This is a genomic window from Sphingopyxis sp. MWB1 (assembly GCF_000763945.1).
In the GTDB taxonomy this organism is placed as follows: Bacteria; Pseudomonadota; Alphaproteobacteria; order Sphingomonadales; family Sphingomonadaceae; genus Sphingopyxis.
Genome location: NZ_JQFJ01000002.1, coordinates 1,702,269 through 1,759,939 on the forward strand (window position 1 = coordinate 1,702,269; position 57,671 = coordinate 1,759,939).

At 62.9% G+C, this 57,671-nt stretch carries 42 protein-coding genes, 1 tRNA gene and 1 pseudogene (2 of these 44 cut by a window edge); 22 read left to right on the plus strand and 22 right to left on the minus strand.

All coding sequences use genetic code 11. The annotated features are described in order from the left end of the window. On the minus strand, positions 1-8,284 hold the 5' portion of the coding sequence (locus JV18_RS15225) for an autotransporter-associated beta strand repeat-containing protein (protein WP_033074182.1). The gene continues 6,200 nt to the left of window position 1, outside the view; 8,284 of the gene's 14,484 nt are visible here — the first part of the coding sequence; it begins with the start codon at positions 8,282-8,284; its stop codon lies beyond the left edge, outside the window. A gap of 207 nt (positions 8,285-8,491) precedes the next feature. Here JV18_RS15225 and JV18_RS0108620 point away from each other — a divergent pair, with 207 nt between their 5' ends. Then, complete coding sequence (locus JV18_RS0108620) at positions 8,492-9,457, plus strand: helix-turn-helix domain-containing protein (RefSeq protein ID WP_033074183.1); 966 nt, start codon at positions 8,492-8,494, stop codon at positions 9,455-9,457. A 382-nt stretch (positions 9,458-9,839) separates the two neighbouring features. Here the strand turns inward: JV18_RS0108620 and JV18_RS0108625 are convergent, their stop codons facing one another. From JV18_RS0108625 to JV18_RS0108655, 8 genes and pseudogenes are all read right to left on the minus strand, one after another. Continuing rightward, positions 9,840-13,196 carry an error-prone DNA polymerase gene (locus JV18_RS0108625; RefSeq protein ID WP_235303027.1) on the minus strand — a complete coding sequence of 1,119 codons (3,357 nt, stop codon included), beginning with the start codon at positions 13,194-13,196 and terminating at the stop codon, positions 9,840-9,842. Further along, positions 13,193-14,791 carry a Y-family DNA polymerase gene (locus JV18_RS0108630; RefSeq protein WP_235303029.1) on the minus strand — a complete coding sequence of 533 codons (1,599 nt, stop codon included), beginning with the start codon at positions 14,789-14,791 and terminating at the stop codon, positions 13,193-13,195. Before JV18_RS0108630 ends, JV18_RS0108625 begins: the two co-directional genes overlap by 4 nt. Continuing rightward, entirely contained in the window at positions 14,691-15,437 is a 747-nt protein-coding gene (locus tag JV18_RS15630; RefSeq protein WP_235303031.1) for an ImuA family protein, read from the minus strand. The genes JV18_RS0108630 and JV18_RS15630 overlap by 101 nt, the downstream gene beginning before the upstream one ends. Before the next feature lie 193 nt (positions 15,438-15,630). Further along, positions 15,631-15,813 (minus strand): annotated as a pseudogene (locus JV18_RS15635) (IS5/IS1182 family transposase); the annotation flags it as partial. 80 nt (positions 15,814-15,893) lie between these two features. Next, a complete protein-coding gene (locus JV18_RS0108640) occupies positions 15,894-17,183 on the minus strand; it encodes a sugar MFS transporter (protein WP_052072166.1) in 1,290 nt (429 codons plus the stop codon). Positions 17,184-17,240: 57 nt separating this feature from the next. After that, complete coding sequence (locus JV18_RS0108645; protein WP_200879085.1) at positions 17,241-18,452, minus strand: MFS transporter; 1,212 nt, start codon at positions 18,450-18,452, stop codon at positions 17,241-17,243. 170 nt (positions 18,453-18,622) lie between these two features. Next, a complete protein-coding gene (locus tag JV18_RS0108650; protein WP_033074185.1) occupies positions 18,623-21,229 on the minus strand; it encodes a TonB-dependent receptor in 2,607 nt (868 codons plus the stop codon). Between the two features lie 22 nt (positions 21,230-21,251). Beyond that, a complete protein-coding gene (locus tag JV18_RS0108655) occupies positions 21,252-23,738 on the minus strand; it encodes a glycoside hydrolase family 3 protein (protein WP_052072169.1) in 2,487 nt (828 codons plus the stop codon). A 166-nt stretch (positions 23,739-23,904) separates the two neighbouring features. On the opposite strand from JV18_RS0108655, the gene JV18_RS0108660 reads away from it, so the two are divergent. Next, a complete protein-coding gene (locus JV18_RS0108660; protein WP_081944754.1) occupies positions 23,905-24,933 on the plus strand; it encodes a LacI family DNA-binding transcriptional regulator in 1,029 nt (342 codons plus the stop codon). Here JV18_RS0108660 and JV18_RS0108665 read toward each other — a convergent pair. Together JV18_RS0108665 and JV18_RS0108670 are read right to left on the minus strand one after the other, a co-directional pair. After that, positions 24,930-26,144, minus strand: a complete 1,215-nt coding sequence (locus tag JV18_RS0108665) for a glycoside hydrolase family 6 protein (RefSeq protein WP_033074187.1) — start codon at positions 26,142-26,144, stop codon at positions 24,930-24,932. The genes JV18_RS0108660 and JV18_RS0108665 overlap by 4 nt on opposite strands. A 100-nt stretch (positions 26,145-26,244) precedes the next feature. Continuing rightward, positions 26,245-26,321: transfer RNA gene (locus JV18_RS0108670), tRNA-Arg, on the minus strand. Positions 26,322-26,391: 70 nt separating this feature from the next. Between JV18_RS0108670 and JV18_RS0108675 the strand changes: the two genes are divergently transcribed. Beyond that, on the plus strand, positions 26,392-27,141 hold the full coding sequence (locus tag JV18_RS0108675; RefSeq protein ID WP_033074188.1) for a queuosine precursor transporter: 750 nt from the start codon (positions 26,392-26,394) through the stop codon (positions 27,139-27,141). Then, positions 27,138-27,578 (plus strand): hypothetical protein, encoded by a 441-nt coding sequence (locus tag JV18_RS0108680; protein WP_033074189.1) that lies wholly within the window; start codon positions 27,138-27,140, stop codon positions 27,576-27,578. Before JV18_RS0108675 ends, JV18_RS0108680 begins: the two co-directional genes overlap by 4 nt. Here JV18_RS0108680 and purQ read toward each other — a convergent pair. Then, on the minus strand, positions 27,540-28,205 hold the full coding sequence (gene purQ / locus JV18_RS0108685) for a phosphoribosylformylglycinamidine synthase subunit PurQ (RefSeq protein ID WP_033074190.1): 666 nt from the start codon (positions 28,203-28,205) through the stop codon (positions 27,540-27,542). The genes JV18_RS0108680 and purQ overlap by 39 nt on opposite strands. Positions 28,206-28,225: 20 nt before the next feature. Further along, a complete protein-coding gene (gene purS / locus JV18_RS0108690) occupies positions 28,226-28,456 on the minus strand; it encodes a phosphoribosylformylglycinamidine synthase subunit PurS (RefSeq protein WP_033074191.1) in 231 nt (76 codons plus the stop codon). A gap of 181 nt (positions 28,457-28,637) precedes the next feature. Here purS and JV18_RS0108695 point away from each other — a divergent pair, with 181 nt between their 5' ends. The 3 genes from JV18_RS0108695 (at position 28,638) to JV18_RS0108705 (ending at position 30,043) form a co-directional block, all read left to right on the plus strand. Continuing rightward, on the plus strand, positions 28,638-28,811 hold the full coding sequence (locus JV18_RS0108695) for a (2Fe-2S)-binding protein (protein WP_033074192.1): 174 nt from the start codon (positions 28,638-28,640) through the stop codon (positions 28,809-28,811). A gap of 99 nt (positions 28,812-28,910) precedes the next feature. Beyond that, positions 28,911-29,393 carry a bacterioferritin gene (gene bfr / locus JV18_RS0108700; RefSeq protein ID WP_033074193.1) on the plus strand — a complete coding sequence of 161 codons (483 nt, stop codon included), beginning with the start codon at positions 28,911-28,913 and terminating at the stop codon, positions 29,391-29,393. Positions 29,394-29,599: 206 nt separating this feature from the next. Next, positions 29,600-30,043, plus strand: a complete 444-nt coding sequence (locus tag JV18_RS0108705; protein WP_052071844.1) for a hypothetical protein — start codon at positions 29,600-29,602, stop codon at positions 30,041-30,043. Positions 30,044-30,053: 10 nt separating this feature from the next. Here the strand turns inward: JV18_RS0108705 and JV18_RS0108710 are convergent, their stop codons facing one another. Next, positions 30,054-30,449, minus strand: a complete 396-nt coding sequence (locus tag JV18_RS0108710) for an acyl-CoA thioesterase (RefSeq protein WP_033074194.1) — start codon at positions 30,447-30,449, stop codon at positions 30,054-30,056. A gap of 13 nt (positions 30,450-30,462) precedes the next feature. Further along, on the minus strand, positions 30,463-31,716 hold the full coding sequence (locus JV18_RS0108715; protein ID WP_033074195.1) for a threonine ammonia-lyase: 1,254 nt from the start codon (positions 31,714-31,716) through the stop codon (positions 30,463-30,465). A 139-nt stretch (positions 31,717-31,855) separates the two neighbouring features. Between JV18_RS0108715 and JV18_RS0108720 the strand changes: the two genes are divergently transcribed. The 4 genes from JV18_RS0108720 (at position 31,856) to JV18_RS0108735 (ending at position 36,934) form a co-directional block, all read left to right on the plus strand. Next, the gene (locus JV18_RS0108720; RefSeq protein ID WP_033074196.1) at positions 31,856-32,734 is read left to right on the plus strand and encodes an NAD(P)-dependent oxidoreductase; all 879 of its coding nucleotides are present in this window, start codon (positions 31,856-31,858) and stop codon (positions 32,732-32,734) included. Beyond that, positions 32,731-34,389 carry an amidohydrolase gene (locus JV18_RS0108725; RefSeq protein WP_033074197.1) on the plus strand — a complete coding sequence of 553 codons (1,659 nt, stop codon included), beginning with the start codon at positions 32,731-32,733 and terminating at the stop codon, positions 34,387-34,389. The genes JV18_RS0108720 and JV18_RS0108725 overlap by 4 nt, the downstream gene beginning before the upstream one ends. After that, positions 34,382-35,665 (plus strand): FAD-dependent oxidoreductase, encoded by a 1,284-nt coding sequence (locus tag JV18_RS0108730; RefSeq protein WP_033074198.1) that lies wholly within the window; start codon positions 34,382-34,384, stop codon positions 35,663-35,665. The genes JV18_RS0108725 and JV18_RS0108730 overlap by 8 nt, the downstream gene beginning before the upstream one ends. A 120-nt stretch (positions 35,666-35,785) precedes the next feature. Continuing rightward, positions 35,786-36,934: an alpha-hydroxy acid oxidase gene (locus JV18_RS0108735; protein ID WP_033074199.1), complete on the plus strand. Its 1,149-nt coding sequence runs from the start codon at positions 35,786-35,788 to the stop codon at positions 36,932-36,934. 57 nt (positions 36,935-36,991) lie between these two features. Here the strand turns inward: JV18_RS0108735 and JV18_RS0108740 are convergent, their stop codons facing one another. Further along, positions 36,992-37,720: a TorF family putative porin gene (locus JV18_RS0108740; RefSeq protein ID WP_033074200.1), complete on the minus strand. Its 729-nt coding sequence runs from the start codon at positions 37,718-37,720 to the stop codon at positions 36,992-36,994. A gap of 244 nt (positions 37,721-37,964) precedes the next feature. Continuing rightward, positions 37,965-38,708 (minus strand): TorF family putative porin, encoded by a 744-nt coding sequence (locus JV18_RS0108745; protein WP_033074201.1) that lies wholly within the window; start codon positions 38,706-38,708, stop codon positions 37,965-37,967. A 171-nt stretch (positions 38,709-38,879) separates the two neighbouring features. On the opposite strand from JV18_RS0108745, the gene ispG reads away from it, so the two are divergent. After that, positions 38,880-40,031 carry a flavodoxin-dependent (E)-4-hydroxy-3-methylbut-2-enyl-diphosphate synthase gene (ispG, locus tag JV18_RS0108750; RefSeq protein ID WP_033074202.1) on the plus strand — a complete coding sequence of 384 codons (1,152 nt, stop codon included), beginning with the start codon at positions 38,880-38,882 and terminating at the stop codon, positions 40,029-40,031. A 164-nt stretch (positions 40,032-40,195) separates the two neighbouring features. Continuing rightward, entirely contained in the window at positions 40,196-40,681 is a 486-nt protein-coding gene (locus JV18_RS0108755; protein WP_033074203.1) for a GNAT family N-acetyltransferase, read from the plus strand. Here the strand turns inward: JV18_RS0108755 and JV18_RS14675 are convergent. The 3 genes from JV18_RS14675 to JV18_RS14680 form a co-directional block, all read right to left on the minus strand. After that, a complete protein-coding gene (locus JV18_RS14675; protein ID WP_160174187.1) occupies positions 40,670-41,770 on the minus strand; it encodes a S41 family peptidase in 1,101 nt (366 codons plus the stop codon). The two genes, JV18_RS0108755 and JV18_RS14675, sit on opposite strands and share 12 nt — an antisense overlap. 124 nt (positions 41,771-41,894) lie before the next feature. After that, positions 41,895-43,412 carry an acyl-CoA carboxylase subunit beta gene (locus JV18_RS0108765; protein WP_033074204.1) on the minus strand — a complete coding sequence of 506 codons (1,518 nt, stop codon included), beginning with the start codon at positions 43,410-43,412 and terminating at the stop codon, positions 41,895-41,897. 72 nt (positions 43,413-43,484) lie between these two features. Beyond that, entirely contained in the window at positions 43,485-44,522 is a 1,038-nt protein-coding gene (locus JV18_RS14680; RefSeq protein WP_144243907.1) for a DUF6624 domain-containing protein, read from the minus strand. 84 nt (positions 44,523-44,606) lie between these two features. Between JV18_RS14680 and JV18_RS0108775 the strand changes: the two genes are divergently transcribed. After that, positions 44,607-45,509 carry a DMT family transporter gene (locus JV18_RS0108775; RefSeq protein WP_033074205.1) on the plus strand — a complete coding sequence of 301 codons (903 nt, stop codon included), beginning with the start codon at positions 44,607-44,609 and terminating at the stop codon, positions 45,507-45,509. Positions 45,510-45,671: 162 nt separating this feature from the next. Here the strand turns inward: JV18_RS0108775 and JV18_RS0108780 are convergent, their stop codons facing one another. Beyond that, complete coding sequence (locus JV18_RS0108780) at positions 45,672-46,628, minus strand: L-threonylcarbamoyladenylate synthase (protein WP_033074206.1); 957 nt, start codon at positions 46,626-46,628, stop codon at positions 45,672-45,674. 54 nt (positions 46,629-46,682) lie between these two features. On the opposite strand from JV18_RS0108780, the gene JV18_RS0108785 reads away from it, so the two are divergent. The 8 genes from JV18_RS0108785 (at position 46,683) to JV18_RS14685 (ending at position 57,494) form a co-directional block, all read left to right on the plus strand. Further along, entirely contained in the window at positions 46,683-48,425 is a 1,743-nt protein-coding gene (locus JV18_RS0108785; protein WP_033074207.1) for an acyl-CoA dehydrogenase, read from the plus strand. A gap of 249 nt (positions 48,426-48,674) precedes the next feature. After that, the gene (locus JV18_RS0108790) at positions 48,675-50,945 is read left to right on the plus strand and encodes an EAL domain-containing protein (protein ID WP_033074208.1); all 2,271 of its coding nucleotides are present in this window, start codon (positions 48,675-48,677) and stop codon (positions 50,943-50,945) included. A gap of 711 nt (positions 50,946-51,656) precedes the next feature. Continuing rightward, positions 51,657-53,612: a ribonucleoside-diphosphate reductase subunit alpha gene (locus JV18_RS0108795; RefSeq protein WP_033074209.1), complete on the plus strand. Its 1,956-nt coding sequence runs from the start codon at positions 51,657-51,659 to the stop codon at positions 53,610-53,612. A gap of 120 nt (positions 53,613-53,732) precedes the next feature. Next, positions 53,733-54,788 (plus strand): ribonucleotide-diphosphate reductase subunit beta, encoded by a 1,056-nt coding sequence (locus JV18_RS0108800; protein ID WP_033074210.1) that lies wholly within the window; start codon positions 53,733-53,735, stop codon positions 54,786-54,788. A gap of 133 nt (positions 54,789-54,921) precedes the next feature. Then, on the plus strand, positions 54,922-55,152 hold the full coding sequence (locus JV18_RS0108805) for a hypothetical protein (protein WP_033074211.1): 231 nt from the start codon (positions 54,922-54,924) through the stop codon (positions 55,150-55,152). Beyond that, a complete protein-coding gene (locus tag JV18_RS15045; RefSeq protein ID WP_081944755.1) occupies positions 55,074-56,042 on the plus strand; it encodes an FRG domain-containing protein in 969 nt (322 codons plus the stop codon). The genes JV18_RS0108805 and JV18_RS15045 overlap by 79 nt, the downstream gene beginning before the upstream one ends. 181 nt (positions 56,043-56,223) lie before the next feature. After that, a complete protein-coding gene (locus JV18_RS0108810; protein WP_033074212.1) occupies positions 56,224-56,529 on the plus strand; it encodes a GIY-YIG nuclease family protein in 306 nt (101 codons plus the stop codon). Between the two features lie 263 nt (positions 56,530-56,792). Further along, positions 56,793-57,494: a hypothetical protein gene (locus JV18_RS14685; RefSeq protein ID WP_144243908.1), complete on the plus strand. Its 702-nt coding sequence runs from the start codon at positions 56,793-56,795 to the stop codon at positions 57,492-57,494. A 90-nt stretch (positions 57,495-57,584) separates the two neighbouring features. On the opposite strand, the gene JV18_RS0108820 is transcribed toward JV18_RS14685, so the two are convergent. After that, positions 57,585-57,671: the 3' end of a hypothetical protein gene (locus JV18_RS0108820; protein WP_235303042.1), read on the minus strand. 411 nt of this gene lie beyond the right edge of the window; only the last 87 of its 498 coding nucleotides appear in the window; its start codon lies beyond the right edge, outside the window; its stop codon occupies positions 57,585-57,587.

Here is a 57,671-nt window from a genome sequence, read left to right on the forward strand (position 1 = left end):
TGACCCGGTAAATTCCCGGATCAAAGCTGCCGCCGGCGCTTGTGACCACGTTGAGCGTGCCGTCCAGCAACAGGTCGCCGCCGACATTGACGAGATCGTTGAACGCACCCCCGATGACATTGGCCTGACCAAAGTCGTAATTGAGGGTGGAACCTCCCGCCAATGCGAGATGGCCGTTGATCGCGAGCGTGCCTGGACCGTCAGCACCGCCCGGGGCGAGAATCCCCCGGTCAGCAATCGCAACGTCGCCGCCGATCGTGCCGACGCCGCCCAGCGTTGCACCCAGGGCGACGCTGGTCACGCCGGTCGCCGCGCTCTGGTCACCGTTGACCAGCAATGTCCCCGCACTCACAGTGCTGGCACCAGTGTAGCTGTTGGCGCCGGTGAGGATGGTCGTACCCGAACCGATCTGGGCGAACGTTCCCGTCCCGGAAATCATACCAGAGAAGGTTACCGCATCCGACCGATTGAAACCGAACGCGGCGTTGTTGAGCACGTCACCAGTGATGCCACCCGTAGTCCCGCCGTTCCCCAGTAGAAGCTCCCCGGCGGTGATCGTGGTGCCGCCCCTATAGCTTCCGTTACCTGTCAGGATCGTCTTCCCGGGGCCAATTTGGCTAACCATGCCGTCGCCGGTGATCGCGCCCGCAAAAATCAGGCTATCCGAGCGGTTGAACGCCAGCTGGCCATTGTTAAATACATCCCCGACAAGGCTTCCAGCAGTTCCCCCAGCACCGAGATGGAGCGAGCCCGCCCCAATCGTGGTACCACCGCCATAGGTATTGGCGTTGGTGAGAATGAGCGAACCCCCGCCTTCCTTGGTCAGTGCGCCCGCGCCTGACACAACGCCCGCCAGCGTGAGCGTCGTGCCGCCATCGGTCAGAAACCTGCCAGCACCCGCAAGGTCGACAGCCCGGGCCGAAACAATGTTCGCCGTGGTGTTGAGCGTACCGCCGTTGAAGGAGAGGCTCCCTGCTGCGTCGCCCAGATTGGTATCGCTGGAGATGCGCAATGTGCCGTCATTGATCGCGGTGCCCCCTGTGTAGCTGTTGGCACCAGCCAGCACGAGCGTGCCGCCCAGATCCTTGACCAGACGTGCCGAGCCCGCGAGCTGCGCGGTGATCGTGGTGGTGATAGCCCCATCGGCTGGACTGCCGTCGCCGATACGCACCCACGCATCCACGCCGGTCAGCGTGAGGGGACCACCTGCAATAGTGTAGCCGTCGACCGCGAACTGCATGCCCGCTGACAGAACATTGCCGCCGACATTATCGACCGTGACGGTGCCGCCCGTCCCCTGAAAGATCGCAAAGCTGTCCTGCGCATAGTCGGCGTTGACCGTCCCGTTCACGTCGGTCCAGTCGATCTGATTGCCGCTGACACGCCATATTCCGTCGCCGCCCTGGATTGCGCCGTCGTTCTTTGGTTGACCGGTGCCGTCCCAGAAGTTGAGCATGAGCCCCGCGGTGTTCGCGAGGTTAACCTGCCCCCCAATCGCGGTCTGAACGAAAACATCGCTGCCCGGCGGCATCGTGCCGACAGAAAGGCCATTGTCCGTCAGCGCACCCGAATAGTTGAACATCCGGTACACACCGGGACCAAAGCTGCCGCCCGGCGCCTGCGTCACATTGACGACGCCATCGAGCACCAGATCCCCGCCCACATTGACCAGATCGTTGAGCGGACCGCCTGGCACGTTCGCCTGCCCGAACTCGAAATCGACCAGCGAGGCATTGCCAAGCGCAAGCCCGCCGTTGATCGTCAACGCACCGACCCCGTTCGATCCGGCCGCAAGCGTGCCACCGTCGGCGATGATCACACTGCCGCCGATCGTGCCGATACCGCCCAATGTCGCGCCCGAAGCGACGCTGGTAAGGTTCGTCGCGCCCGACTGGTCGCCATTCACCAGCAAGACGCCCGAATTGACGATCGTCGGGCCTGCATAGCTGTTGTTGCCGGTCAGGATCGTGGTCCCGGGCCCTGATTGCGTGACCGATCCGCCGCCAATGATCATCCCGCCCATGGTCAGCGTACCTGCGCGGTTGAACAACAGCGCACTATTGTTGAGCAAATTGCCCGCTATGCTGCCCGCCGTGCCACCGTAACCGATCTGCAGCGTCCCCGCGCTGATCGTCGTCAGCCCCGTGTAGCCATTGTCCGCAGTCAGCGTCAGCGTTCCCGCGCCGGTCTTGGTGAGCGTGCCCGGTCCCGACAGCGCACCTGCCAGCGTCAGCACTGTCCCGGCGTCGGTCGAAATATTGCCAGCCCCTGCCAGTTCCACCGCTCGGTTCGACGTGAAGCTGGCCGTCGTGTTGAGCCGCCCGCCCGTCAGCGTCAGTCCCCCGCTCGACGTGCCCAGATTGGCGTCGCCCGAAACCTGGAGCGTCCCCGCAGTGACGTTCGTGCCACCCTGATAGCTGTTCACGCCGGAAAGAATCGTGGTACCGCTGCCGATCTGGCGCACGGCACCCGTACCCGATATCGCGCCCGTAACCGCAAGCGTGCCCGAACGGTTGAACTCCAGCAGGGCATTGTTCGCGACATCGCCCGCGAGCGCCCCGGACCCGCCGCCATTGCCGATCCGCAGCGTCCCCGTCGTGATCGTCGTTCCACCGCTATAGCTATGGTTGCCGGTCAGCGTCAGCGTACCCGCCGCCTGTTTCTCTAGCCGTTCGAAGCCGTTCACGTTGGCACCATCGACCGTCAGGGCGGCGGCGTTGATCACTTGCAGCAGATCCGACCCCGCCCCGCCATCGACAAATGCGGCGCTGATGCCCGCTCCGTCATACAGGGCCAGCGTGTCATCCCCCGCGCCCAGCGACAATGTGCCGCCAGCGGTATTCACGGTGCCGAACAGTTCAACGCGATCCGCGCCGTCGCCCAGATTGCCAGTCGCCCGCATGGTAACGCCATTGCCCAGCCTCACGACCTGGCTGCCGCCGTCTCCGGTGATAACGGTCTGCGCCCCAGCGGTTCCCTGCAGCATGCCGTTGACGACCAGCGCCGAATTGCCGGTCATGGCGAGCGTGGGGGTCGTCAGCGCACCTGATGTCCCGTCTCCGATCTGAAGCGTCCCGCCGCTGATCGTGGTCGCACCGATATTGTTGAGCGCCGAGGTCAATATGCTGGTGCCAGTGCCGATCTGCGCCAGCGTGCCGGGGCCGCTCAACGTGCCGCTGAAGAGGAAGGTGTCGCTGCGGTTGAGCGAGAGAGTCGATGTCGCCGAATCAACGATCACATTGCCTGCACCCGCATTACCGGTCGTGCCGCCGTTGCCCACCATCAGGTTGCCGTCATTTATGACGGTGTTGCCCGTAAAGCTGTTATTGCCGGTCAGTACCCAGGTGCCGCTGTCATTCTTCGCCAAGGTCGTCCTGCCGGTGCCGTTGTCGGCGATGGCCCCGCCCATGGTGTTTGAGCCGGTATTGGTTCCGCCGAGTACGATCGTGCGCATTGCATTAGTGCCGTTAAGGCCGACCGTGCCGGTGTTCGCGAATATGAGCGCGCCCGTTCCCGACGACTGGATATAAGTCACGCCGGTATCGAGCGTGAACCGGCGGTCCGTACTGTCGCCGGTGCCAACATAGCGCAGGGTCGAACCGTTGCCGATGACCAGATTGCTGGCCACATTGGTCGAGGCACCGATGCTGCTCGCCGCGCCGCCATCGCTGAGCTTGTCGACAATGAGGATGCCGCCGCTGATCGTCGTGGCGCCAGTATAGGTGCTCGCGCTATTGGTCAGGCGCCAGGTGCCCGCGCCTGCCTTGACCAGTCGGGTCGTCCCCGAATTGTCCAGGCGCGCGGCGAAAATATTCTCGCCCACATTCGTGCCGGTCAGGGTCAGCGTGCGCGTTGTCCCAGGACTCGCAAGCGTCACCGCCCCCCCATAAGTCAGCGCAAGTGCGCCCGTCCCGGAGGAATCGATCGTTCCGCCACTGGCCCCCAAGGTAAACTGGCGGTTCGTGCTGCTGCCTGCTCCGACGTAATTCAACGTGCCGTTGATAACCAGATTTGCCGGGCCGGAAGACGAAGCGCCGATCGAGCTGTTGAATCCACCGTTCGCCAGACAATCAACCGTCAGCGTTCCCGCATTGATGGTAGTAACGCCAGTATAGCTGCTGTCGCAGCCCGCGAGCCTCTGGTTGCCGCCGCCGCTCTTCACCAAATTTCCGCTACCGCTAATGGCGCCCGCGTAGGTCTGGCTGGCGCCATCCCCAATTGTTAGCGTACCCGTGCCCAACGCGATGTTTCCGCCCAGACTTCCTCCACCGATCAGGGATCGTGCGGTGGCGCTGAAATCATTCAGGTCCAGCAACACTCCGGCGGTATTGTTCAGCCAGAAGGAATTGGTGGCGCCGAAAGCCGTAGCCGAACCGGCGCGCAAGATGCCGCCTCTTACGCGGGTATTATTGGTGTAACTGTTGTTGCCGGACAGCACCATCGTGCCTGGGCCGTCCTTGTACAACTCGCCGCCGCCGACGATCTGACCGCTGAACCCGAGCGTGCTGGCGGCATTGGTCACATTGATGACGCCATAGCCCGTAAGGCTGAACCCCCGATCAATGCTGATAGTCCCGCCGGTGTAGTTCAAGCTGCCGCTAATGAACACCAGATTGGCAGACGCACTGCTGGAGGCGCCGATGCCGCTGGCCTGCCCGCCGTTCGCCAGGCAGTCGACAGTGATCGCGGCGCCTTGCAATGTTGTAGCGCCGGTGTAGCTGTTGTTGCAGCCGTTGAAGGTCTGGTTGCCGCCGTTGGTGCGCCACACGCCGCCGGTCCCGCTGATGACGCCGGAATAATCGCCATTTCCGGATGCGATGCGCAGCGTGCCCGAGCCCAGCGTGACGTTGCCACCCATCGCCCCGCCGCCATTGAGCGGACCGATGAGGTTGTCGAAGTTATTGAGATCGAGCACTGCACCCGCCGCATCGGCCAGATTTGTGCTCGAACCGGTCAATGCTCCGAATACGTTCGCCGCGCCCGCGCGCAGCACGCCGTTGTTGATGCTGTTGCCGCCCGTATGAGTATTGGCCCCTGTCAGCACCAATGTGCCGGCGCCGTTCTTGGTCAATCGACCACCGCCTACCACGACGCCACTATTGGTGAGAATAGTGGCCGCCGACGTCACATCGACGATCCCGCCACTGGCGCCAAGGGTGAATCCGCGATTGCTGGTGGTCGTGCCGCCCGTATATTGCAGCCCGCCGCCATTGAGGATGAGGCTGCTCGGCGCGTTGCTTCCCGCGCCGATACTGCTCACCTGCCCGCCATCGGCCAACGTGGTCGCGCCCAAAAGCCCGCCGTTGACGGTTATGACTCCGGTGAAGTCATTGGCCGAATTGGCCAGCGTCAACGTGCCAGGGCCGCTCTTGGTAAAAGCGGCGTCGCCCGGACTGGTGACCAAGCCGCTCAAGGTCAGATTGGCAGCCGCGTTAGTGACTTCAATGCCACTGCCCAGGATGGCTCCCGACTTGTCAAAGACGAAGCCGCGGTCGCTACTGTCGCCGCCACCTGTATAGCGCAGCGTGCTGCCTTCCAGCACCAGATTCGACGAAGCCGCCGATGAGGCGCCTATGCTGCTCGCAGCGCCGCCATTGCGGACGCTGGCCACCGCCAGCGTACCATGAACGACGCGCGTGGCGCCGGTATAGCTGTTGGCCGTGTTGCTAAGCGTGACGAGACCGGTGCCCGCCTTGGTAAAGCCCATGCCCGGACCATTGTCGACAATCTGCGAACCGATTGTGAAATTGCCCGTGCTATTCTGCTGGATGCCCAGCACGCCGCCAGAGGCGCCAGTCATCATACCACCGGTAATCTGCTGGTTGCCGCCCATCACGGTCGGCGCGACGATGATGGTGCCATCGACACCCAGCGTTTCGCCGGCATCGACCGTCACGGTGGTGGACACCGCCTGTGTATAGCGCAGCCCGCCAAGCTGCTTTGTGCCCGTCACCGTGCCAAAGAAGCCCGCAACATCGGTTATATATTCATCGGGGACCCAGTTGGCGGCATTGTCCTTGTCGGTATAGTCGGCGTCGGTGAAGGCCTGGATGTTGCCGCCGACCACCTTGGCGTAATCGGTGCCGTTAACGGTGGCCCAGCCGCCGAGCGCCGTGTTGGTAGTGGTGATGTTGCCGCTGCTCGGCAAGACGAAGTTCATCAGTCCACCGGTCCGGGTGATGGCGCCAAGATTGATGGTCATGCTGCCGCCCGTTCCCGACACGGCGCTGATCATGTTGTTGCCAGCGCTGATCACCAGACCGTCAAATGTCTGCGTGTTGCTTTCGTTCGCGGCGCCGGTCACCCTCAGGGTGCCGCCAGCCATGCGGAGCGTCGAGTCACTGCCGATGATATTGCTCAGCGGGCCGCCGGTGGAGCTGAAGTCAAGCGCCAGCGTGCCCCCGCCGACCCTTGTGTCGCCGCTGTAGCTGCTGGCTCCGGTCAGGGTCTGGGTACTGTTACCCATTTTGCTGAGCCCGCCATTACCCGTAATGCTGCCCCCAAAGCTCGCGCTTGTGCCTGTCGGCCCATCGATTTTCAGCAGCGCGGTGCCCAGATCGAGCGTACCGCCTGTGCCGGTCAGCGCGGTCAGGGTCTGGTCGAAATCGTTAAGGTCCAACGTGCCGCCATTGACGTCAAAACGGGTCGACCCGGCGAAAGCGGTGGCCGATCCGGCGCGCAAAATGCCACTGTCAACGATGGTCTGGCCCGTATAGCTGTTGTCGCCGGTCACCAACCAGGTTCCCGATCCGGCGCCGCGCAGATTGCCCGTACCCGAAATCACGCCTGAGATTACATTGTCCGCGCCGGTGAAACTGCCACCGAGAGTGGCAGTGTTAGTAATGCCCATCGGGCCACTGAGCGTCAGCGCTCCCGCACCGTTGCTGTTGAGCGAACCATTGGAGATACCGAAACTCTTGTTGGTCGATTCTCCTGCACCGACATAGGAGAGATTGCCGCCATTGATGGAAATGGCGCCCGTGCCGAGCGAACCGGCCACGCCGACATGGGAAAACAGCGCTGCTTCGACCAGACCTGCGCCACCGATGCTCGCCGTGCCCGAAAATATATTGGCGGTGCCCAGCCTGAGCGTATGGCCGCTGCCCGCACTGAAAAAAGCGGTGCGGCCGGAATTGCTGCTGATCACGCCCAGCAGATTCATGTCTGCGGAATTTGCGCTGAAACCAAAGGGACGCGAGCCACCCGTGGCGGAAATATCCCCCGTCAACGTCAGCGCCCCGCTGCCATTGTTGTGCAGGAACACCCCGCCCGAATAATTGCCGGGCCGGAAGTTCCAGTTGCGGTTGGAACTGTGGCCTGTGCCAGTATAACCGAGTATCGAATTACCCAAGGCCTGGCAGCAGCCTGGCCCTAACAGGATGGTGCCGTTGGCCACGGTGGTGGGAGCGCCAAGCGCGCTTGCCTCGCCCAGATTTCCGATCGAACTGAAGGAATTGGAGATGCCGCCCCAGCCGGGCAAGGTGGTGAACTGGGTTTGCCCCTGATAGTTGCTGGCGTCGTTGGTCAGCGCGATACCGGCCCCCACATTTAAGCCGCCAGCGCCGGTGTAGAACGCATCCCCCAGCCCTCCGCCCCGGATATTGCCGATGCCACTGTCGATATTGATCGTACGGCTTGCTGAAATCATGCCATTCGCCGTCAATGTGCGGCTATTACCAAGATTGATCACATTGCCGGAACTGCCAAGTGCAGCATCGCCGATCGCGCCGATGGTGAGGCTGCCACCCGTGGCGTTGATAGTCCCGGTGAAACTGTTGGCCGCATTCAGCGTAAGCCCGCCACCCGTGATATCAATACCGCCGCCAAAGGTGTTGGCGCCGTTCAAGGCCAGATTGCCACCACCAGCTTTGGTCCAACCGCCATCGGTGGTGACCCGCGATCCAATGGTCGAAGCCCCCGTCGTCACCGTCAGCGTGGGATTGGCTCCGCGCAGGTTTAATGTGCCGCCTGTGATAATATAGCCGTTGGTCTGGAAAGTGATATTGCGCACGGTTATCGGCGCATTCACCGTTACTGTACCAGCGCTTCCGCCGAATATGGCGTCGTCAAGCGCCGCGTTATTCCAGGGCCGGAATGGTCCGCTCACCCCATCGGCGCTGAGGCTCCAGGCGGGTGCCGTCTCGTCCCATGTGCCGGTGCCTCCTTCGCCAATGGCAGTGCCATTGACATCCCAGCGGACCGTCTCCTGGCCCCAGGACGAGGCCGGCGATCCCACGGCAGCCATTGCCAGCAGCGCCCAGCGGCAGACGCCTGCCCGCATCATAGGCCGGGTGATTATTCTTTTCCGGGCTAGAGACGGCTTGTTGCGGAGAGCCTCCTGCGTGATCGCCGGTAAACCCATCTGGCCCCCCTCATATATATGCGTTAAGCAACTGAATTCCGGTAGGGAGTGTAGGCACTTACCAGAAATCCGCTATCCATTATCGGAAGCTGTCGCGTTAATCATGATCATGCCTCGGGAGAGCAGGCGATGAAGAAAGGAGATTTGCGCGAGTTCAGGGACATCAATCATTTTCGGGCCCATCTGCGCGGGCGCGATACACCGGCCGTCCAAATTGAGCCTGGCGCCATCAATATCCGCTTTCGGTCTGTCGACCTGCACGGGATGGTTTTTTCAGAAAATCGCGTGAATTGTAGCGTTATCGATCATTCCCGCATCAAGGCGGGGTTAACATTCTTTGTCATAAATCTTTCGCCTGCCATCTTCCTTGGAAGAAGGATGGATCCGGGTCATCTGATCATCCTCGATTCCGGACGCGAATATCGCAACATCCTCGCCAGCAAATGGCACGGCATCGGGATCGCGGTCGAAACCCAGATGCTCGCGGCTGAAAATGTCACCCTGCCTCTATCCCGTCTTCGACCCGAGGATTCCTGCATTCCGCTGCCAATCGAGCTGGTCGGGATATTTCGGCGGCTCGCGGACACCGCGTTCGGCGGGACCAAAGCCGCGGATACCTCTGACCTTCGCGTTTCCCTCCTGCGAGCACTCGGCAAGGGGTTAACGCTCGGCACGAGCAGGCGCGATGCGCACGCCGTTTCGCGGCCCGTCGAAGGCTATGCGCTGACCATGCGGATGATCCGGCAGGTCGAAGGGTGTTTCGGACAGCGCGTAAGCGTGAACGAAATCGCCCGTCATCTCGATGTCACGCCGCGTGCGCTTCACTATGCCGTTCGATCGACCCTGGGTATCCGTCCGCTCGACTTGCTCCTGCGGCTCCGTCTCAACCATGTGCGCAACGAACTTTGGCAGATGCGCAGATCGGGAGCGAGCATCACAAGCGCCGCCCTGGCGCAGGATTTCGTCCATCTCGGGCGCTTTTCGCAGCAATATCGCGCGCTGTTCGGCGAATTGCCGTCTCAGACATTAGAGAGAACGCGGTTGATTGCCGATGAATTTCCGCATGCCGCGGAAGCACCCATTATCGCAGCCTGAAAGGCCGTCACCGGCTGGCGCCGGAAAAACTCTTCACGGTTGTTTGGCCATGACCTTTAAATTCAGCGCTGCCCCACGAAGCGCGGCACATAGAGCCCCAATAGGAGCGGTCCCGCTTAACCATGTTCCTCATGCCGTCGATCGACCCGATGCCTCATAATATGACGCCCAGATAGCTTCGGGAGCGTAGCCGATCCCGGCATCGGCCAAAAGGTAGGCTCTTCACATGCTGGCCCGTTGCATTGAGCGGCTCAAAATCCGTGCTGGCACGGACTGCGGCAGCAGGCGTAGCCAAAACCACGCCCGCACTTCTCTCTTTTGTTGTTCGGCTATGGCGTACCCAAGATGATGAAGGTGCGAACTGGGTGATCATCGCTTGAAGTCAATGAAAGTCGCGGGACTTCGGGATAATGCGCAGGTTGCGGGGATGCTGTGCGCGGGGTGTTTCCGAATGAAAGGCAATCTCTGTTGGCTCGATGACTCTCTCGTTCAACCGATCGAGCAGGATGGTGCGATCGACGATGCGCTTAGCCAGCAGGTGGAGGACGCCCTCCTCGCTCTTTTGAACCTCTCCCTGCACTTCCATCAGGCGTGAAGCCATCAGGGGGCGCCGATAGCGTTCGAGCAGGCTGGCCCAGAGCAGAATATTCACAATCCCCGTCTCATCCTCCAATGTGACGAAGACGGCGTTACCCTTGCCTGGCCGTTGGCGGACCAATACGACTCCTGCCACCTTTGCCACATCGCCATCAGGCACGGCGAAAAGTTCGGCGCTGGAGAGAATGCCTTCGGCGCGCAGCGTTTGGCGCAGGAAATATAGGGGGTGCTGCTTTAACGAGAGACGGGTGGTCTGATAATCCGCCGCCACCTCTTCCGACAGCGGCATCGCCGGTAGCAACGCATCGGGCTCGGCGGCCAGTTCGCGCGCACGCGCGGCAGCGAAGAGAGGTAACTCGCCGCCCGCGGGCAAGCGCCTTGCTTCCCAGGCGGCGGTCCGCCGCCCAAGCCCGATCGAACTGCAAGCGTCGGCATCGGCCAGCAAGTGTAGCGCCCGTCGCGGCAGCGGCGCGGTTCGCACTTCGCTCGGCCCCTTTTCGGCCTGCGGCACGCGCACCCGTCGCTGCAAATCCTCGATATTGGTGAAATGACCGCCGGTGCGCCGTTCGGCCACGATGGCATACCCCCAATCCGCGCGGAATCCATCAATCTGGCGAAAACCCAGACGCAGCGCATGCTGCTTGTCCCCTCGATGCGCGGCGACATTCCACTTCCAGCGGTCATGTACAGCTTGATCTTCCGCGCCGCTTTCCAGCCGATTATCCCAATCGCTGTAATTTATGTCGATGGGATGCACCGTCACGCCATGTTCGCGCGCATCGCGTACGATTTGTGCGGGGGCGTAAAAGCCCATCGGCTGCGAATTGAGCAAGGCGGCGGCAAAAACCGCCGGATGCGTGCATTTGAGCCATGCCGAGACATAGACAAGCAGCGCGAAGGAAATAGCGTGGCTTTCGGGAAAGCCATAGCTGCCGAAACCCTTGATCTGGTTATAGCAGCGCTGTGCGAAATCGCGCTGATAGCCGCGCGCGACCATGCCTTCGACCATCTTGGTTTCGAAATGGGTGATGGTGCCGACATTGCGAAAGGTCGCCATCGCGCGGCGGAGCTGGTTCGCCTCATCGGGGGTGAAGCCCGCGGCGATGATGGCAAGCTTCATCGCCTGTTCCTGAAACAGCGGCACGCCATAAGTGTCCCCCAGCACCCCGCGGAGCTCATCGGGATCATGCGGCGGCGCGGGAGAGGGAAAGTCGACTTTCTCTTTTCCCATGCGCCGCTTGAGATAGGGGTGAACCATATCGCCTTCGATCGGACCTGGCCGGACGATCGCCACCTGCACGGCGAGATCATAAAATTCGCGTGGCTTGAGGCGCGGGAGCATGTTGATCTGGGCGCGGCTTTCGACCTGGAACACCCCGATGCTGTCGCCCGCGCAAAGCATGTCATAAACTGGCGGTGCGTCCTGCGGGATGCTGGCAAGGGTGAAGTCGCCAAGGCCATGATCGCGCATCATCTCGAACGCCTTGCGGATGCAGCTCAACATGCCGAGCGCCAGTACATCGACCTTCATCAGGCCGAGCGCGTCAATGTCATCCTTGTCCCATTCGATGAAGGTGCGATCCTCCATCGCGGCGTTGTGGATCGGCACCAGTTCATCGAGCCGCCCCTGGGTCAGCACAAATCCGCCGACATGCTGGGACAGGTGGCGGGGCGCGTTGAGCAATTGATCGACGATCCAGCGCAACCGCGCGAGTTCGGGGGCATCGGGATCAAAACCGCTGTCGGCGATGCGCTGCGCTTCCACCGCACCCGCATAGCTTCCCCAGACGGTGCTGGTCAGCCGCGCGGTCATATCTTCAGAGAGGCCGAGCACCTTGCCCACTTCGCGCACCGCGCTTTTGGGGCGGTAGTGAATAACCGTTGCGGCGATCCCCGCCCGGCTGCGGCCATAGCGTTCATAAATATGCTGGATCACTTCCTCGCGGCGCTCATGCTCGAAATCGACGTCGATATCGGGCGGTTCATTGCGCTCTGCCGACACGAAGCGCGAGAAGAGCAGGTTGAACTTTGCCGGATCGACCGAGGTGATGCCCAGAAAATAGCATACTGCCGAATTGGCCGCCGATCCCCGCCCCTGGCACAGGATGGGCGGATCGAGCGAACGCGCAAATTTCACCAGCTCATAGACGGTGAGGAAATAGCAGGCATAGCGCCGTTTGCGGATCAGCCGGAATTCGGTGCGCAACAGGTTGCGAATCCGGCGGGGAATGCCGCCCGGATAGGCTTTTTCGGCGGCCTGAAGTGTGATGTGCTTGAGCCAGGGCATGGGCTTCCATCCCTTGGGCACCGGCTCGCGCGGATATTCATAGCGTAATTGGTCGAGCGTGAAGCCGATCCGCGACATTATGTCGGTGGATGCGGTCAAAGCTTCGGGCGCGGCCTTGAACAGGCGCGCCATTTCCCCCGGTGATCTGAGATGGCGTTCGGCATTGGGAAGCAGGCGCGTTCCGGCCTCGGCCAGGGTGATGCCTTCGTCGATACAGCGAATGACATCGTGCAGCGGTCGCTGTTCGGGGGTCGCATATAGCGCGTCGCAAGTGGCGAGCAAGGGGATGCCCGTGCGGGCCGACAGGGCTTTCAGGCGGGCGAGACGGCGCTGGTCATCGCCCCTTCGCCGCATCGTCGCGGCAATCCACAAGGGCGCGCGACCAGCCAGGCGGCGGAGCAAAAACTCCGCGCTTTCATCGGCAAAGGCGATCAGCAGCAGGCCTTGGACATGCTCGACCAAGTCGGCCAGATAGAGGGCACAGCCCCCTTTTTCCGCGCGGCGATTGCCAAGCGTCAGCAGCCGCGTCAGCCGTCCCCATCCCTCCCGGTCCATGGGATAGGCGATGATGTCGGGCGTATCATCCGCAAACACCAGCCGCGCGCCGACCAGCAACTGGAAATCAAAAGCCGCCGGTTCGGTTTCGGCCAGCTTTGCCCGTGCGGCCTTCCACGCGGAAAAAGCCCGCACCACTCCAGCGACCGTGTTGCGGTCCGCGATGCCAATACCCTTGTACCCCAGCGCAATCGCTCTTGCGACCATGTCGGCCGGATGGGAGGCGCCGTGCAAAAAGGAATAGTTGGTGGCGGCCGCCAGTTCGGAAAAAGACGGGGGCGGAGACAGGGTTTTCGTCACGCGAACAGCCCATGGATATACCAGACAGGCGTCTGCGTTTCGCGCTCATACAGGCCATGGCGGAACAGCCAGAAACGCCGGCCGCGCGCATCCTCGACCCGGAAATAATCACGGGTCAGCAGCGGGCGGGAGGGGGGATTGTTGAGCGCGCCGGGGTCGGGATCGGGGTCGGGCAGGCGCTCGACCGGGACGCGCCACCATTCCCCCGCAATGCGCTCCGGCCCTTCAAAGCGTTTCACCTCGTGAAGCGTGCGGCGCCAGCGAAAGCGGCGGGGCGGACCGTCGGGCACTTCGGCCAGAACCTCCACCGGTTGGGGGGGATCGAATAGATGCAAAGGGCGAAGAGGCACTTCCCCCGCCGCCGGACGCGGCCAAGGCAGGGGGTCGCGGGTCTCGCTGACCGGTAGGGTCAGCATCTGCTGTTCGGGAATATGCGTATCGCGCCAGATAAAGCGCCGAATGCGCCGCCGCCCCAATCTCGTGCCCAGCCGGTCAATCAGCGCGGCCATCGCCTCTTCGCTCAGACCGCCGCCTTCCAGCTCCAGCTGGGACGGCCCCAACGGTTCGGCTGTCGGCACGGTCAGTCGGACCAGATCGAAACCGAAGCCGGGATCGATCGGATCGGCAAGCGTATTGATCCGTTCCCAAAACAGGCGCGCCGTGACGGCTGGGTCGCGCGTGGGCAGCCCGGTCTCAACCGCAATCTCCCGCACCGCGCCATCGCTGCGATAGAGGCGCCCGACAAAATGCCGCCCGCCCTTCCCGCCTTCTTCCAGCACTTTTGCGGCTTCGCGGACAAGCCCGTCCAGCGCCGTCAATATATCTTCGGTGCGGGCAACCGGTTCTGCAAAACGCTGTTCGAACATCAACGCTGGAGGGGCGCGGCGAGGGGAAATGCGGCTGTTGGCATGACCCAGAAGCCGATCGAGTCTGGTCACCATCTCTGCGCCAAAGCGGGCCGCGAGCGGCGCCATGGGGCGCGCGGCAAGATCGCCGACGGTCTTGAGACCGGCGCGGCGGAGCGCCATTTCGTCTTCCTCCTCCAGTCGCAACGCCGCGATGGAAAGGCGGCGGATGGCTTGATGCTCGTTGACAGCCGGCGCCGTCTGAAAGCGAGCCAACGCCTGCGCGGCTTCAGCCGTTTTGGCGAAGGCATGGCGCAGGGTCATGCCGGCGGCGCCTATCCGCCGTTCGACCTCCGCCGCCAGCGCAGCCTCTCCCCCCCAAAGATGCGCGCATCCCGTGACATCGAGGGTAACCCCATCAGGCGGATCGAGGGCGACCATTGGGCTCCAGCGGTCGCAGCCATCGGCAATGCGCTCGAGCCAGAGATGGTCGGCATGGTTATCCTGCTCAATCACGGCAAGCTCGGGAACGCGCGCGCGCGCATCCGCCAACGTCAGACCAGGGGTCAGGCCCAGACGCAGCGCATACGAATCGAGCGCCACGACGTGCATCGCGCCGCGCTGCTTTTCGACGAAGGCGAACGGCGCGTCATCCGGTTCGGAGCGGTGCGCCACGCGCCAGCGATCGGCCGAGAGAAACGGAAACCATAGAGCCAGATAGCGTCGTATCGCGGAAGCTGCTTCGGTCACGATCCCATTCCAGATGCCAAGTGCCACCATCCGGACGGCCACGCTGACGCAACAATTTGATGATGAAAGAAGGCCGACCGGGCGCTCCAGCCTCCAATGCTGTGGAAGGCGCGGCGTGAACGCTCCAACGTGTCTGGGCCGCGCTGGGCCCGGGCTCCGCTTCGACACGGAGAAGCAAGATGGTGACGCCGGACGCTTTTGCCGCCAGCGCCAAACGCCGACTTGCAGTCAGGTCGAGCGCGCGCGGGCTGCGCCACACTTCGATCACCGCGACGCCCACCGAAGCGCAGCGAGCCACGTCGACCGCCGTGCGTAGCAGCGTTACCGGATCGGGCAAAGCGACCAACACAATGCGTTCCGGATCGATTCCTATCTCCGCCAATCCGGGCGGATAAAGACGGGCCTGTCGCTCCGCCATATCCTCGCGCAGCCAGAACAAAGGAGCGCGCCCCTGGTTGACGAGACAGGCCAGCATCGCCGTGAAGCCAGCCGCACTGCTGCTGTCGGCCCGTTCTGCTGCGAATAATTCGTGCAATCGCCCCCGCGCCAACCCGCCGCCAATTGCGATGTCGAGCGTCGAATGGCCCAGAGCTGTCGAATGACACGCGCCGTCTTGCGCCTCGATCGAGACAGACTTCCCTTGCATAGCGCATAAAGCATTCACCGACTCGACTGCCCAAATGTTCCTCATATGTTCTTTTCAGACATATGGCAGGGAGGTGTCAAGTTGGGCAATTCCGTCTGCGGGGAGCTAAAATTCCGGTCCGAACCAGAGCTTTTCTCGAGTTCTGGAGACCCTGGCAGGGTATTAATGATGTATTTTCAGGGACGTGGTGCACCCAAGATGAAAAAATTCTCTTTGCATCATTTGCTGGGCTACATGCCCTCGCCGCATCGGACCACCTCAATCCATTGCGGTTGACGAAGATGGTTTTGCTCAAAACTCGCCGACCATCGACGTGCGTGCGGCCCTGGCTCTTGGACAAACAGGGCAGAAGCCGAGCCATTTGCTCGTCCGCCATTCAGAACAAATTACTCATTCGTTAAGCTCCTCACGCGAGCTTCACACCCAACACACCGAATTATTGGCAATCAAGTCGGGTTACGCCGCCCGTCTGGCATAATATCCGAATGCGGCGATGACGGCGTAGCATGCGGCGGGGAGCAGCATGGCGAGGCCGAGGCTTCCGGTGATGTCGGCAAGCGCCCCGGTGGCGAGCGGGATGACGGCGCCGCCGAAGATGGCGACATTGATGATGCCCGATCCGTCGGCGGCGCGGCTGCCGAGCTTTTCGGAAGCGAGGCTGAAGATGGTCGGGAACATGATCGCGTTCATCAGGCCGATCGCGAGCAGGCTGTAGCCGGAGATCATTCCGGTCGTGTTGATCGAGACAAGGATCAGCGCGATGGCGCCCAGCGCGACCGCGGCGAGCAGCTTGCCCGGGCTGATGACGCGCATCAGGCCCGATCCGATGAAGCGGCCGACCATGGCGCCGCCCCAGTAAAGGCCGATCAGCTTGCCCGCGGCTTGCTCGGGAAGCGCCATGACATGGCCCTGCATCAGATAATTGACGATCAGCGAGCCGATCGACACCTCGGCCCCGACATAGAGAAAGATGCACAGTGCGCCAAAGCCGAAGCGCGGGCGCTTGAGCAGGTCGAGCCCCGCCAGCGCCGCGCTCGGCTCATGCCGTTCATTCTTGAGCCGGCCGCGGAACAGCCAGACCGCCCCCGCCACAACGGCCAGCGCCGCCGCAATGCCCAGATAGCCATGGACGATCGCCTGGCTTTCGGCGGTGCGATAGGCATCAAGTTCGGCGCCCGACAATTGATCCGCGCTCATCGTCGCCAGGCTGCCGAGGATCAGCACCGATCCAGCAATCGGAAAGATGGTGGTGCCCAGCGAGTTGAACGCCTGGGCAAAGGTCAGCCGGCTGTGTGCGGTTTCGGGCTTGCCGAGCAGCGAGATGAGCGGATTGGCGACGACCTGCACGATCACCACCCCGCTCGCGAGCACGAACAGGGCAAAGAGAAACAGGCCATAGACCGCCTGCTGCGAGGCAGGGATGAAGAGCAGGCAGCCGACCATCATCGTCAGCAGCCCCGCCACCGCGCCGCGCATATAACCGATCTTCTTGACCAGCTTTGCCCCCGGAATGCCGATGACCAGATAGGCGGTGAAGAAGCAGAATTGCACCAGCATCGCCTGCGTATAGCTCAGCGTGAACAGCTCCTTCAGCTTCGGGATGATCACATCATTCAAGGACGTAATCCCCCCGAAGATGAAGAACAGACCCATTACAAACCAGCGCAGCTCCGGCGCATCAACATGCGATGCAGCGCTTTCGCTTTCCCCGGGTCCGGCCGCCATATCCTGCGGTGCATGGGCCATCTCATTCTCCTTCATATAAATATCCGGGCATTGGCCCCAATGTAGCGGTCGGCCATTTCAGACGCCGCCTTCCGCCGACAGGCGACGCTCGGCTGGATTTGCACGAATGGCCTCGCGCCCGGTGTCCCGGGGCACCGCCATGAGCAGGAGGGCCGCGCCAAGCGCGAGCAGGGCGAGGATCAGGAACAGCGGTCCGAAACCGAAACCCGGCACGACCGAAATCGCCAGCCAGGGCATGAGGAGCGAGGGCGCGGTGTTGGTGAGATTGAAGAGGCCAATGCCATATCCCCTTTGGCGGGGGTCCGGCAGAATGCGCAGGGTCTGACTGGAATGGAGTGCCAGAAAAGCCGCATTGGCCGCGGTGAAAAGGACATAAGCCAGCTTCGCTCCCGCCGGAGCGCCGATCAGCGCCATTGCGACAAGCGACGCGCAGGCGAGGACCGCAAGCGCCGCGAGAATAGCAAAAGCATGGCCATGACGGTCGATCCAGCGCCCCATCAGCAAGGCCGCCCCGACCGAAAGCAGCAACCCGCCCGCGAACAGCGCCGCCTTTGCGCCATCATCCATCGCAGGGTCGATGCTGCGCAGCCAGAAATAAAGATAGGCGGCAAGCGCTGCGCCGGAAAGCTGCATCAGCAAACGCGCTGTCCACATGCAAAAGCGCGCGCGGGCAAGCGGGGGGTGATCGGCCAAGGCGCAGTCGGCTTGCTTCTGCACCGTAAAGGAGGCGCTCTCCCGCCCGAAAAACAGCAGCGGCAGGATCAGGCATATGGTGAGAATGGCGGCCGCAAAGATGCGGTCTGCGAAGAGCTGGGACGATATAGCCGGGATGAGCATCGCCGACGCCGCCCCCAGCACGGGAGCGATGGAAAGCAGCCCGCCGAGAAGGCCCTTTTGACTGTCGGGACATAATTCCCCCGCCCAGGCGTGCAGCGGCACCAGCATCAGGTTGAGCGCGATTTGCCACCCCACAACCAGCCACAACAGCGCCGCGACGCTCTGATAATGCGGCATGGCCAGTTGCAGGAGGATCGTTGCGGTCAACCCGATAGCGACCCACAGGCGGCGGCTGCGCGTCCGGTCGCTCAGCCATCCCGACAGGACCCCCGACAGACTGGCCGCAAGCGCGCCAGCGAAAATCATATAGCCGAGCCAGCTCACATCCTCTGCCCCGGCGAGGCGGGTGACCTGTGCTGGCAGAAACAGCATCAGAAAGGGCGTATAGGCGACAACGCCCCCGCCATAGGCAAGCGCGTAGATGAGCAGCATGGCCAAGGGCTGCCGCGGCGGGCGTGTCTTTTCGCCGGTATGTTCTTCCTGCGTCACTGCGCCATGCCCTGGGCCTCTCCCCCAACATCGGCCGGCAAGCTCCGGCGAGGCCAGCCTGCTGATGCAGCCGTCCAGACCGCCTTGCGGACCGGACGGCTGCCCCCCTTATGCTAGAAATTCACGCGAAGGCGAAGGCCATAGCTGCGCGCATCGTTGAGGAAACGTATGTTCAACGAGGAGCCGACCAGCGCCTTTTGCGACACTTCCTCGTTCAGGAAATTATTGGCCCACGCCTCGATCCGGAAATTGTCGATCGTATAGCCCATGCCGAGGTTGAGCGTCGCATAGCCCTTCTGCCGATCGGGGAAACCCGCCTCCAGCGCGCTCTGCCGCGTTCCGTCGAGGAAGACGATATCATCCTCGTTGAACTGGCTGAGGAAATAGGAGGAGCGATAGTTCAGCAAGGCCTGCCAGTCGAAACGGCCCCGTCCGACCTCGAACCATTGCGACAGCCGGGCGCTGACGTTCATCTTTGATGCCAGCGGCAGGCGATTGCCAACAAGGCTGATCAGCGGCGATTCGCCCCCGGCGCTGTGGTCCTGCGCGCGCGCATCTGCCACGGTGCCGCGCGTGATCTTGGTGTCGAGATAAGCGGCATTGAGATCGAGCGCAAATTGGCCGGGAAGCTGGAAGCGCAATTCTGCCTCCGCGCCATAGATGCGCGACGCCCCGATATTGCGGTTGACCATCGAATAGCCGTTGCAGACCGGGGGATTTTGCGCTTCGTCGAGATTGATACAGGTCAGATCCTGAAATACCTGATCGGTATAATCATAGTAGAAACCGGTCAGGTTGAAGATGGCGCGGCGACCAAAGGCATCGAAGCTGTTGCGGGCGCCGATTTCATAGACGACCAGCTCTTCCGGGCTGAAGGTTTCCGGAATGGGCGAGGCGGCAAAACTGTCGTTGAAGCCGCCCGATTTATGGCCGGTCGAAACCTTGCCATAGATCATATTGTCATCGCTCAGATCATATTCGAAGCCCGCGCGCCAGTCGATATAATCGAATTTCGAGCTTCCCTGCTGCTGACCGGGAATGGTGAGATTGGCATAGGTGAACCCGCCACTGGCCGGGCAGCGCACAAAACCATTGTCGATATCCGGCCGCTCAAAGCAGGTGCCACTGGGATTGGTCCCATCGGCAATCGAACCAATCTGAGCAATCAGCGTATCGCGCATCCCCGGCGTCGCAATGCCTTCGATCAGGAATTGCGCCCTGCCCTGCGGCGTGGTGATGCCGCTGACGTCGAAATTGGGGCGGTCGAGCAGCGCGGGCCGAAAGCCTTCGGTGCCCAGACGCGTTGCAAAACAGCAGTCGAAATTCTCACCGCCCAGCGTCAGCGCCCAATTGCCGCCTATGCCGTAGCGCGATTTCTTTTCTTCTGTGTAACGTATGCCGCCGAGGAGGCGGAGGCGGTCGGTGACGTCGTAGGTGGCGTCGGCGTAGAAGGCATAGCTTTCGCCCTCCACGTCGGGCATGGTGAATTCGGTGCCCGAATAGCAGCAATAGCCGCGATCGGCGACCGCGAGATAGCCGACCTGCTGGTCCTCCTTGAAATAGAAGCCGCCCAGATTCCAGCGCAACCGCTGGTCGTCATTGGCGAAGAGGCGCGCTTCATAGACCTGGCTCTTTGACTTGGTCTGCCAGAAATTGCTGGAGAAATTATCATATTGAACCGCGTCGAGGTCGCGGCCCGGATAGTCGATGCCGTCGGACGAGGCATTGACCTGATAAAAATCGACCGAGCGATAGCTGCCGCTCAGTTCGGCGCCGAAGCTGCCGAAATCATAGTTGATCCTGCCCTGTATCCCCCACAGCTCATTTTCCATTTCGCCCTGCAGTCCGCGATAGACGACATGTTTGAGATTGAGCTTGTCGGGACGCAGGCCGCTGGCCTGAACCGCGCTGAAGATATTGGCGCCGGGATAGCCCGTGCCCGTTTCCTTGCCATAATCGCCGACGATGGAGACGCTGAGCTGGTCGCTCGGCTCCCACAAGAGCGAGAGGCGGCCCGCGTAATTTTCCTCCAGCCCCGCAGGCTTCAAATCCTTGGCGAGATCGCCGGTCGAGACATTTTTGAAGCCATAGTCGCGGTTGATATAATAGCCCGCGGCGCGCACCGCCAAAGTCTCGCCCAGCGGAATATTGAGCGCGCCCTCTGCCCCATAGGAAGAGCGGTTCGCGATTTCCGCCTGCGCATAGCCGCTGAATTCGCCGAGGCGCGGCTTGGCGGTGATGATGTTGAGCGTGCCCGCAAGCGCGTTGCGGCCATAGAGCGTGCCCTGCGGCCCCTTGTTCACCTCGACCCGGTCAAGGTCATAGAACATCACCCCCAGCCCGCGCGGGCGCGGGATATAGGTGCCGTTCAAATGCGGCGCGGCGCCCGGATCGCCGAGTTCGGTATTGTTCGCCGAACCGACACCGCGAATGAAGATTTCGACATTGCCTTCCTGATTGGCGATGCTGAGCCCCGGAACCGCCATCTGCAACTGGCGAATTTCGTTGATGCCATCCTGCCGAAGCTGATCGGCGCTGAGCGCCTGCACCACCCCCGACACATCCTGCAGGCTTTGTTCGCGCCGCGTTGCGGTAACGATAATCTCGCTGCTGTCGTCGCCGGTTGCGCCGGGCTCTGCGGTCTGGCCATAGGCCGGCACCGCAGCTGCGGTCGAAAGCAGCGCGAGCAGCGCCGAATATCCGAATTTATCCCTTTTCATTGCATCCTCCCTGTTGTGATTATCACTTGCACGCAAGCCTTGCCCCCGACGGCGCGGTGATGCGCGCCCCCGAGAGGGTGAGGTCCAGACGTCCCGATGTGACGAGGCCGAGCGGCGTGTCGATCCGCGCCATATCGGCGCCCGCATCGGCAAAGCAGCGCAGCGGGACGGCCAGGCTGGTCCATTCGCCGCGCCGTGCAGCCTCCACCAGCGCGGCGCGCAGCGGCACGGTGCCGCCGCAGCCGTCGCCGCAGCCCATCAACAGCGCCACATCATCCGACGGCGGCGCATTCACTTTCACATCGAGTTCGAGCACGAGATCGCCGTTGGATTCGCGCGACAGATCGGCAGCGTCCTCTTGCACGATGGCGGCGACCGCCTCGCCCGCCCCGGTCCATTGCAGACGCACCGAATCTTCCTGCGCGTGCCGGTCGGCGCCGCGCGCCTCGATCAGGGCGGGGCCGGGATTGGTCGAAAGCGCGCCCGGTGCGCCGAGAAGAAGCTGCCGCCCCGCACCCGGCCGTCCCGCCGCAAAAATTATGCCGGGGTCCTCCGCCGCCGCGCTCGCGCGCGCCTCCGGCAGCGGCGCCAGATCGCCCTTGTCGGCAAGGGTCAGGCCAAAGCCATAGGGGAAAAGCGGGTCATAATCGGCGTCGCCGACATTGACCGCATTCTGGTCGCTCGCCTTTGGCCAGCTGTAAGGAAGCTTCCCCTTGAAATCCTTTTTCCCGAACAGCAGGTCGGCAACCCCGCCACCTTCGGACCCAGGAAGCCACGCCGCGACAAAGGCGTCGGACGCATTGAGGAAGGGATTGACCCACATGGCGCGCCCCGAAAGGAACACCGACACAGTGGGAATGCCGTCCGCCTGAAGCGCGCGCAGGATCCGCAGGCTGGCCGCATCATCATAGCCGACATCGGGGCGGTCGCCCTGAAACTCCGCATAAGGATCCTCGCCAAAGACGACGATCGCGACATCGGGCTTGTTCGCATAGCGGCCATCGGCGGCCAGCACTGCCCTGCCCCCGGCGGCTGCCACTTGTTCGGATATGCCTTCCCAGATCGACTGGGCGTTGGGGAAATCCTCCCGCTTCGTTCCCGTGCCCTGCCAGCTCAGCGTCCAGCCGCCCGTCTGTTTGGTGAGATTATGCGCGCCGTCGCCCGCGACCAGGATGCTGGCGTCGGGCTTGAGCGGCAGGATGCCGCCCGCATTTTTGAGCAGAACGAGCGATTCCTGCACCGCCTGCCGCGCGATGGCGCGGTGGTCGGGATTGCCGAGCAGATCATAGCGGCCCGCATAGGGGCGCGAGGAGGGTTTTCCGGCCTCGAACAATCCGGCGCGCATCTTGACCCGCAAGATGCGGCGCACCGCATCGTCGAGCCGCGCGATCGGCAGGCGTCCGTCGCGCGCCTGTGCCAGCGTGCTCTTGTAAAGCCCCTTCCAGCTGTCCGGCGCCATATACATGTCGAGCCCGGCGATGACCGATTCCGCGCAGTCGGTTACCGAACAGCCCGCCACCTGACCATGGCCGTTCCAGTCGCCGACCAGAAAGCCGTCGAAATTCCAGCGGTCCTTGACCACCCCGGTCAACAGCGAGCGGTGGCCGTGCATTTTCGCGCCATTCCAGCTGGAAAAGCTGACCATCACCGATTGCACGCCCGCGTCGAGCGCGGGCAGATAGGGCGGACTGAACAGGTCGCGAAGCTGCGTTTCGGACATGCGGGCATCGCCCTGATCCTTGCCGCCCTGCGTCCCGCCATCGCCGAGGAAATGCTTGGCGGTCGCAATGATATGCGGGCCGCGCAGCCAGTCGGGATCGCCAATCTTTCCCTGCAGCCCCTCGATCAGCGGCGCGGCATAGCTGGTCGCAATTTCGGGGTCCTCGCCAAAGCCTTCATAGGTGCGGCCCCAGCGATCGTCGCGGACAACCGCCAGCGTCGGCGCAAAGGTCCAGTCCAGCCCCGTGACCCGCATTTCAATCGCGGTTGCTTCGCCAATGCGGCGGAGCAGGTCGGGATTGCGCGCCGCGCCCAGCCCGATATTGTGGGGAAAGAGCGTCGCCCCGACGATATTATTATGGCCATGAACGGCATCGCTGCCCCAGATGACGGGGATGCGCGGCAATTTGCCATGGGGCTTCATCGAGGCGGCATAAAAGGCGTCCGCCGCCGCCAGCCATTCGGGCGCAGGCGCATTATAGCGTTCGCCGGGGGCGGAATTGCCGCCATTGAGCACCGAACCGAGATGATAGCGATGGACGTCATCGGGGGTGACGCTGGCGATATCGGCCTGAATGATCTGGCCGACCTTTTGCTCCAGCGACATGGCGGCGATCAGCGCGTCGATCCGCCGTTCCATCGCGGGGTCCTGCGCCACCGTCGCCGCGCGCGCGGGCCATGCCGCGGGGTGCGCCTCTGCACTGGCCGCAGCCTCAGCCGGCGGCGGTGCCGCCAGCGCCACAGAAAAAGATGAAACCAGCGCCGCCCACGACACTGCACCAAGCGCCATGACGGCGCCGCGCGATACGGTCAAACTCCCCTCCCCAATTTATGTCAACGTTTACCGATTTGACTGTCAACGTTTACCGTCATGGATCGACAGGAGTCAATAGGGACGCTAAGACAGGCGGTGTCGGGGGCGTGGCGTCCGCAGAAAATGACCTTTATCTGACGGATTGGAGGGGAAAATTTCCAGGCGAACCACCATCGTCGATATTGCGCGGGTCGCGGGCGTGACCCCGAAAACCGTGTCGCGCGCGCTGAACGATGCGCCGCATGTCAGCGAAGCGGTGCGCCGCAAGGTGAAGGAAGCCGCCGCCGCGCTCGACTATCATCCCAATCGCGCTGCCCAGAGCCTGATCGCGCGCCGGTCCTTTCTGATCGGGCTGACCTATGAACGCCCCAGCCCCTCCTATGTCGTCGAACTGCAAAATGGCGCGCTGGGGCGACTCGATGACGGGCGCTACCGGCTCGCCGTCCTGCCCTTCAACCATGTCGCCGATCATCCCGAGGAACTGGGCAAATTGCTGCTGCGCGCGGGTCTCGACGGGGTGCTGCTCGCCCCGCCTGCCTGCGACCAGCCGGTCCTGCTCGACATGCTCGAACGCCAGAAATTTCCCTATGCCCGCATCACCCCGCACAATGACCTGACGCGCGGCATCGTGGTGGCGATGGACGAGGTGGCGGCGGGCGAAGCCGTCGCGCACCACCTGCTGTCGCTGGGCCACCGGCGCATCGGCATCATTTTGGGCGACCCGTCGCACGCCGCCTGTATAAGCCGCATGGACGGATATCGCCGCGCCTTTGCCGAGGCGGGGGTTTCCATTGACGACAGGCTGATCGTCACCGGCGATTTCACCTATGACATTGGTTATCAGGTCGCGCGGACGCTGTTGGACCGCGCGGAACGCCCGACCGCCATTCTCGCGCAAAATGACGATATGGCGGTCGCCGCCATCGCCGCCGCGCGCGACCTGGGGCTTTCGGTGCCCCAGCAATTGTCGGTCGCCGGTTTCGACAATTCGGAAGTGTCGCGCACCGCCTGGCCCCCGCTGACCACGGTGAACCAGCCGGTGCAGCAAATGGCATGGGATGCCGCCGACCGGCTGATCGCCGCGCTCGACGGGAAAGCGGACGCCGCAGCGGCGCCGGGGGCCCATGCCCATGAATTGCTGATCCGCGCGTCGACCGCGCCGCCGGCCTAATCCGGCTCGCCGTCTTCAGCGGGAAGTGGCGGGTTGGCCAATTCGATCAGCTCACGCGCCTGCGCGGCGAACCATTGCCCCGCCGGCGGTGCCTTTACCCCGCGTTCGGGATCGCCCGGCCCCGCAGTGCCGCGCCAGCATTCGCCATCGGATTCGCCCGGCACCTTGATCCACAAAAAAGCGTCGACATAGGGGTGGTCGCTGGTCAGCGTCGGACGCCGCCCCAGCCCGCGGCCCGGCGGATTGCACCAGACTTCGGCATCGCGATATTTGCCCTGCGGGGGCGTCCATGATCCCTGCCCATTGCGGCTGCTGTCGATCACCGCGCGTTTCTGCCGCGCGGGATCGCGCGCCAGCCCGGCGCGCGCGAACAAGCGGTCATAGGCGGCGTCGGTCAAGGTCCATGTCGCATGATCGCCGAAGGTCGCGGGGCTATATTGGCTGGGGCATTGGCGCGGATCGAGCCCGGCTTCGGTGACCAGCGCGATGCAGTCGCTCACAAAGCGGGCATAGGATGCAACGCGCGCGTCGCTTTCATAATTGGAGACATTGAGGAAAAAGCCCGCAATGCGTGCGACATCGGCCCGGATCAGGCGGCTGGCAATCTCGCCGGGGGCGAGCCAGCTGCTGCCCGTGCCGTCGAGATAGATGCGCGCCTTTGGCAGGGCGGACAATATGGCGACCGCGCCGCGCAATTCGGCATAGCGGCGGGCGGCGGCGCTTTCATCCTGTCCATCGGGGCGGCAGCTTTCCGCCGCACCATCGAGGGTGCGGTGCCAGGGGATGACGCCCAGCCCGTCGGGTTCCAGCAGGATGATGGCGGGCCGCTCGCCAATTCCCCGGGCCACGCCCCGGACCCAGTCGAGATAAGCGTCGCTGTCCGCCGCGCCACCCGCCGAGTAGAGCGCGCAGTCGCGATAGGGGATGTTATAGAGGGCGAGCACGGCAAGCTCGCCCCGCGCTTCCGCCCGGTCGAGCAGGTCGCGCGCGCGCGCCTCGACAAAATCGGGGGTGCCATGGGCGAACCAGCTGGCCGAAGGATATTGCGCGAGGAGCAGCGCATCGCGCCGCGCCGCCCCCTCCAGCCGCCGGGCAGCCTCATGCGTGGTGCTGGCGGGATCGACGAAGAGGGTTTCTGCTCGAACCGGAAATTTCGTCGATAACCCGGCCAGGATAAGAGCGAGCAAGGCCGCTTTCCAAACAGGGCGCATCCGGCTTCCTTCCCTCAGTTCGCTCCACGGGGAATAGCCATGTCAGCGCGAAGAGAAAACAGAAACCGCCGATGCAGGTGCACTTCTCTTTTGTCGGCTATGGTGCGCCCGGCAGGATTCGAACCTGCGGCCACCCGCTTAGAAGGCGGGTGCTCTATCCAGCTGAGCTACGGGCGCATTGCGCGGTGACGCGGGGGATCGAATAGCGTGGTTTGCGCCGCGCGCAAAGCGCGTTAAGCAGCGTGCCATGTCCGGTCCCGCGCCCGCCCCTGATCAGCCCGTGCAAATCAGCGCCGCCGACGCGCGGCAGTTTCGCTATTATGATCTGGTGATGGCGGCCTTTGTCGCCATTCTGCTGCTCTCGAACATCATCGGCGCGTCGAAGCCCAGCTATATTCCGCTGCCCGGCGGGGGCGAATGGGCCTTTGCCGCGGGGGTGATGTTTTTCCCGGTGAGCTATATCATCGGCGACATATTGACCGAGGTTTATGGCTATGCCCGCGCGCGGCGGGTGATCTGGACCGGGTTCGCCGCGCTGGCCTTCATGGCCTTTATGGCGTGGGTCGTTGTCTCGCTGCCGCCCGCGAAAGGCTGGCCGGGGCAGGAAAGCTATGAATTTGTTTTCGGCAACAGCTGGCGGATCGTCATTGCGTCCATGCTCGCCTTCTGGGCCGGAGAATTTGCCAATTCCTATGTGCTCGCGCGCATGAAATTATGGACGCAAGGGCGGCATTTGTGGATGCGCACCATCGGATCGACGATTGTCGGCCAGGGTCTCGACAGCCTGATTTTCTACCCGCTGGCCTTTTACGGGCTTGTCGGCTGGCCGCCCGAACAGCTTATGCAGGTTGCGCTGTCGCAATGGCTGATAAAGACATTATGGGAAGCGCTGCTGACGCCGGCCACCTATATGGTAGTCACTACGCTCAAACGGCGTGAAGGAGTAGATGTGTTCGACGACAAGACGGATTTCACGCCCTTTCAGGCGCATCTATGACCCTGCCCGACAATCTGCCGCTCATTTTCCACGATTTCAAAGTCTGGCTGGTCGACTGGAGCGGCCTCAGCCGCGATGCGCTGCATGTCTATGTCGCGATCGGGCTGTTCCTGTTCGTGCGCATTTTGTGGCGCGGATGGTGGGGAAGCTTGGCGGGGCTGCTCCTCGTCGCGGCGGCCGCGCTCGGCGGCGAATGGCTCGACCATCAGGTGGAGTTGATGCAGGGCGCCGCCTGCGACCGCGCCGAACATTGGCATGATCTGCGCAATACCTTGTTCTGGCCCGCGGCGCTTACCTTGCTGATGCCCCTGTTGCGCCCCGGCAAGCCCCGGACGCGCGCGGAAGGGGACAGCCTCCGCCAAGCCGAACCAGGGACGGCGCCTGCCGCCGATCCGCCCTCAGGCGAGCGCGCCGAGCGCCGCTTCGAAGAGGCGTAGCCCGTCGGTCCCGCCATGGACGGGATCGACCGCGCGTTCGGGGTGCGGCATCATGCCGAGCACATTGCCTGCGCCGTTGAGCACGCCCGCAATGTCGCGCGCCGCGCCATTAACCGGCGTGGCATAGCGAAAAGCGACGCGGCCCTCGCCTTCCAGCCGGTCGAGCGTCTCCGCGTCGGCAAAATAATTGCCATCATGGTGCGCGACCGGAATGTCGATCATTTCTCCCGCCTGATAGGCGGCGGTGAAGAGCGACTGGCTGTTTTCGACCGTGAGGCGCACGGTGCGGCACACAAAGTTGAGCCCTGCATTGCGCATCAGCGCGCCGGGAAGCAGCCCCGCCTCGGTCAATACCTGAAAGCCATTGCAGATGCCCAGCACGGGAACGCCCCGCGCCGCCGCCTCGACCACTGCGGCCAAAATCGGCGACCGCGCCGCCATGGCGCCCGAACGCAGATAATCGCCATAGGAAAAGCCGCCGGGAAGCGCGATAAAGTCGGTGCCCTCTGGCAGCGCGGTTTCACGGTGCCAGACCATCGCGGGCGCGCGCCCGGTCACGCGTTCGAGCGCGACCGCCATGTCGCGATCGCAATTGGATCCGGGAAAAACGATAACGGCGGTCTTCATGCGCCTTCTCCTTCACCCCTTCAGGGGCGCTCGATCCGATAATTTTCGATCACCGTGTTGGCGAGCAGCTTGGTGCACATCGCATCAAGATCGGCGTCCGACACATCGTCCGCCACATCCAGTTCGATGAAACGCCCCGCGCGCACATCCGAAACCCCGGCAAAGCCCAACCCTTCCAGTGCATGATGGATCGCCTTGCCCTGCGGGTCGAGAACCCCCGGCTTGAGCGTCACATAGACATTGACTTTCATGGGCGGCGACCTTTGCGAAAATGGCGGGAAATATGGGCGCGCCTATGCCCGCGAATCACGCGGCGGGCAAGAGGGCGCGTGGCCGAAAATCGCCCTTTTGGAATTGCGAGCCAGTCGCAACTTTCTTGTTGCGAGTCCGTCGCACTAGCTCTAGAGAGGAGTTGTTGAGAAGGATTCGCACATGGTCGTCTGTGTCTGCAACGCAATAAGAGAACGGGAATTGCGCGACGTGGCGCGCAATGGCCAATTGCGGTGTGCAAAGGCGGCTTATGCGCAAATGGGTCGCAAACCCAAATGCGGACAGTGCCTGCCTTTCGCTCGCAATATCATCAAAGACGCCGCTGCAACGGCCTGATTTTTCGCGGAATTCCGCCATTTTTACCCTTGGCCTGATGGGGCGAAGGCGGGTATAATGCGCCCATTATCCCCAGCTTTCAAACAGACAGGACAGGCCATGAAAGGCGACGCAAAGGTTATCGATTTTCTGAACGAGGCGCTCAAGAACGAGCTGACCGCGATCAACCAATATTGGCTCCATTACCGGATGCTCGACAATTGGGGGGTCGCGCGGCTCGCCAAATTTGAGCGCGAGGAATCGATCGACGAGATGAAACATGCCGATCAGCTTGCCGATCGCATTCTCTTTCTGGGCGGGCTCCCCAACTTCCAGTTGCTGGGGCGTCTGCGCGTCGGCGAAACGGTCGAAGAGATATTGAAGGCCGATCTCGCGCTGGAAGAAGAAGCGATCCCCTTGCTCAAGGACGCCATTGCGCACTGCGAAAGCGTACGCGACTATGTGAGCCGCGACCTGTTCGCCGCCATATTGGAAAGCGAAGAGCATCATGTCGACGAGCTGGAAAAGCAGTTCGACATGATCGAGCGCATGGGCATGGAAAATTATGTCCAGCTCCAGTCCAAGCCCGCGAACGCGGATTAAGCCGCCACAGGCGCTTTTTCCGTTATATATCCTGATTTTATGGAGGCGCTTTCGGGCGCCTCATTTTTTGCTTGTATTTGCGAGTAATTATCAATAGCAAGATTGGGCAGTCCCCTCCTGCCGGTCGCGGCCCTGGTGCAGCGACCGGCATCTTTTTCGAATATCGAACGGGATGCACAGCATGATCGACAAAGGAAGAGGGCGGGATGGACAGCAGAAACCTCATGACGAAACTGACGGCGCAGCCGATGATCGGCGAATTGCCCGTCGAGGCGGCCCAATCGGTCCTTGCCTTGCGCTATGCGATATTATGCCGCCGCTGCGGCCATGACCCCCTGCCCGAACTGGAACGCCGCTGGGGCCATATATTGGCCGCTCGCCGCTTTCGCCTGGTGGTCGAGGCCATCGCCCAGATCTGGCCCGATCCTTTTGCGGTGGCGCCGCCCTGTTGCCGCCGGGTCAGCTTCGACGAGGCATTGCTCGCCACAACAGTGACCGCCACCGCGCGCGGCGACCGCGCCGATTTCGACTATCACACCGCCGAAATGCTGGACGGCGATGCCCGCGACCTTCTCTATGGCGCGCTCACCGCTTTTTTGCGGGCGCGGCAGGCGGCAAGCGCAGGCCCCGCGACACCGCAGCGCGATTAGGCCCCCGCCCCTATCCCCCGAGAAACGGCGCCACCACTTCGGCGGTGACCCGCATCGGGCGCCCGCTTGCCTTGTCGAGCAAGGCCCAGATGGTGCGGGCGCGCACATGCACGCGCCCGTCATCGCCGGTAAATTCCATGAAGCGTTCGAATTTCGCTCCCTGCGGCGCCTCGGCCACCCAGGTGCGCGCCGTCACGCTTTCGCCGGGGCCGAGCGCGCGCAGATAGTCAATCTCGTGCCGCACCACGACCCAGATATAGGCATCCTTGTGGCTCTGCGGCGCCGCCGCGTCCCAATGGGCGGTTGCGACCCGCTGGATCCACTGCACCCACACGGCATTGTTGACATGGCCCAGTTCGTCGATGCTGTCGGGGGTCGCGGTGAGTTGAAGTGTATATTCTTTCATCCCGCGTGCGCGCCTATGCGAGTTCGACCGTCGTCACCATATAGCCCGCATCGCGCAAGGCGACGACCAGACTATCGAGATGCTCCCTGTCGCGCGCCTCGCACTCAATGTCGGTGATCAGCCCCTTGGCCGGCAAGGTGGTGAAAATGCGCTGGTGATAAATTTCGATGATATTGACCTGTTTCTCGTCAAACAGCTTCATCACCTTGAACAGCGCACCGGGTCGATCCTGCAGGCGAATACGCAGCCGCGCGATTCGCCCCGACCGCGCCAGATCGCGCAGCAGCACATTGGCGAGCAGGCGCGTGTCGATATTGCCGCCGGTCAGGACAAGGCCGACTTTGCGCCCCTGAAACTCGTCGCCATGCGCGAGCAGCGCGGCGAGCCCAGCAGCGCCCGCGCCTTCGACCACGGTTTTCTCGATCTGGAGCAACAGGCTGACCGCGCGTTCCAGATGACGTTCGGCGACGAGGACGATATCGTCGTTGAGCGAGGCGACCAGCTTGCGCGTATAGGCGCCCGGCTCTTTCACCGCGATGCCTTCGGCCAGCGTATCGCCTTCGCACGCCATATCGACGCCGTTAAGTTCGGCATACATGGAAGGGTAAAGCTCCGCCTGCACCCCGACGAGGCGAATATCATTCTTGATCCCGCGCGCTGCCGTGCCCATGCCAGCAAGCAGCCCGCCACCGCCGATCGGCACGATCAGCGTGTCGAGCTCGGGCACATCCTCCAGCATTTCGAGCGCCACCGTCCCCTGCCCCGCCGCGACATGCGGATGGTCAAAGGGGTGGACAAAGGTCATGCCGCGCTCGGCCTCCAGCTCGCGCGCATGGGCATAGGCATCGTCGAACTTCTCGCCATGCAGCACGATCTGCGCGCCATGGCTGGCGGTTTGCGACACCTTCACCTGCGGCGTCGTGCTCGGCATGACGATGGTGACGGGTATGCCAAGCCTTTTGCCATGATAGGCCAGCCCCTGGGCATGGTTGCCCGCCGACGCCGCGATCACGCCGCGCGCGCGCGCTTCGGCATCGAGAAGCAGCAAGGCGTTCAGCGCCCCGCGCTCCTTATAGGCGGCGGTGAACTGCAGATTCTCAAACTTCAGCCAGACTTCAGCGCCGACCATGTCCGACAAGGTTTGCGATTTCAGCGTCGGGGTCCGCACGACCGCGCCCATAATTCGCTCCGCCGCCGCGCGCACATCGTCAAGGGCGATTGCCGGAAGATCGGCAGCGGGCGGGATAGAGAGCGATTGTTCGGTCATAGCGCGCTGGCCCTAACGGCAAGCCGCGCCAAGGGAAAGTTTTTTACGGTCCCCTTGCCCCTCCAGCCGATCGCGTCAGGCAACAGCAAGGCGCGCGCGATGCGCTGGCGCCCCATCAAAACAATGCTATGGACGCGGCATGAGCGACAAGAAATTACGTATCGCATTCATCGGCACCGGCGTGATGGGCGGACCGATGGCCGGACATCTCGCAAAGGCGGGCCATGATGTCATCGTCTATAATCGCACCAGAGCCAAAGCCGAGGATTGGGCGCAGCGCCACGGCGGATCCGCCGCCGCGACCCCGGCCGAAGCGGCCGCGGGCGCCGACGCCGTTTTAAGCTGCGTCGGCAATGACGATGATCTGGCGCAGGTGACCTTGGGCCGCGACGGCGCCTTCAACGCCATGCGCCGCGGCGCGTTGTTCATCGACCATACCACCGTATCGGCGCGCATCGCGCGGCAATTGTCGGTCGAGGCCGAAACATTGGGCCTGCTGTGCGTCGATGCCCCCGTATCGGGCGGCGAATCGGGCGCGCAGGCGGGCAGCCTGTCGATCATGTGCGGCGCGAGCGACGCCGCCTTTGCCGCTGCCGAGCCGGTGATGCGCGCCTATGCGGGCCGCATCGTCCATATCGGCGGCCCCGGCGCGGGACAGACGACCAAGATGGTCAACCAGATCGCCATTGCCGGGGTGGTACAGGGCCTGTCCGAAGCGCTGCGCTTTGCCCAGGCCTCGGACCTCGATACCGACAAGGTCTTCGAGGCCGTATCGGGCGGCGCCGCGGCCAGCTGGCAGATGCTCAACCGCTGGGAAACCATGGCGAAAGGCGAATTTGACTTCGGTTTTGCCATCGACTGGATGCGCAAGGATCTGGGCCTCGCGCTTGAGGAAGCGCGCGCCAATGGCGCGACCCTGCCTGTCGCGGCGCTGGTCGATCAATTTTACGCCGATGTGCAAAAGGCGGGCGGCGGGCGCAAGGATACGAGCGCGCTTGTTACGAGGCTGCCGCAATGAGGGGCTGGCTCGCGCTCGCCGCGCTTCTTTTCACATCGCCCGCCCATGCCGATACGCTGATCGACAATGTCAACGGGCTGACGCTCGACAAATCGGGCAAGCTCGTCCGTTTCACCGGCCTCGTCATCGACCGCGAGGGCAAGGTGAAGCAATTGCTCGATCGCAAGGACAAAAGGCCCGAACGCCCCGATTTCAAGGAAGATGGCAAGGGCCGCACGCTGATCCCCGGCCTGATCGACGCACATGGCCATGTCATGGGGCTGGGCTTTCAGCTCATGCTGCTCGACCTCAGCGAGACGCAAAGCCTGGCCGAAGCGCAGGCGATGATCCGCGACTATGCTGCCAAAAATCCGGAAATGCCGTGGATCATCGGGCGCGGCTGGAATCAGGAGAAATGGGGGCTGGGCCGTTTTCCCACCGCGGCCGATCTCGATGCCGTGGTCGCAGGCCGCCCGGTCTGGCTCGAACGGATCGACGGTCATGCCGGATGGGCGAACAGCGCTGCGATGGCCGCGGCGGGCGTAACCGCCGCCAGCAAGTCGCCCGAAGGCGGGCGCATCGAAATGCAGGGCGGCAAGCCAAGCGGCGTGTTCATCGACGCCGCAGCGCGGCTGGTCGATCAGGCCAAGCCCAAACCGCTCGCGCGCGACCTCGACCGCGCCTTTCTCCTCGCCCAGCAAAAGCTGATCGAACAGGGGATCACCGCCATCGCCGACATGGGCACGACGATCGAGGAATGGCAGGCTTATCGCCGCGCGGGCGACAAGCGCCAGCTGGCCGTGCGTATCCTCTCCTATGCCGGGGACATCGACAATATGGCGCTGATCGGCGGGCCGGGGCCGACGCCCTGGCTTTATGACGACAGGCTGCGGATGGTTGGCGTCAAACTCTATCTCGACGGCGCGCTGGGATCGCGCGGCGCGTGGCTGAAGGCGCCCTATGCCGATGCAGCGGGCGAAAAGGGGCTGGCGCTGCTCACCCCGGCGCAGCTTCGCAACAAGATGGTGCGTGCGGCGATGGATGATTTTCAGGTCGCGATCCACGCCATCGGCGATGCCGCCAATGGCGAAGCGCTCGACGCCATCGCCGATCTTGAAGCCGACCTGCCGGGCAAAAGGCGCTGGCGCATCGAACATGCGCAGGTCATCGACCCCGCCGATATTCCGCGCTTTGCCAAGCTGAATGTAATCGCCTCGATGCAGCCGGTGCATCAGGCATCGGATTGGCGCATGGCAGAGGCGCGGCTCGGTCCTGACCGGCTCGCAGGCGCCTATGCGTGGCGCAGCCTTGAAAATGCAGGCGTCCGGCTTGCCTTTGGGTCGGATGTTCCGGTCGAAAGCGCCGATCCCTTTGCCGGGCTGGCGACCGCCATCTCGCGGACCGACGCTGCGGGCGAGCCCGTGGGCGGATGGCGCGCGGGCGAAGCGGTCAGCCGCGAAGCCGCCCTCGACGGCTTCACCCGCACCGCCGCCTTTGCCGGTTTTGCCGAGGACCGACTCGGCACGCTGGAACCGGGCAAGCGCGCCGATTTCGTGATAGTGGATAGCGACCCGATGCTCGCCAGCCCCGAAGAGCTGCGCCGCATGGTCCCGCTCGAAACATGGATCGGCGGCTATCGCTATTACAAGCGCGGCAAGGAGGGCGCGGATGAGTGATAAGGCCCCCTCGCGCCGTGCGCTGATCGCGGGACTGGCGGCTCTGCCGGTTGCGGCCAGCGCGGCCATCACCGCACCCGCCAGCGCCAGGGACAGCGAACGCCGCTCCAAAAAGCGCAAGGCGCCGCGCCCAAAGGTTCAGCATGTCGATGTCGCGGTGATCGGCGCCGGGGTGTTCGGCGCCTGGACCGCCTGGCATCTGGTGCGCGCGGGCAAGTCGGTGCGCCTGTTCGACGCCTATGGCGCTGGCCATGCGCGCGCGTCCTCGGGCGGGGAAAGCCGGGTGTTCCGCATGGGCTATGGCGCCGACACCCTTTATTCAGAGATGGCGCGCGAATCGCTCCCCTTTTGGAAGGCCCTGTCAGACAGTGCGAGCGCACCGATTTTTCACCAGACCGGCGTGCTGTGGTTCGCGCCCGAGGGCGGCGCGCACAGCGCCGCCTCGCGCGCCTGGCTTCACGCCAACAAGATCCCGCATCAGGCGGGCGATGTCCGCTGGCTGCAACAGGCCTATCGCCAGATCCAATTTTATCAGGGCGAGGCCGGCCTGCTCGAAAGCGAGGCCGGTGCGCTGATCGCGGCGCGCGGAGTGCAGGAAGTCATCGCCGATGCCGGAATAGAGGTGGAGCGCGTCGTCATGCCCGCGCCCCTTCTTTCCAAACGCACGCGGCGCCACAGCCTGCCCGATGGCGGCACTGCCGACCATCTCGTCTATGCCTGCGGTCCTTGGCTCGCCGAATTATTCCCGCAGCAACTCATGCACAAAATCGTCGCGACGCGGCAGGAAGTCTATCATTTCGGCGCGCCGCAGGGCGACACGCGCTTTGCCCCGCCCGAACTGCCTGCCTGGGCCGATTTCAACAATGGCCGCATCATCTATGGCCTGCCCGACCTCGAAGGCGCAGGCTTCAAAATCGCTTTTGACAGCCACGGCCCGGTGATCGACCCCGACACGATGGAGCGCGACCTCACCCCGGCGGGGATAGCGGCGGCGCGCGCCTATGTCGCACGGCGTTTTCCCGGCCTCGCCAATGCCCCGCTGATCGGCGGGCGCGTCTGCCAATATGAAAATAGCTCCAGCGGCGATTATCTGATCGATCGCCTGCCGGGCGAGGAACGCGTTTGGCTCGTCGGTGGCGGATCGGGCCATGGTTTCAAGAACGGTCCCGCCGTTGGCAAGCGCGTCGCGGCACATATCGCAAATGCCAGCCTCGCCATCGAACCGCGCTTCAGCTTCGCCAGCAAGGGCACAGTCGCAGCGCGGGCGGTGTTTTAGTCTCGCATCATTGCGAGGAGCGAAGCGACGAAGCAATCTCCAGCCATCGGCCCCGCGCAACATTGAGGGCAGGAGATTGCTTCGCTACGCTCGCAATGACGCGATAAAAGCGGGGCCAGAATGAAACTCACCGACTGCCATAATATCGACGATTTCCGCCTGCTGGCAAAGCGGCGCCTGCCCTGGCCGGTGTTCGACTATATCGATGGCGCCGCCGATGACGAAGTCACGCGCCGCCAGAACCGCGCGGCTTTCGACAGCTGCGATCTCATCCCCCGCGTGCTGGCCGGCGTCGAAAAGGTCGATATGCGCACCACGCTGTTCGGGCGCGAAATGGCGATGCCGCTCTTCCTTTCCCCCACCGCGCTCCAGCGCCTGTTCCACTGGCAGGGCGAGCGCGCGGTGCTGCGCGCCGCCGCCGAAGCAGGGACGATGGCGGGCATTTCGAGCCTCGCCACCGTCAGCCTTGCCGAAGCGGGGGCGCTCACCAATGGCCCCAAGCTGTTCCAGCTTTATGTCCACAAGGATGAGGGGCTGAACCATGCGATGCTGGAGGCGGCGCGCGACGCGAAGTTCGACGCCGTCGCACTCACCGTTGACACCATCGTCGGGGGCAATCGCGAACGCTGCCTGCGCTCGGGCTTTACCTCGCCGCCGCGTTTCACCCCGTCAAACATGCTGAGCTATGCCGCCAAGCCGGGCTGGGGATTGAACTATCTTTGCCGCGAGAAATTCAGCCTGCCCAATCTGGCGACGCATGTCAGCGAGGGGTCGAGCGTCCCCAAATCGGTCGCCGATTATTTCACCACCATGCTCGACCAGAGCCTCAACTGGAAACGCGCCGAGGCGATCCGCAAGGCGTGGGACGGCCCCTTTTGCCTGAAAGGCATTGTCGCGGTCGAGGATGCGCGGCGCGCGGTCGATATCGGCGCCACGGCGATCATGGTCTCCAACCATGGCGGGCGCCAGCTCGACGGCAGCATCGCCCCCTTTGACGCACTGGCCGAGATTGTCGATGCCGTCGGCGACCGGATTGAGGTGATTTGCGACGGCGGCATCACCCGCGGCACCCATGTGCTCAAAGCGCTGTCGGTCGGCGCCAAGGCCTGCTCGGGCGGGCGGCTTTATCTCTATGCGCTCGCCGCGGCGGGTGAGGCCGGGGTGGCGCGCGCCATCGCGCTGCTGCGCGCCGAGATGGAGCGGGGGATGAAATTGATGGGCGCGCGCCAGTTGAGCGACCTTGGCCGCGCCAATCTGCGCTGGCGCTGACGCCTCGCAACGTGAGAAGGGGCGGCCTCCCCCCGAAGACCGCCCCGGTGCCCGGCGTCAGAAAGACGCGCCGAGCGAAAAGATAACCGCGCCATCGGCGCCGACCGTTTCCTTGTAGCCGCCCGCCTTGGGCGCATCGGTGTTCACATAGGAAATGCCAAGGGTCAGCGCCTTCCAGCTTGTTTCGACCCCCACCGAATAGTCGATCACGCTGCCGTCGGCGCCGCCCAGAAAGCTGTCGCTTTTGGCAAAGCCGATATGGCCGTTGAGCGTCAGCGGCGTGCCGGGCAGACCGAGGCCTGCATCGGTATAAAGATAAATGCCGCTGTCGCCGCCCAGCGAATCCTGCCCGCCCGGTGCCCAGGCAATGCCGGTCTTGAGCGACGCGGGACCCAGATCGCCCGAAACCGAGGCATAGGGTTCGAAAATCCGGCTGTCAGCGGTGCCGGGATAAAGATACAGCGTGGCGCCAACGTCGGCGGTCACACCCGACGCAACTTCGGTCGAATAGCCAGCGAACACGTCAATTTCCGTGCCATTGGCAAAACCGATGCTTGATCCCCAGGTGCCCACATACAGGCCGCTGTCATGGTTGATCGAGAAAGTGCCCTGAATGGCGGCTTCTTCATTCGACTGGCTGAAACCGCGAAAGCGATAATCGCTTACCACCGTGGCGCCGCCCGAAACGGTCAGCCCCTCGGCGACTTCTTCCTGGGCATAAGCGGTGGCGGGAAGGGCGGAAAGCGCAGCGGCCGCAGCGAGCCACGCGCAAGAAAGAGTCTTCATGGGTTGATCCCCTAAACTTAGGTCAAACGGATCGTCCCTGCCTGCTGCCAGAGGGCCAGCCTCTTTAACGGGCCAGTCCACTCTTGCGCAATCCTTGTGGGGGCAAGTTGCTGCGTTGCACAAATAAAAAATTGCGAGCGTCGCGGAAAATTTCAGATTGCGACAAATATGCAACAGGATCGTTACGGCAATCCGGTTTCCAATGAAACAAATTGTCTGTGGTCACCCGACGCACGGCGGCAGGTCAGAAATAGAGTCCCAGCGTCAGCAACACTCCGGCATCGTAAAATTTGTCACGCGCCTTGTCACCCGTCATCGGAATATCGGTATCGACATATTGGACGCCCGCTACAAAGGGACCGATATTTGTGGTCGCACCGATCGACCAGTCCCAATAACGCTGCCCGGGCGCGAGCGCCGCAAGCCCGCCGTCATTACGACCCAGCGACGCCTTCAGCGTGACCGGCGTCGTCGGGATTGCCGCGGCCAGATCCACCCCCAGCCGCAGATTATCGTCGCCAAGCGCGGCCTGATCCCAGGCATAACCAAGGCTGCCGCTCGCCTCGACCGGGCCAAGCATGTAGGAAAGCCGTGCATTGGCTTCGGCATAGTCGCTCGCCCCCCGCGCCGCCGGGGCGTCGGGATGCCAATAATAGGTGAGGCCGAGGTCGAGTGCAGTGCCCGGGGCGACATCCAGCCCATAGCCGCCATAAAGATTGAGCTCGACATCGCCGAAGCCGCGCGCATCGTCGATATTCGATCCCCAGCCGCCAACATACAGCCCATTTGCATGGCTGATCGTCACATGCGGCTGCACCGCCACATCGCCGCCGCTGCGCGATAGGCCGCGAAACCGATATTCGCTTACCAGATCGACGCCGCCGGAAAGGGAAACAGGTCCGGTCGGAATGTCCTGCGCCGATGCGGAAGTCGCGGCGCAACTGGCGAGAAGAGCGGAAAGGGTAAGACGCGCGGCGGAGAAATTCATGACGGGTCCTTGGCTGGTAAAAGACAGGACGCGCGAAATCGCCGTTTCGCACGCCCGGCACAACAGGAAATCGACGAGCGCCCGCTGCGCGGCGGAGAAATGCGCTTCGCTTTGCCAAGCGCGGCAGAGACGGCTAGAGAAGGCGCAGCTTTCCCTTCTGTCGAGCCTGATATGAGCGATCACAACCCCGGCCTGCGCCCCTGGCGCGACATTGCGCGGCGCGACTGCCGCCAGATCATGGTGGGCGACGTCCCTGTCGGCGGCGGCGCGCCGATCACTGTGCAGACGATGACCAACACGCCGACGAGCGATCCGGTGGCGACGATCGACCAGATCCGCCGCTGCGAGGAGGCGGGCGCCGACCTGATCCGCGTCTCCTGCCCCGACACCGACAGCACGGCGGCGCTTGGCAAAATCGTCCGCGCCGCGCGCATCCCGATCATCGCGGACATTCATTTCCATTATAAGCGCGCCTTGGAGGCTGCCGATGCCGGCGCCGCCTGCCTGCGTATCAACCCCGGCAATATCGGCAGCAGCGAGCGCGTCGGCGAAGTCGTGCGCGCGGCCAAGGCCAATGGCTGCGCAATCCGTATCGGAGTCAACGCCGGTAGCCTCGAAAAAGACCTGCTCGAGAAATATGGCGAGCCCTGCCCCGAGGCGCTCGTTGAAAGCGCGCTCGACCATATCAAGCTCTTACAGGATCACGACTTCCACGATTATAAGGTCGCGGTAAAGGCGAGCGACGTCTTCCTCGCCGTCGCCGCCTATATGCAGCTCGCCGAAGCGGTCGACTGCCCACTTCACCTTGGCATCACCGAAGCAGGCGGACTGATCGGCGGCACCGTCAAATCGGCGCTCGGCATCGGCAATCTGCTTTGGGCCGGGATTGGCGACACCATCCGCGTCAGCCTCTCGGCCGAACCCGAAGAGGAAGTCCGCGTCGGCTATGAGATTTTGAAGGCATTGGGCCTTCGCACCCGCGGCGTGCGCGTCGTGTCCTGCCCCAGTTGCGCGCGCCAGGGTTTTGACGTCATCCGCACTGTCCAAGCCCTTGAAGAAGCGCTCAGCCACATCAAAACCCCAATGAGCCTCTCGGTCCTCGGCTGCGTCGTCAACGGTCCCGGCGAAGCGCGCGAAACCGATATCGGCATCACCGGCGGCGGCAATGGCAAGCATATGGTCTATCTCTCGGGCGTCACCGACCACCATGTCGCCGACGCCGACATGATCGCCCATGTCGTCAAGCTAGTCGAAGCCAAGGCGGCGGAAATCGACGCAGGCAACGCGGTGAGCATGGACGTCACACACGGCAAGGCGGCATAAAGAAGATATTATGATCGCAGCCAGGAATGTCCGCCGTGAGGCAGGCTGCGTTGGGGTGGGTCCGCCCCTATTTGTTATCGCCGCACAGGTTATTCTATTGGCGCGAAAACGTATGCACGCATCGGCCATTTGACACCCGCCCAGTGGCGCGACATGGCTCCACAATGACTCTTTCCATCCGCCCCGCCACGCCCGCCGATCTCCCGCTAATCGCGCAGTTCATTCGCGACCTCGCCGAATATGAAAAACTCGCGCATGAAGCACGTTTCGACGAGGCGAAGCTTAGCGAGAATCTGTTCGGCGCCCGCCCCTATGCCGAGGTCGTGATCGGTGAACTGGCTGGGGTGCCCCAGGGCTTCGCGCTCTTCTTCCACAATTTTTCGACCTTCGAGGGACGCCCCGGCATTTACCTCGAAGATCTGTTTGTTCGCCCCGCGGCGCGCGGATCGGGGCTCGGAAAGGCGCTGCTGACACATCTTGCGAAACTCTGCGTGGCGCGCGATTGCGCCCGGCTCGAATGGTCGGTGCTCGACTGGAACGAGCCGAGCATCGGCTTCTACAAAAGCCTGGGCGCGCGGATGATGGACGAATGGACGGTGATGCGCGTCGATGGCGACGCGCTCCCCGCCCTCGCCAGCTCAGCGTCCTGAGGCTGGCGTCACCAGCGGCTTGCGCCGCTCCATCGACCGCGTCGGCATATAGGCGTCCGAGAGCCGCTTCGCGTCATCAGCGGGAAGTCCCAGTTCCGCGAGCGCGACCTCGAGCGCGCGTTCGGGCGCAACCTCGACATCGGGCGCGAGGCCGTCGCCTTCCCAATCCTTGCCCGTCACGGGGTCATAGGTACGCCCGACAGGGATGAAGGCGCCGAAATCGCCGCCCAGATCCTGCCCACCGCCGAAATGATTGGCCCCGCCCGTCGCCGCGCCGATCAGCCTGGCGCGCCCCGTATGCTTCATCGACAGGGCGAAATGCTCCGCCGCCGACCGCGACGCGCCCGACGTGAGCAGATAGACTTTGGCGTCGCGCAGGCGTCCGTCTTTATTGGGTGTGACCCAATGTTCGCGCGTCACCATCGCTGGGTCACCCGGGACACGGCGCATTGTCGGGCCGTCGCCGATCAGAAAGCCCTTTGCATCGACCGAGGCGCGCAGCGCCATGGTGACGAGCCGCGTCGGCTTGTCGAACAGCCAGGGGAGCATGGCGTCCATTTGTGCAAGGCCGCCGCCATTATTGGTGCGAATATCAAAGATGACCGCCCGGGCATCCGCATGATCGGCCATGAACTTCGCGGCGCGCGCCGTGGTCGCATCATCATGCGGAAAATTGTTGAACCGGATATAGGCGATGCCCGGCGCGATCCATCCCGCCTGCTCGATCGGTTCGGGCATGGACGGCGGAGCGCCCGCGCCCTGTGGCGGCGGCGCCCCCACCCCGGCGCGCACGCGGATATGCCCGTCGGGCGAAACCGACTGCACCGTCGTTTCGAGCGCCCCGGCAAGTTCTTCGCCAGTCAGCTTCGCAAAGCGCCCTGACGCAATCCCGGCGCGCAGCGCCTCGGCATAACGTTTGCCAATGTCGGCATAGACATAATCCTCCTCGAGCATTTTCGCGTAATTTTCGGCGATTTCATTGGCAGAGACCGTTTCGGCAGCGAGAGCCGGAGCGGGAAAAATGGGTGAGGAGACGAAACTGCCGGTTGCAACGAGCAGCGCCGGGAGAAAGAAAGGCAGGCGAATCATGTGAACCTCCAAAAACATCCCCGGTCCACAGGGCGGTGTATCACATGAACAATACACATCAACTACATTTGTAGTTTGCAGATCGGCGCGATGTCGCGCGCGCCAGACTCCGCAGGAACGGGCGTTATGTCAGCACCCTCCACGCCAGTCCGGCAAATTCGCAGAGCAGCGGCCTCGTATCGCGCGGATCGATAATATCCTCGACCCCGAATTTCTCCGCCGTGCGAAAGGGCGAGCGCACACGATTCAATCGCGCGCGGATCGCCTCCAGATGGGCGGCGGGGTCCGCCGCCGCCTCCAGCTCACTCTTGTAGGCGACTTCGACCCCGCCCTCGATCGGCAGGCTGCCCCAGTCGCCCGACGGCCAGGCGAAGCGATATTGAAAGCGCTCGGCGTTCGACATCGCGCTGCCCGCAATGCCATAGGCGCGCCGCACCACGACCGACGCCAGCGGCACAGTGGCGCGGTAGATCGCATTCATCGCCTGCACGCCATAGCGGATCGTCCCCGTCCGCTCGGCCTCGCCGCCGATCATGAAGCCCGGATTGTCGACCAGATGGACGATCGGCAGGCGGAACTGGTCGGCGAGCTTGACGAAACGTTCGGCCTTCTCGCTCGTCTTCGCGTCCCACGATCCGCCAAGATAGGAAGGGTCGCTCGCGAGCACCGCGACCGGCCAGCCGTCGAGCCGGGCAAAGGCGGTGATGACCGCGCGGCCCCAGCGCGCGCCCATCTCGAAAACACTGCCCTTGTCGAACACCGCGTCGGTAATGCGCCGCATCGAATAAACTTGCTTCGCCTCGCGCGGGACGACCGACAGCAAGGCGTCGTCGCGGCGATCCACCGGATCGCTGCACGCCGTGCGCGCTGCCCGTTCGTGGATCGACGAAGGCAGGTAGGAGAGGAAACGCCGCGCCGCTGCGAACGCCTCCGCCTCGCTCGCCACCTCATCATCGACCACGCCGTTGCGGGTATGGACATCACAGCCGCCCAATTGCTCGCGGTCCAATGTGTCGCCAATCGCCGCCGCGACCGCCGGTCCCGCCGCAAACAGCTGCGACAGCCCGCGAACCATGATGCTGTAATGGCTCGCGACGACGCGCGCCGCGCCCAGCCCCGCGGTCGGCCCCAGCGCCAGCGCGACCACCGGCACCGTGTCGAGGTTTGCGATGATCTCGTCCCAGCCCGGAACATGGGGGATATAGGTATAGCCCATATCCTCGAGCGACTTGACCGACCCGCCGCCGCCCGTGCCGTCGATCATGCGGATCAGCGGCAGGCGATATTCATGCGCCATCGCCTCGCACTGGACGAATTTCCTGTGCAGCGCCGCATCGGCCGCGCCGCCCCGCACGGTGAAATCGTCGGCGCTGGCGACGACCGGCCGCCCCGCGATATTGGCGCGGCCAAAGATGAAGTTCGACGCCGCCAGATCTTCCAGTTCGCCTTCGGGCCCATAAGTGCCGCGCCCGGCAATCTTGCCGATCTCGCGAAAGCTCCCCGGATCGACGAGCGCCGCTAGCCGCGCGCGGGCATCCATCTTGCCCCGGCTGTGCTGGCGCGCGACCTTTTCCGTGCCGCCCATCTTCTCGGCCATCGCCCGCCGCGCGGCGAGTTCGTCGACTTCTTTCTTCCAGCTCATGGCGCCGAGGCTAACTGACGTTGACGGAAACGTCATCGTCTTTCCTCGGCACCGGCCCATCTTTCCGCTGCATCAGCCCGGACAAGGGCCGAACGATCGATCCATGAACGCGCGATAATGAGCAAGCGGCTCAAGGCCCATCGCGGCTCGCAACTGGTCCAGTTGTTGGGGATCATTATTTTCCAGCGGGCGCAGCGGCCTTTCCCGATGTCCGTGCTCGCAACCGGAAAACTGCGTCGCATAACGCTGAAATCCCGAAATCTTCAACATGACGCGGTCATATAAATAGGCGTAGTTCGATTTATCGACCTCGCCCTCCTTTGCGAGCGGCTCCATCAGCCGGAGCGCCCGCAATTGCAGCGCTGGGTCCTGATCGGCATGTTGCGCCAAAAGCCAAGCGGCGCGTGACGCGTGGTTTCCTGCCTCGCTGATTTTCGGCCAGCCCTTTTCCTCGATATAGCCGCGAAGAAATTCGGTGTTTTTCCGATCCTCGCGATCCACCATCAACTCTGCCAGATACTGGAAAAAGGGTTGAAGCTCCTCAGGAAGCGGAGGCGCATTTTCTACCCGGTCCCACGACATGGCACGGCGGGCATATTGCTCCCCGATCGTTGCGCGAATGAGCGCATCGGGGCCCTCTTCCATGTAGGGCCGGACGATGGCCTGATTCAGCCCGGCCCCCGCAAGCGCAAATTCCCACAAGAGCTTCGCTCTCGCAAAATGATGCGGCCATTGGGCAAAATCGGCCGGGGACGCCGGGCGGAGGCTGACGGCGGCCTTTATCTGGCCGCACAGCGCGTCACCATAGGAAGCCGAGGGCAGCGCCACGGCCTCAATGCCCAATGCGGCCAGTTGTTGGCGCATGGCCAATGTCGCGGTTTCGGAACATTGGTTGATATAGGCACGCACCGTTTCCCATTGACGGCGATCTGCAGGCGGCGCTTCGGACCAGCGACCCGCCATCCATTGGAAGTCCCCCGGATCAAACGTCCCGTCATGGATATAGGCTTGGAGGATCGTCGGCACGGCCGAGCGCTCCGCCGCAGCAAGCCCGGGCGGCCCCAAATAGCTCGCCAGCACCAGCCCGGCGGCCACGAATCGTGCGATCATCTTCATAACCGTCTTGCTATCACTGCGCCTGGAAGCGGCAACCACTGGCTGACCCCGATCCGGATTCTCGGCTACAGCCATTTCATGCGCCCCGATTCGCCTTCCCCGCTCATCCCCTTTCTGATCGCCTGTCTGGGCATTGCCACCTATTCGGCGATGGACGTGCTGATGAAGGGGCTGTCGATCGGGCTTGGCGTTTATAATGCGGTGCTCTGGCGCAATGCGGCGGGGGCGGTGATCAGCGGGCTGGTTTATTTTGCGGCGCGGCCGGTCATGCCGGCGGCGGCGACGCTTCGCATTCATGCGGTGCGCTCCTTCTTTGTTGCGGCGATGGCGCTGTGCTTTTTCTGGGCGCTGGCGCGGCTGCCGATGGCGGAGGCGATTGCGCTGGCCTTTGTCGCGCCGCTGATGGCGCTTTATATGGCGGCGGTGTTTCTGGGCGAGAAGATCGGACCGCGCTCGATCGCCGCTTCGCTCCTCGGCCTGACCGGCGTCATCGTCATCGTCACCGGCAAGCTGGGGCGTGGCGATTATGCGCCCGAGGCGCTGTGGGCGGTCGGCGCGGTGTTTCTGTCGGCGCTATTCTATGCCTATAATCTGATCCTCGCGCGGCGGCAGGCGAAGATGGCCGAGCCGCTGGAGATCGCCTTTTTCCAAAATTTGTTCGTGACGCTGATCCTCGCGCTGGGTGCGCCCTGGTTTCTGGTCATCCCCGGCATGGCGCATGGCCCGGCGATCGGCGGAGCCGCGCTGTTGGCGACGCTGTCGCTGCTGCTTTTAAGCTGGGCCTATGGCCGCGCCGAAACCCAGATTCTGGCGACGAGCGAATATACGGGCTTTTTATGGGCGATGCTGTTCGGATGGTATTTTTATGCCGAGCCGGTGACGCTGCCGACCGTTGCGGGGGCGATGCTGATCGTCGGAGCCTGTTTGATCGTGGCGCGCAAGTCGCCGCAGCTTGATCCGGTGGAACCGGCGGCGGCGTAGGGATTGTTTCGCACGAAGACACAAAGACACGAAGACGACATTTTTGCCGCGATGCGGCATTCCCTTTTTATCGATCCCTTCCAACGCAACGTCGGGGGGCAATGGCGCCTGTCGGCGCCAGCAAGGCTCTTCGTATCTTTGCGCCTTTGCGCGAACCAAAAATCACACCGCGGCGCGCGCAAGCCGGTCGTTGATCGCCGCGCCCAGCCCCTCGGCGGGAATGGCAGCGACGGCAATTTCGGCCTTCACACTGGCCGCGGCGGCGTGGAGCGCGTCGAACAAATTGGCCGCCGCTTCGGTCAGATCGCCCGCTGCGCTGAGATTATAATCGCCGGCAATCGCGCCAAAGCCGATGCCAAATTCCTCGACAGCAAAGCCCGTGGCGCTGAGCCGCACGGGCTTGCCCGGCGCATAATGGCTGGCGAGCATTCCCGGCGCGACGAGTTCGGCGCCGCTCGCGCCCGTGACCGGCAATCCGCTTGCCTCCCCCAGCATCGACGCAGTGACCGGACCGGGACGCAGGATTTGCACCGCGCCGTCCACCACCCGCGCGATGGTCGATTCGACCCCGGCGCGCGTCGCGCCATCGTCGATCACCAGCGCGATGCGGCCATCGAGGCTGGCGCGCACATGCTCGGCGCGCGTGGGGCTGACCCGGCCGCTGGCATTGGCGCTGGGCGCGGCCAGCGGTGCGCCGGTCTCCGCAAGCAGCGCCTGCATCGCGCGATGTTCGGGCACGCGCAGCGCGATCGTATCGAGCCCCGCGGTCGCAATGCTGGCCACCGGGCAATCGGGCGCGCGCGGCACCACCAGAGTGAGCGGCCCCGGCCAGAAAGCCTCTGCCAGCGCGCGCTCGACAGCACCGAATCGCCCCAGCGTCTCCGCCATTTCGGCGCTGGGCACATGAACGATCAGCGGGTTGAAATCGGGTCGCCCCTTGGCCGCATAGATGCGCGCCACCGCCTGCGAATCGCGCGCATCGGCGGCAAGGCCATAGACGGTCTCGGTCGGCACCGCGACGGGCTGGCCCGCCGCGATCAGCGCCGCTGCGCGCGCTATGGCGTTGCTGCCGTAGGGGCAGCTTTCGGTGATCATCGGCTCATTTTGACGCTCGGCCATGCCGCGCTATAGCCGCCGCCAACCGATGAATCACCAGCAAAAGCGGGGCATCCCATGACGTATAGCGCGCCGACCACCGAACAGCTTTTCGTTCTCAACCATATCGCGCGGATCGACGCGATGGCGCAGCATGAGCGTTTCGCCGCCGCCGCCCCCGATATGGTCGAAGCGATTGTGGCGGGAATCGGCGAATTTGCCGCCGATGTTTACGCGCCGCTGAACCGCGTCGGCGATGTGCAAAATCCCAAATGGGACAATGGCCGCGTCACCATGCCGCCGGGGTTCAAGGAAGCCTATCGCCAATTTGTCGAGGGCGGCTGGGGCACCATCGACGGACCAGCCGCCTATGGCGGGCAGGACCTGCCCTTCACGCTGGCGACGGTGGTGATCGAAGCGCTGGGCAGCGCCGACATGGGCTTTACCCTGTGCAACATCCTGACCCCCGGCGCGATCCACGCGCTGATGGCCTATGGCACCGAGGAGCAGCGGCAGCGCTGGCTGCCCAAGCTTGTCACCGGCGAGTGGAACGGAACGATGAACCTGACCGAGCCTGCCGCGGGCAGCGACGTCGGCGCGCTGCGTTCGACCGCCGAAAAAATCACCGAGGGCGAACATGCGGGCCTCTACAAGATCAAGGGGCAAAAGATCTTCATTACCTTCGGCGAGCATGACCTGACCGACAATATTGTCCACCTCGTCCTCGCGCGCACGCCGGGCGCGCCCGAAGGCACGCGCGGCATTTCGCTGTTCCTCGTCCCCAAATATCGGCTCGATGCCGATGGCCAGCCGGCGATTTCGAACGGCGTTCATTGCGCGTCGATCGAGCATAAGCTCGGCATCCACGCCTCCCCCACCGCCGTCATGGTCTATGGCGAGGACGAAGACTGCCTCGGCGAGATTGTCGGCGAAGAAATGGGCGGAATGCGCGCCATGTTCGTGATGATGAACAATGCGCGCCTGATGGTCGGTTGCCAGGGCGTACAGATCGCCGAACGCGCGACGCAGCAGGCGCAGCGTTATGCTGCCGAGCGCGTGCAATCGGCGCTGGCGGGAAGCGCCGACCGCACCCCCGTCACGATCGACCATCATCCCGACGTCAAGCGCATGTTGTGGCGGATGCGCGCGCAGACCGAGGCTGCGCGCGCGCTCATCTATTATGCCGCCGCGCAGACCGATTTCGGCAAGCTGGGCGATGAGGCCGCAAAGATGCGCGCCGAAATATTGATCCCGCTGGCCAAGGCACATGCAACCGACATCGGCTGCGAAGTCGCGAGCCTGGGCGTGCAGGTGCATGGCGGCATGGGCTTCATCGAGGAAACCGGCGCCGCGCAACATTATCGCGACGCGCGCATCGCGCCGATTTACGAAGGCACCAATGGCATTCAGGCCGCCGATCTGGTCGGGCGCAAGCTGGGCATGGCGGGCGGCGACATGGTCCGCGCGCTGATCGACGATATTGCCCATGGCGCGGGCGACTTTCCCGAGCTTCGCGAACTGGCCGAGGCGTGCCGCGCGGTCACCGACTGGATGGCCGGCGCCAATGCCCCCGACCGGCTGGCGGGCAGCTATCCCTATCTCACCATGCTCGCCACCGCGACCTGCGGCTGGCTGATGGCGATCCAGCACCATGCGGCCAAGGCCGGGCTGGCAGAAGACAGCGGCGACACGGCGTTTCTGGAAGCCAAAATCGCCTCGACCCGCTTTTACCTGCAGCAGATTGTGCCCGCGGCAACGGGCCTTGCCCCCTCGGCGCTCGCGGGCGACGCGGCGCTGGCGCCGCTTCCCACGCTCGGCTGAAGCGGCAGAGAGGCGGCAGCGGGAAGAGCCCCGTGTCAGCGCCGTCCGCGCAGGTCACAACAAAAGGCACCGCCCCCGCGCCGGCGGGGGCTGCTGTCGCCCTTGCGCCGCTCGGCTGTGCACACAAGGGGCGCCCCCCGCCTTTCGTGCCGCGAAAGATTTCATTCATAATTAACGCAATGATAACCATCGCATTCTAAGCACATCCGGCAATTGCTGGAGACGTGCGTGCCAAAATCTGGCCCCAATATGATCATCAGTTGGCGCGCCATCGGGGTGTCGCTGCTGCTGGCACTTGCCGTCGGGCTTTCAGACGCCTCCGAACCGATCGACCGCATGGTTGAGGCGGCAATCGGCCGATTGGCCTGGCGTCCCGTATCCGGCGACATTGCCGTAGTAGCTCTTGATGAAAAGACGCTGGAGCATTTCGAAAATGGCGATGTGTCGATGACGCAGCACGCCAAAATTGTTGAGGCGATCGACAAGGCGGGGGCCGCCCGATTGTTCATCGACTTTATTTATGACCGCCGCGAAAAAGATGCGGATTTCCCGAAGCTGACCCGTGCCGTCCGTGAGATGGGGGAACGCGTGGGACTGGCGGTGGAGGCAAAATCGACGCGGCAAGGTGCAACGCAGTTCACACGTTTTCCCACCGTTGCTTTTGGCCCGAAAGCGCAGCGCGTCCCGATCGGTTGGGAATATGAATATTGGCAGGTTTGGCGGTTGCCGGTCGCGCTGGAGATGAATGGGCAGATTTATCCGAGCATGTCCGCGGAGATTGCGCGCCGTTACATCAAGACGCCGACAACCTATGCCCTCGATTATTCCTATCGCACCGATTCCATTCCCGTCGTCAGCGCGCTGGACCTGTTGACTGGCAAAGCCGGGACCGCAGAGCTTGCGGGCAAAGATGTCATTTTTGCGGCGACCGCGCCGACCTTTCAGGACACACATTTTCTGCCCGGGCATGACCGTATTCCGGGAGCTTTCATTCATCTGATCGGCGCGGAAACGCTCAAGCGTGGCCTTCCCAGCGATATCGGCTGGTGGTTGAGCCTCGCTGCGGCCGGCATCGCCCTCGCCGTAGGGCTGTGGTATAAAAGGGGTCGCCACTTTTATCTGGCGGCCAGCGCGGCTATTCTGCTGGTGATCGGCGGAAAAATTTGGCTCGCAGCCCAGTTGGTCACTACGGTGGTGGGCCCTGCCCTCGTGCTTGTCGCCGCCATCGCCGCGAATGTAACAAGGCAGCGGCGCAAACAATCTGCGCAACGGCAAAATCCGGTTTCCGGCCTTCCCAATTTTGAGGCGCTACGCAATCAGGCTGCTTTCGGTAGCCACACTGTCATCGCGGCCAAGCTCGTCAATTTCGACGATCTGACCGCCTTTCTGCCCGGTGAGGGTAGCCAGCAATTGATCGAGCAGGTTGCGCGCCGGTTGCAACTGGCATCACAAGGCACCGCCTTGCACCATGACCCCGACGGCAGTTTTGCCTGGCTGGTCCCCTATTATCAGCATAGCCAGATTGAGAGTCAGCTGGCGGGTCTCGCCGCGCTCTTCAATGCTCCCCTGACCATCGGAGAGTTGCGCGTCGACGTGTCGATCGCCTTTGGGGTCAATGACGAATTTGAAGGGTCCAACGGCCAGCGGCTGGCCGCCGCCCTGGTCGCTGCGGAGCACGCGATACGCACCCGTGCGCTTTGGACGAAATATACCCCCCGTGGCCAGGAGGATGCCGGCTGGCAGCTGAGCTTCCATTCGGAACTGGAAGATGCCCTGATCGGAGGCGATATCTGGGTCGCTTATCAGCCGCAATATCATATCGACAGCGGTTCGCTGGTCGGCATCGAAGCGCTGGCGCGCTGGAGCCACCCAACACGCGGCCCCATTCCGCCCGATGAATTTATCGTTCAAGCGGAGAAGAGCCAGGATATCTATCGCCTGACACTGTTCGTCATGGATCAGGCTATTCGCTCCAGCGCCCAATTACGCGACGAGGGCATAGTCGCGCATATGTCGGTCAATCTCTCCGCCGCCTTGCTCGACCATGCCGACCTTGTGAGCACGATCCGGGTGATGCTGACCGCGCATCATCTTCCGCCGGAGATGCTGACAATTGAAATCACCGAAACCGCGCAGATCGAAAATAGTCGTCAGGCGCGCCAGACCCTGAGCCAATTGCGGCGCGCAGGCGTACGCCTGTCGATCGACGATTATGGCACCGGTCAGTCGAACCTTGAATATCTGACCGAAATCGAGGCGGACGAAATCAAGATCGACAAACGTTTCGTTGGCACCATGTGCGATTCGTCCCGCAATTTTGAAATCGTTAAGTCCACAATTGACCTCGCCCATCGATTGGGCGCCGTCGCCGTGGCAGAGGGCATAGAGGACCGAGCGACGATGCAGTTGCTGGGGCAGCTCAATTGCGACGTAGGCCAAGGCTATTACCTTGGAAAACCACAGAATTTTGCCGACCTTTCAAAGGCGCTGCACAATAACAGCAAAGCGCGCTCTGCCTGAACAACGCCATCAGGCCCATAGTTATGGTTAAGACTCGATTAACCTTGAGGAATATGGTAAATACCATGTTAACTGTTCGATCCGAGCAGTACCTACAGGAGGTTTGTTATGGGTTGGTTTTGGAGTTGGATGGGCGGCGGCGGCACCGGCAACGGCGGCGCGCACGCTTAATCGAGTATAGATTTTAACAGGATAGGGCCTCGGCATTTGCCGGGGCCTTTTCTTTTGGAGGCGGGCGTTGTCCGGCGATAGCGTCAATAGCGAAGCAGGGGCTCAAGCGCCCCCTCAAGTCGCCCTTCTGTCAAGCCCTCGGCAGGGATAAATATTTTCTTAAGAAAAGGCCTCGCGTTCGCGGCGCACTTTTGATTGGGAAAGCCCGCTTTCCCGCGCTTCCCCGGGTCGCAGGCACGATGAAGCGAATCAAACGGGCGACGAGCCGAGTCGGTCAAGCCCCATTTACCGTCTTGCATCGCAGCGCCGACGTGGCACTATAGGTGGTGGGTCGGCCGAAGGGGGCACCCAATAATTAGTATTTGGCCCAAAATGGCGGAATTCCGCTGTCCACGCCATGTGGATAGCGGGACACCCTCTGTTGCGTCCAAATAGTGCCCCCATGCCACCCGCAGACGTGATAGACTGGGGCTTCGTCCCGAGTCGAACAAGAGTGGAACATCGCGCCAGGCGGCGTATTGGGAAAACAGGGGCGGTCAGATGGACTTTCGGGAAACGGATCGAGTGGAGACAAGCGACGTGTCGGCGGTGGAATTGACGAAGAATGAAGCGCCAAATGAAGCGCCCGCAGCTTCCGCCCTCCCTGAAGGGGACGTGGCCGCCAAGCTGAACCAGAGCGACGAGCCGAAAATCCGCGCGCGGCGCTTTTCCATTGTCACCGACGCCAGCCGCGACGCGCTGCTGACCGATTTTGGCAAGGAAACCCTGCAGGACCGCTATCTCCTCCCCGGCGAATCCTATCAGGACTTGTTCGCGCGCGTCGCCGACGCCTATGCCGACGATGCCGAGCACGCCCAGCGCCTTTACGATTATATCTCGCGCCTGTGGTTCATGCCCGCGACCCCCGTCTTGTCGAACGGCGGCACCGGACGCGGCCTTCCCATCTCCTGCTATCTCAATTCGGTCGACGACAGCCTCGAAGGCATCGTCAACACCTGGAATGAAAATGTCTGGCTGGCGAGCCGCGGCGGCGGCATCGGCACCTATTGGGGCGCGGTGCGCGGCATTGGCGAACCGGTCGGCCTCAATGGCAAGACCAGCGGGATCATCCCCTTTGTCCGCGTGATGGACTCGCTCACCCTCGCAATCAGCCAGGGCTCGCTGCGCCGCGGCTCGGCGGCCTGCTATCTCGACGTCTCGCACCCCGAGATTGAAGAGTTTCTGGAGGTTCGCAAACCCTCGGGCGATTTCAACCGCAAGGCGCTGAACCTGCACCATGGCGTGCTGATCACCGATGAATTTATGGAAGCGGTGCGCGACGGCCGCGAATTTGACCTGCGCAGCCCGCGCGACGGCAGCGTCCGCAACACGGTTGATGCGCGCAGCCTGTTCCAGAAGCTGGTCGAAACGCGCCTTGCGACGGGCGAGCCCTATATCATCTTCATCGACCAGGTGAACCGGATGATGCCCAAGCATCACCGCGAGCTGGGGCTCAAGGTCACGACGTCGAACCTGTGCAGCGAGATCACGCTGCCGACGGGCCGCGACCATCTGGGTAATGACCGCACCGCGGTCTGCTGCCTCTCGTCGCTCAACCTCGAAACCTGGGACGAGTGGAACGGCGACAAGCGCTTCATCGAAGATGTGATGCGCATGCTCGACAATGTCCTTCAGGATTATATCGACCGCGCCCCGCCCGAAATGGCGCGCGCCAAATATTCGGCGAGCCGCGAGCGCTCGGTCGGCCTCGGCGTGATGGGCTTCCACAGCTTCCTCCAGGCGCGCGGCCTTCCGTTCGAGGGCGCGATGGCGAAATCGTCGAACCTGCGCATCTTCAAGCATATCCGCAGCCAGGTCGACGCCGCGTCGATGCTGCTCGCCAAAGAGCGCGGCCCCTGCCCCGACGCCGCCGATCAGGGCGTGATGGAGCGCTTTTCGTGCAAGATGGCGATCGCGCCGACCGCGTCGATCAGCATCATCTGCGGCGGCACCAGCGCGTGCATCGAGCCGATCCCCGCGAACATCTACACGCACAAGACGCTGTCGGGCAGCTTTGTGGTCAAGAACCCGCATCTCGAGGCGCTGCTCGTCGACAAGGCGAAGAACAGCGACAATGTGTGGAACACGATCCTCGAAAAGGGGGGCAGCGTCCAGCACCTCGACTTCCTGACGCAGGACGAGAAGGACTGCTTCAAGACGAGCTTCGAGATCGACCAGCGCTGGCTGCTCGAACTCGCCGCCGACCGCACGCCCTATATCGACCAGGCCGCGTCGCTGAACCTCTTCATCCCGGCGGATGTCGAGAAATGGGACCTGCTCATGCTCCACTACCGCGCGTGGGAGCTTGGCATCAAATCGCTCTATTATCTCCGCTCGAAATCGGTGCAGCGCGCCGGCTTCGCGGGCGGGGTCGAGGCTGACAACACCCCCGAAGCCGCCAAGTTCGAACTCGCGGCGGGGACGACCGACTATGACGAGTGCCTGGCCTGCCAGTGAACCCCTTCCCCTTCCCCGTCACCCCGGACTTGATCCGGGGTCCATGCGGGGAAGCGTACCCCATCGACCGATTCCGCTTTCGCCGGAATGACGACCAAGATTTGACCCGAGGATAAGCCGATGCCTTTGTTGGAAGCCCGCAAAACCTACAAGCCCTTCGAATATCCCTGGGCCTATGATTTCTGGAAGCGCCAGCAGCAGATCCACTGGATGCCCGAGGAGGTGCCGCTGGGCGAGGATTGCCGCGACTGGGCGCAGAAGATCAGCGACCATGAACGCAATCTGCTCACGCAGATCTTCCGCTTCTTCACCCAGGCCGATGTCGAGGTGCAGGATTGCTATCACGACAAGTACGGCCGCGTGTTCAAGCCGACCGAGGTCAAGATGATGCTGACCGCGTTCAGCAACATGGAAACCGTCCATATCGCCGCCTACAGCCACCTGCTCGACACGATCGGCATGCCCGAGAGCGAATATGGCATGTTCCTCGAATATGACGAGATGCGCGCCAAGCACGATTATCTCGGCACCTTCGGCGTCGACAGCGACGAGGATATCGCGCGCACCCTCGCCATGTTCGGCGGCTTTACCGAGGGGCTGCAGCTTTTCGCCAGCTTCGCGATGCTGATGAACTTCCCGCGCTTCAACAAGATGAAAGGCATGGGCCAGATCGTCAGCTGGTCGGTGCGCGACGAAAGCCTGCACTGCGAAGGCATCACGCGCCTCTTCCACGCCTTTACCAAGGAACGCGGCTGCCTGACCAAGGCGGTGAAGGAAGATATCATCGACTGCTGCCAGAAAACGGTGCGGCTCGAAGATGCCTTCATCGACCTCGCCTTTGAACAAGGCCCCGTCCCCGGCATGACGCCCAAGGAGATCAAGCGCTACATCCGCTACATCGCCGACTGGCGCCTCGGGCAGCTCGGCTTCCAGCCGATCTACATGATCGACGAGCACCCGCTGCCATGGCTCGCCCCGCTCCTCAACGGCGTCGAGCACGCCAATTTCTTCGAAACCCGCGCGACCGAATATTCAAAGGCGGCAACGCGCGGCGACTGGAACAGCGTGTGGACCAGCTTCGATAGCCGCAAGAAAGCCAAGGCGAACGACGAAACCGCCCCCGAAGGCGACGACGGCGACGACATGTTCAAACAAGCCGGCATCGCCGCCGAGTAAAACGACTTAATCCCCTCCCGCCTGCGGGAGGGGCAGCAAGACTTGGGAGCTTGCTCCCTAGTCGCCGCGGGGAGGGCAAGCGACGTCGCGACCGGCCCAAAGCGACGCAGACAGAAAGCGACAGGGCTATCCCATGACCGACAAGAAAAAACTCAAACTCCTGATCCTCAGCCAGCCGCAACGCGCAACGCTGGAGGGCCTCGCCAACCGCCGCCCCCAACTCCCCACTGACCCCATCCGCGACGAACTCGCCGCACTGGGACTGGTGGCGCAACAAGGCGCCAAATGGGCGCTGACCCCGGCGGGCAAGAAGGTGCTGGCGGCGAACTCGAACCGGCGGAATGCAGGCGGGTTTTCGGTTTAGCGGATAAAGGCGCTATGATTACTGGCCAAAACCCCAATTCCAGCTTCACCGCGCATAGCATCGAAGACGCGCTGAAATTTTTCCAAGAGACAGTGGAACGCTATCCCAACAAAAGCCTCCTCTACCGCGGACATGCAGACGAGTCTTGGAAAGTCATCCCAAGCATATTCCGCCAAATTCCTGATGTTTCGAAATATGAAGCAGAGATCGTCCGAGAACTAGTAAGCCTCTTCCCAAATGATTTCTCTAACGATCAATCTATGTTTGATCGCCTAGTGAGAATGCAACATTATGGCCTTTACACCAGATTATTGGATGTAACCAAGAATCCTTTGGTCGCACTTTACTTTGCCGTAGATCAGGATGATTCGGCGGAAAAAGACGGAGCGGTCATTATATTCATAGGAATGGCAGAAAGACATAAATTTTATGATTCTGATGTTGTTAGCTGCATGGCGAATTTAGCGAACCTTAAAGAAGATGAACGCTTAACACTTGAAACAACGAAAGCTCGCACCGTCAGTGAATTCAATGCGCTACAACCTACTGATCGCCTTATTCAGTTTATTAGGGCCGAGAAGCCGCATTTTTCCCCTAGAATTCATAGGGTTGATTTATTTCGTCCGGTATCAGTAACCCCGAAACGGTCCAATCAGAGGATGCACGCACAATCGGGTCAATTCATTCTATATGGACTGGATCCAAAACGCGGACCCGCGTTCGAAAAAACAAATATGATGATAAAAATGACGATTTCGAAATCGGCTAAGTCACAGATTAGAAATAGACTAGATCAGCTCGGAATTGATGGAAGCACAATGTTTCCTGAAATAGACAAAGCCGCCAAGAGAATTTGCCAAAGATACAAAGATATGGCTTTTCCATTTTGAAAATATATGCCTTCATTTTCTAGATACCGGATCAAGTCCGGCATGACGAATGGAGGGGGATGGTTTGGCATGATGAGCGGGCAGACGTGTCCGCTTTGGCACCAATCTTCGTCACCCGCGAACGAGGCCCGTGACTCGTTCGCCTTGATCCGGGGTCCATCGCCGCCCTAGCCTCCACCACATGCACCGCGATTTTCAGCCATGCACCTATATGATGGCGAGCGCGCGGAAGGGGACGCTTTACACCGGCGTCACCTCGCACCTGATCCAGCGGATCGTCCAGCATCGCGAAGGCAGCTTCGACGGCGTTACCAAGCGATATGGCGTCAAGCGGCTCGTCTGGTTCGAACTCGCCGGGGCGATGGAGCATGCCATCGCGCGCGAAAAGCGGCTCAAGAACTGGCAGCGCCAGTGGAAGATCGACCTGATCGCCGCGTCGAACCCCGACCTGGCCGAGGAATTGGGGCTGCCGCCGCTGAGCGGGTGACGCCCTTCCCCCTTCGCCCCCCGGCCAGTCCCCCTTTCGGTTCCCCGCCCCTTCCCTCCTTCGTCATGCCGGACTTGATCCGGCATCCATTCCGCCGACGCCGCATGGACCCCGGCTCAAGTCCGGGGTGACGAAGGGGGGAGTCCTCCGCCCTTCGTGCCTTCGCGCCTTCGTGCGAAACCCAAATCGCCAACCTCACCCGCCAAAATCCTGTTTCGCGCCCCCCCTGTCCTACATCGCGCGGCTGTGCTCCACACGGGTGCATGAGCGATATGACCCCCATGCCCGCGCCGGACGCGGCCCTCGCCCCTTCCCCCGAAACCGCGCTCGACGCGCACGGCCATGACCCCGCCGCCTATGACTGGGTGCCGGTGCTCAAAAAGCGCCGCAAGGATGGCTGGTCGCCCGACAAGCAGCGCGCCTTTATCGAGGCGCTGGCCGATACCGGATCGGTCGCCACCGCGGCGCAGTGCGTCGATATGTCCGAATCCTCCGCCTATCGCCTGCGCCGTTCGCCGGGGGCGGAAGCGTTTGACCGCGCCTGGTCCGCGGCGATCGAAGCCGCGTCGAAAAAGCTGATCGACGCCGCCTTTGAACGCGCGCTCGTCGGCAGCGAGGAGCCGGTGTTCGACCGCGAAGGGCGCCGCGTCGGCCGCCGCCTGCGGCATAGCGACCGGCTGCTGATGTTCCTGCTGCGCGCTTATGGTCCCGACTATTTCCGCGATCTCGACGGTCGCCGCCTCCACCGCCCGCGCAAGGCAAAGGTGGCCGAGGCGCTTTCCCATCTCCACCCCGCGCCGCCCGCCGCGCCAGAGGCGCTGATGGCGCCCGATGATCTGGCGGTCGCGCTCGAGGTGGCCGATCTGTGCGATGGCGAGCTGCCGCCCTGGTATCGCCGCGAAGCGTGCGATGCGGCGTGCGAACCCGCCCTGTCCCCCGACGAGCCGCCCTTGTCACAGGGCTGAACTTTACTGAACTTTGGCGGGGCCGCCGTGCAAAAGGCGAACGCCACAAGGGTGAACTTTCCTGAACTTTGGCGGCGAAACCGGCCCCCGTCAGTTCAGCACCGATCCGGTGGGAAACCCCCGGACCGAGGATGCCGCAAACATAACGCCCCCGCGCACCGCCTCGGGCGGGTCGTT

Bases quoted from the DNA above. Each gene is read 5' to 3' on its own strand.
- purQ (WP_033074190.1), bottom strand. From the start codon at position 28,205: ATGAAGACCGCCGTTATCGTTTTTCCCGGATCCAATTGCGATCGCGAC.
- JV18_RS0108695 (WP_033074192.1), top strand. From the start codon at position 28,638: ATGGTCGTCTGTGTCTGCAACGCAATAAGAGAACGGGAATTGCGCGAC.
- JV18_RS14680 (WP_144243907.1), bottom strand. From the start codon at position 44,522: ATGATCGCACGATTCGTGGCCGCCGGGCTGGTGCTGGCGAGCTATTTG.
- JV18_RS0108765 (WP_033074204.1), bottom strand. From the start codon at position 43,412: ATGAGCTGGAAGAAAGAAGTCGACGAACTCGCCGCGCGGCGGGCGATG.
- JV18_RS0108655 (WP_052072169.1), bottom strand. From the start codon at position 23,738: ATGGCGCTTGGTGCAGTGTCGTGGGCGGCGCTGGTTTCATCTTTTTCT.
- JV18_RS0108755 (WP_033074203.1), top strand. From the start codon at position 40,196: ATGACTCTTTCCATCCGCCCCGCCACGCCCGCCGATCTCCCGCTAATC.
- JV18_RS0108730 (WP_033074198.1), top strand. From the start codon at position 34,382: ATGAGTGATAAGGCCCCCTCGCGCCGTGCGCTGATCGCGGGACTGGCG.
- JV18_RS0108795 (WP_033074209.1), top strand. From the start codon at position 51,657: ATGGACTTTCGGGAAACGGATCGAGTGGAGACAAGCGACGTGTCGGCG.
- JV18_RS0108780 (WP_033074206.1), bottom strand. From the start codon at position 46,628: ATGGCCGAGCGTCAAAATGAGCCGATGATCACCGAAAGCTGCCCCTAC.
- JV18_RS14675 (WP_160174187.1), bottom strand. From the start codon at position 41,770: ATGATTCGCCTGCCTTTCTTTCTCCCGGCGCTGCTCGTTGCAACCGGC.
- JV18_RS0108680 (WP_033074189.1), top strand. From the start codon at position 27,138: ATGACCCTGCCCGACAATCTGCCGCTCATTTTCCACGATTTCAAAGTC.
- JV18_RS15045 (WP_081944755.1), top strand. From the start codon at position 55,074: ATGGGCGCTGACCCCGGCGGGCAAGAAGGTGCTGGCGGCGAACTCGAA.
- JV18_RS0108740 (WP_033074200.1), bottom strand. From the start codon at position 37,720: ATGAAGACTCTTTCTTGCGCGTGGCTCGCTGCGGCCGCTGCGCTTTCC.
- JV18_RS0108705 (WP_052071844.1), top strand. From the start codon at position 29,600: ATGGACAGCAGAAACCTCATGACGAAACTGACGGCGCAGCCGATGATC.
- JV18_RS0108640 (WP_052072166.1), bottom strand. From the start codon at position 17,183: ATGGCCCATGCACCGCAGGATATGGCGGCCGGACCCGGGGAAAGCGAA.
- JV18_RS0108650 (WP_033074185.1), bottom strand. From the start codon at position 21,229: ATGAAAAGGGATAAATTCGGATATTCGGCGCTGCTCGCGCTGCTTTCG.
- JV18_RS0108735 (WP_033074199.1), top strand. From the start codon at position 35,786: ATGAAACTCACCGACTGCCATAATATCGACGATTTCCGCCTGCTGGCA.
- JV18_RS0108725 (WP_033074197.1), top strand. From the start codon at position 32,731: ATGAGGGGCTGGCTCGCGCTCGCCGCGCTTCTTTTCACATCGCCCGCC.
- JV18_RS0108665 (WP_033074187.1), bottom strand. From the start codon at position 26,144: ATGCGCCCTGTTTGGAAAGCGGCCTTGCTCGCTCTTATCCTGGCCGGG.
- ispG (WP_033074202.1), top strand. From the start codon at position 38,880: ATGAGCGATCACAACCCCGGCCTGCGCCCCTGGCGCGACATTGCGCGG.
- JV18_RS15630 (WP_235303031.1), bottom strand. From the start codon at position 15,437: ATGCAAGGGAAGTCTGTCTCGATCGAGGCGCAAGACGGCGCGTGTCAT.
- JV18_RS0108785 (WP_033074207.1), top strand. From the start codon at position 46,683: ATGACGTATAGCGCGCCGACCACCGAACAGCTTTTCGTTCTCAACCAT.
- JV18_RS0108675 (WP_033074188.1), top strand. From the start codon at position 26,392: ATGTCCGGTCCCGCGCCCGCCCCTGATCAGCCCGTGCAAATCAGCGCC.
- JV18_RS0108790 (WP_033074208.1), top strand. From the start codon at position 48,675: ATGATCATCAGTTGGCGCGCCATCGGGGTGTCGCTGCTGCTGGCACTT.
- JV18_RS0108805 (WP_033074211.1), top strand. From the start codon at position 54,922: ATGACCGACAAGAAAAAACTCAAACTCCTGATCCTCAGCCAGCCGCAA.
- JV18_RS14685 (WP_144243908.1), top strand. From the start codon at position 56,793: ATGAGCGATATGACCCCCATGCCCGCGCCGGACGCGGCCCTCGCCCCT.
- JV18_RS0108745 (WP_033074201.1), bottom strand. From the start codon at position 38,708: ATGAATTTCTCCGCCGCGCGTCTTACCCTTTCCGCTCTTCTCGCCAGT.
- JV18_RS0108715 (WP_033074195.1), bottom strand. From the start codon at position 31,716: ATGACCGAACAATCGCTCTCTATCCCGCCCGCTGCCGATCTTCCGGCA.
- purS (WP_033074191.1), bottom strand. From the start codon at position 28,456: ATGAAAGTCAATGTCTATGTGACGCTCAAGCCGGGGGTTCTCGACCCG.
- bfr (WP_033074193.1), top strand. From the start codon at position 28,911: ATGAAAGGCGACGCAAAGGTTATCGATTTTCTGAACGAGGCGCTCAAG.
- JV18_RS0108645 (WP_200879085.1), bottom strand. From the start codon at position 18,452: ATGCTGCTCATCTACGCGCTTGCCTATGGCGGGGGCGTTGTCGCCTAT.
- JV18_RS0108620 (WP_033074183.1), top strand. From the start codon at position 8,492: ATGAAGAAAGGAGATTTGCGCGAGTTCAGGGACATCAATCATTTTCGG.
- JV18_RS0108775 (WP_033074205.1), top strand. From the start codon at position 44,607: ATGCGCCCCGATTCGCCTTCCCCGCTCATCCCCTTTCTGATCGCCTGT.
- JV18_RS0108720 (WP_033074196.1), top strand. From the start codon at position 31,856: ATGAGCGACAAGAAATTACGTATCGCATTCATCGGCACCGGCGTGATG.
- JV18_RS0108800 (WP_033074210.1), top strand. From the start codon at position 53,733: ATGCCTTTGTTGGAAGCCCGCAAAACCTACAAGCCCTTCGAATATCCC.
- JV18_RS0108710 (WP_033074194.1), bottom strand. From the start codon at position 30,449: ATGAAAGAATATACACTTCAACTCACCGCGACCCCCGACAGCATCGAC.
- JV18_RS0108810 (WP_033074212.1), top strand. From the start codon at position 56,224: ATGCACCGCGATTTTCAGCCATGCACCTATATGATGGCGAGCGCGCGG.